This window comes from Actinoplanes sp. NPDC051343, assembly GCF_044455125.1.
GTDB lineage: Bacteria > Actinomycetota > Actinomycetes > Mycobacteriales > Micromonosporaceae > Actinoplanes.
Window position 1 is genome coordinate 1 of record NZ_JBITEL010000029.1, and the last position, 56,242, is coordinate 56,242.

A 56,242-nucleotide genomic window follows, 5' to 3' on the forward strand; every position below is an offset into this window, starting at 1 on the left:
CGCCGGCGTCCTCGACCTTCTCCATCACCAGAGGCGCCAGCCCACCGAACACCGTCCCAACAAGATCATCACAGGCACACCGGCATCACTATCCATTATGGACACAAGCGCGTTGCGCTACCACCGAAAGAGCGCCAGAGCCGTTAGCGAGATAGTCCCGACGCGTTGAGGCTCTGACCGAGGTGGGCCCGCCTTCGACCTGGACATCGCTCAAGCCGACCGGGCGTTGATCTGTTGGACGACACCGCGTGAATAGTCGTGCGCCTCGAAAGCGGTTAGGCGACAGTAAGCATGTGCGCAGACGACGCAATGTCATCGGCACGAGCGGACGTCCGACCCGCAAGCAGGACGTACGGAGCGTGACGATCGCGCGGGGGTGTAGCTGCGGGTCGCGGCGAAGTGTTCGGCCCCGGTGAGGGTGCGCATGCAGCCGGAGACCTTGATCCGTAGTTTCGGCATGCGGATGGTCTGCTCGGCGGCGTTGTTGTCGAATGGCACCTGTGGATCGGTGACGAACCTCAGGTAGTCGTCGCGGCGGTTTTGTAGGCGGAGGAACAAGGCGCGGTGTTTGCGTTGCAGTTTGCCTGAGCGTGCGGCGGTTGCTTGGGCACCGAGGACGACGGCTGAGCGTAGTAGGTGCTGTTGTTCGCCGATGGTTACCGGGTCGGGTTCACGGCCTTCGCCGCGTGCGGCGGTGACGAGGTGCCATAGTCCGGTGAGGGCGTTGATCGCTTGAGCAGCGAGGTCGGCGACCTCGCCGGTGGCGGTGTCGGTGACGTAGACCAGTTCGCGCAACACATGTGCGTTGCACAGGGCGTGGGTGACGTCGGTGTAGGTGTCGTACGGGGCCCAAGCGTCGTGCACGGCGATCCCGGCGAAAGCCGGCAGGACACCGGCGGCGTCCATCGCGGCGGTGCCGCGTTTGGGGCGTGCGCTCAGCAGCACGTCCGTGGCCGTGGAAGCGGAGTGCAGCCAGGCCAGCCGGCTGTTGGTACGCATGCCGGTCTCGTCGAAGTGGACCACCGCAGCGGCGGCGATGCGGTCGCGGATGACCGGCAAGACCTGCTCGATGATGCCCAGGGCGCTGCGTTTGAACCAGCAGGCCACCGTGGCCGGAGCGACCGGGACACCGAACACCTCGTGCAGGGCGTCGGCGGTACGGCCCACGGACAGAAACTGCCCGAGGCGCTGACCCAGCGCGAGGTCGATGTGCTGCGGCTGATCGGCGCGGGGCTGTCCAACGCCGAGATCGCCATCCAGTTGCAGGTCAGCGAGTCGACCGTGAAGACCACGTCAACCACGTGTTCGCCAAGATCGAAGCGCGGGACCGGGCGCAGGCGGTCACCTACGCCTTCGGCAACGGCATCACGATCTGATCCGAGGTCTATCCGACCGCGTACGTCCGCACGTAGTCGAACCGGGCCGTGGCACCGGTGCCGCCCATCGCGACCAGGCCGATCTTGAGTGCGGCCGGACGGGCCAAAGTCCAGGCGCCGCCCCAGTCCCAGGTCACGCCGTCGCGGCTGGACGCCATCCGGGCGACGCCGTCCCGGTAGAGCAGACGCAGCCACAGCGTCGACGGGGCCGGGCCGCCGAACATCGGGCCGGAGGTGACCGCCCCGTTCGACGCTCTGGTGTCCTCCTTGGTGAACTCGGTCTGCTGCAGGAAGGTATTGGCGAAGCCGGACAGCGGCAGCACCGAGTGGGCCAGCTTCACGAACCGGTCGTCGTTGTCGTAGAGCACGAGACCGGCCTGTTGGTTACCGCGTACACCGTCGAACTGGACCTTGGTCTCGACCATGAACGGACCCGGCGGCGCGGCCCGCAGCAGGACCCCGGCGTTGTTGCTGCCGAGCGCGATGTCGCCGGCCTCGGTCGGCCAGACCAGGTTGCCGCCGGTGACCGTCGCGGCGGCATCCGGGCGCACCCAGGTCCATGCGGCGGTGGTGCCGCCGAACTCGTCGGTGTACGCCGGGAGAAGGGTCCCCACTTGCGGGTTCGCCACCCTCTGGGTGACCGGGGTGTAGAGCGGCGCGGCACCGAGGTTGTCGGCGTCGCCGGCGCCGGAGCGGGAGACCGCGCCGATCTTGCCGCCGGTGAAGGTCGCGGGCAGGTTCAGAGTCACCGTGGCGGTGTCCTCGAGCAGGCGGTCGGCCGAGACCGAGACGGTCAGCGCCGTGCCCCGCCGGGACAGGACGAGGGTGTGCCAGGACTGGTAGTTGAAGTTCGCCGGCAGGGCCGCGGCGCCGGCGACCGGGCCGTCGACGACGAGGCGATGCGAGACGCTGTCCAACCAGGCGGTCACGCCGCCGTACGCGAGGCCGGTCGCCGCGCCGCGGACATCGCCCTCAAGTCGGATATCTCCGGTCACTGAAGCGCTGCTCAGCTCGTTGCCGGCGGTCGATGTCGTAATCCGGCCGTCCGCCAAACTCCAAGATCCAGTGAAACCGGCGGCCGAAGTGTTGAAGTCGCTGCCGACGGTCCACGTGGTGACCGGCGCGGTCTGGGCGGTGGCAGACGGTCCGGCCCCGGCCCGCACGACCGGCCAGCCGCCGATCCAGTCCAGCCGGTCGATCATCAGCGGGCGGCGGGTCAGGTTCAGGGTGACCCCGTTCGCGCCGGTGACCGGCGGGAAGTCCGGGTTCGCCTGCGGGATCGCGTGGTAGACGAGCCAGTCCTGGCCGGACAGGTCGGTCGCGATCGCATTGTGGCCCGGGCCCACCCAGCCGTGGCCGGTGCCCGCCAGCACGATGCCGTCCTTGCTGGTCAGGTCGGTCAGCGCGACCCCGGTCGGGGTGCGGAACGGGCCGAGCGGCGAGGTGGCCCGGCCGACCTTGACCGTGTAGCCGCTGAACGCGCCGTCGCAGCAACCGGCGTCGGAGTAGAAGAGGTAGTAGTAGCCGGCCCGGTGGACGACGAAGCCGCCCTCCATCCGCCGGCCGTGCCCGACCTGGGTGACCGCGCCGGTCAGTGCCGTCCCGTCGGTGTTCATCCGGGACACGCAGATCGTGTCGTAGCTGCCCCAGTAGAGGTACGAGCCGTCGGTGTCGGTGAACATCGCCTGGTCGATGGTGCCGCTCGGGCACCCGCTGGCGGGCGGCACGATCTCGCCCCGGTCGGTCCACGGTCCGGCCGGGTTCGGGCTGGTCACCAGCCCGATGCCGCCGCCGGAGAGGGCGTACGTCAGGTGGTAGCCGTTGTTGAAATAGCGGATGTCCGGCGCCCAGGTCCGGGTGCCGGCCGGCCACCAGGACGGCTGCGCGGTCAGCGCGAAGACGTCGCCGGCGTAGGTCCAGTGCACCAGGTCGGTCGAGGACATCATCGGCAGGACGTGCTCGCCGGTCTCGCCGCGACTGTTGAAGATCGGGTTCGTGGTGCCGTAGGCGTACCACTTCCCGTCCTTCGCCTTGATCGTCGTCGGGTCGGGGAAGGTATCGACGGTCCCCGCGCTGACCGGATTGGTGTAGGTCGCGGGCGCTGCTTCGGCCGGCCTGGGTGCAGGGAAAGCGGCCAGTACCAACACAAAAGCCCATAGAGAGGTACGCGTACGAGCCATCCGTGGCTCCTTAAGAGCTAGAGAGCGACAGTACGGAACCCGGTGTTGCCCGTGGACGAGTCGGGCATGTTCGACGACCGGGCGGCATTGCGATAGCGGTTGCAATACGAGTCGTGACACAGGTAGGACCCGCCGCGGATCACGCGGGCGGCACCCAGACTCGGCCCCGCCGGGTCATCGACCGGGGACGTCGCGTAATAGCCGGGCGAGAACCAGTCGGCACACCATTCCCAAACATTGCCGACCGGTTGGTACAGGCCGTATCCGTTGGGCGCGAAGGACTTCGCCGGTGCGGTGGTGAGCCAGCCGTCCGCAAGGGTGTTCTCGGTGGGAAAGGTGCCCTGCCAGATGTTGCAGGCCCAGTCGGCCGGCAGATCGTCGCCCCACGGATAGCGCAGTGCCGCCGCACCGCCGCGGGCGGCGCATTCCCATTCCGCCTCGGTTGGCAGCCGGCGCTCGGCCCAGGTGCAGTAGGCCCGGGCATCGTTCCAGCTGACGTGCACGACCGGGTGGTCGTCGAGGGCGGTCGAGGACGGGCCGTCCGGGTGCGCCCAGTCGGCGCCGGAAACGCCGAGCCACCACGGGGTTCCGCCCATCCGGCCGACGATTTCGGTGCCCTCGGCGACGGCCAGGTGAAAGACGGCCGACCAGCCGAAGGATTCGGCCTCGGTGCGGTAACCGGTGCTTTCCACGAACGCCCGGAAATCGGCGACGGTCACGGTGGTGGCGTCGATGGCGAAGGCATTCAGACGTACAGGATGGACCGGTTGCTCGCCGTCCGGGCGTACGCCGTCGCCGTGGTTGTCGCCCATCGCGAAGGTCTGGCCCGGGACCGTGGCCTGCGGAACTCGATGCCGGCCGGTGGTCTTGACCTGGATGAGCCCGGCGGTCTCGATCTGGATGAGCCCGGACGGCCGATCGGCGGAGGGAGTGCAGCAGTGGTTCATGCGTGCACCGGCTTGGGCTGGCTGGGATGCGGCTTGTCGCCGAGCCGGGCCTGCTCCTGCCACATCGCGGTTTTCAGGCCCTCGCGGATGGTCGCGTAGGCCGGTTCCTCGTAGACGTTGCGAAGTTCGGCCGGGTCGGCTTCGAGGTCGTAGAGTTCCCACTCCGGCGGATAGGTCCAGGTGCCGCAGCCGGGCAGGCCGAGCCCGTCGTTGTAGAAGTAGATGAGCTTGTAGCGGTCGGTGCGGTAGCCGTAATGCGCGGGCGCCTTGTGGAAGACGTCATCGTGCTCCCAGTAGCGGTAGTAGACGCCGTCCCGCTTTTCGGCCGGCTCATCGCGCAGAAGCCTCCAGAAGCTGTGGCCCTGCATCCGCGGGTGCGGTGCCACGCCAGCCGCCTCGAGAATCGTCTGTGCCCAATCCACATTGGTCACCATCTCGGTCACCACGCCCGGCTCGACCGCCCTCGGATAACTGAGCACGAGCGGCATCCGCAGCGACTCCTCGTACATGAAGCGCTTGTCGAACCAGCCGTGGTCACCGAGGAAGAAGCCCTGATCCGACGCGTACATCAGCATGGTGTCGTCGAATTCGCCGCGGGACTTCAGGAAGTCGGTGACCCGGCCGACGTTGTCGTCGACCGAGGCGACGCAGCGCAGATAGTCCTGCATGAAGCGCCGGTATTTCCAGAGCGCCTCCTCGTCGTAGCTCAGGTCGGCCGGCGGCGCGACCTTGAGGTCCTGGAGGGTGAGGTGCTCGGCGATCCGCATCGCCGCGCGGCGGGCCGACGACGTGCGGGTGGCGTAGTCGTCGTCGAAGGTCGGCGGCAGCGGGATCGGCTCGGTGTAGAGATGCTGGTGGGCGGGCGACGGGAGCCACGGCCGGTGCGGCGCCTTGTGGTAGATCAGCACGCACCACGGGTCGCCCCCTTCGAGGGAGGAGATCCAGTTCAAGGCCAGGTCGGTGATGATGTCGGTGGCGTAGCCGGGGATCGTCCGCAGGCCGGTCGGGTCGAGAAACTGCGGATCGAGGTACTCGCCCTGCTCGATCAGCACGTCCCAGTAGTCGAAGTTCTGCGGATCATGCCCGTCGCCGTCGCCCATGTGCCACTTGCCGATCATGGCGGTCCGGTAGCCGGCCGCGCGCAGGGCGCTCACGAAGGTCGGCTGGTTCGCGTCGATCGGGGTGACCAGCGTGGTCACGCCGTTCACGTGGCTGTAGGTGCCGGTCAGGATGCTGGCTCGGGACGGCGAGCACAGCGAGTTGGTGGCGAAGCAGTTGTCGAACCGCCGGCCGAGCCGCGCGATCTCGTCGATCCGCGGGGTCGTGTTGACCACCGAGCCGTACGCGCCGACGGCGTGCGCGGCGTGATCGTCGGTGAGGATCATCGCGATGTTCGGCCTTTTCGAGCTCACTTGTAGGAGTCCTCGTCGAGCCCGCTCAGCGTCGGGTCGTAGGCCACGTCGCCGACGTCGTACATCGAGGTCATCCAGTGGTAGAACCGGTCGTCCCGCTCGACCAGCAACTGGTAGAGCCGGCGCATCATCCGGCTGCGGACCGGCTCCATCTCCGGGTGGCGGTAGACGTTGAGCAACTCGTCCGGGTCGATCTCGAGGTCGTACAGCTCGTTGGTCGAGTCGGGGTTGACCACCAGCTTGTAGCGGTCTTCCCGGAGCATCCGCTGCGGGTACGGGAAGTGGTGCCCGTGAAACTCGCCCAGGATGTCCGGCTGCCACCGGGGGTGCTCGCCCTTGACCAGCGGGACCAGGCTGCGCGAATCAACCGTCTTGTCGGGGCTATCGGCGTCGGCCAGCGAAAGGATCGTCGCCGTGCAGTCGAGCAGGCTGACGAATTCGTCGCGGACCTGCGGCTCGGCGCCCGGAATGCGGATGATTCCGGGGGTGCGGTAAATATCCTCGTACATCGCCGGACCCTTGTCGTGCAGCCGGTGCGACCCGGTGAACTCGCCGTGGTCGCAGGTGAAGAAGACCGTCGTCTCGTCGCACAGCCCGAGCTCGTCCATCGCGGCCAGGATCCGGCCGATCTGCTCGTCGATCAGCGTCACGTAACCCCAGTAGACCGCGATCAGCTTGCGGGTGACCTCGATCGGCATGGTGTCGAACGTCCAGTGCGCGCTGTAGTTTCGCTGCACCGGCGGCTTGCCCTCGAACGTCTCCGAGATCGACTTGGGTAGCGGCACGGTCGCCGGGTCGACCATGTCGAAGTACTCGTCCGGCACGATGTACGGCAGGTGCGGCCCGAAGAAGTGGGTGGCCAGGTAGAACGGCTTACCGTCCGGGTCGGCCGCGTACCGGCGCAGCATCTCGATCGTCCGGGTCGCCATGTAGTACTCGAAGGTCGCCTCCACCGGCTGCTGGAGGCGGGCAGCGAGGAGGTTTCCGGGGCCGCCGTTGGGCAGCGTGCCCCGGATCCGATCGGTGATCTCGTACGCCGGAAGGCCGTTCTCCTTGAGGTAGGCCTGGTAGTCCTCATGGTCGACCGGGTTGTGCCAGCCCGTCAGGTGGGGACCGTCGAAGCCGTAGTCGGCCGGGGACTTGATCGTCCCGGCGTGCCACTTGCCGATCAGGCCCACGTTGTAGCCCTGCTCGCGCAGCGCGACCGGGAAGGTGAACGTGCCGTCCGGCAGATCCTCCTGATAGCCGACGTTCCGCTCGTGGTTGGCGAGCACCTTGTGCCGGAACGGGGCCTGGCCGGTGAGCAGGCTGGCCCGGGCCGGCGTGCAGATCGCGGTCGGGGTGTACCACCGATCGAATCGGGTGCCGGTCGCCGCGAGTTCGTCCAGATGGGGCGTACGGGCCTGGGTGTTGCCGTACGCCCCGAGCGTGTCGACCCGGTGCTGGTCGGTCATCAGGAAGAGGAAGTTCACTTCGAAGCTGCTCCGGTGAAGACGTTGCCCAGGTAGTACGTCGACGGGTCGGTGTTCGCCTTGATCTTTCCGGCGTCGAGGAAGTACTGGCCCAGGGCGGTCAGCCACTTGTTGAAGGTGCCGTCGGTCGTGTAGCCGTCGGCGGTCTTGGTGTCGAGCATCGTGCTGTTGGCGGCGTCCGCCTTCACCGCGTCGAGCGGCTGCTTGGTGAGGCTGGCGACCAGTTGCGCGGTCTCATCGGGATGCGCGGCCCGGTAGTCCATCGCCTCGCGCAGCACCTGCACGACCTTGGTGGTCTCGTCGGTGTCGGCCCCGGTCTTGTTGCTGGCGATGAACGCGGTCGGGAAGGAGGCGGTGTCGCTGAAGTCGTCGTCCTTGGCCAGTTCGACCAGGTTCGGCTTCTTCGCCTTGATCGTGTTGATCAGCGGGTACCAGATGCCGGCCGCGTCGATCTGGCCCGAGTCGAACGCGGTGACGATCGTCGGGGCGTCCATCGGCACCCGCTGGATGTCCTTGGCGGTGAGGCCGGCCTTCTTCAGCGCCAGGGTGAGGATCATGTCGCCGGAGGTGCCCTCGGGCACGCCGATCTTCTTGCCCTTGAGCTGGGACAGGTCGGTGATGCCGGGCTGCGCGATGACCCGGTCGGCGTTGCCGAGCGAGTTCATCGCGATGATCTTCGCGTTGCCGGCCGCACCCTCCCAGATCGCTCCGGGACCGATGTAGCCGAAGTCGAGGTCGCCGGCGTTCATGGCGGTGACCTGCAGCGGGCCGGTGGTGAAGACCTTGGTGCTGGCCTCGATGCCGTGCTTGGCCCAGAGCTTCTGGTCGTCGGCGATGGCGATCAGGCTGCTGCCGTTGTAGTCGCCGATGTAGCCGAAGGTGACCTTGGTCGTGCCACCGGCCGAGCTGGACTTGTCATCGGATGATCCACAAGCCGACAACAGAAGAAGGGACGCGGCGGCGGCCGCCGCGAGAAGGCGTTTCATGCAGTTGGCTCCTGGTGATAGACGGCGCTCCACACACGATTGCGCAGCGCCGTGAAGGCGGGACTGAGCCGGACTTCTTCGGTACGGGGGTAGGGCAGGTCGACGTCGATGGTCTCGACGATGCGACCGGGCCGGGCCGCCATGACGACGACCCGGTTGGCGAGGAAAACGGCCTCATCGACGTCGTGGGTGATGAAGACGACGGTGCGCTTCTCCTGGCTCCAGGTCCGCAACAGCTGTTCCTGCAGGCGGACCCGGGTGAGCGCGTCGACCGCGCCGAACGGCTCGTCCATCAGCAGGATCGACGGATTGACCGCGTACGCCCGGGCGATCGCGACCCGCTGCTTCATCCCGCCGGAGAGCGTCTTGGGCAGCGCGTCGGCGAACTGCTCGAGCCCCACCAGCTCGATGAAGTGGTCGGCGATCTTCTTTCGCTCGGCCCGGGCGACACCGGCGGTGCGCAGGCCGAACTCAACGTTCTTGCGGACAGTGAGCCAGGGAAAGAGGGCGTACTGCTGAAAGATGACGCCGCGATCAGGGCCCGGACGATCGATGGTCTTGTCGTTGACCAGGGCCTGGCCGCCGGACGGGGTCTCCAGCCCGGCGAGGATGTTCATCAGCGTGGTCTTGCCGCAGCCGGACGGGCCGACGATGGTGACGAACTCGTTGTCCTGCACCCGCAGCGAGACGTCACCGAGCGCGACGAAGTCGGCGCCCTTCAGCGGGAACACCTTGCGGACGTTGTCGACGGTGATCATCGGCGCTCCTGCCAGCTGGTGAGACGCCGTTCGGCGAGGAGGAGGACCCGGTCCATCAGCAGGCCGAGCACGCCGATGGCGATCACGCCGACGAAGATGGTCGGCAGGTCGTAGTAGAGCTCGGCGTTCTGCATCCGGAAGCCGAGGCCCTGCTGGGCGGCGATCAGCTCGGCCGCGACCAGGGTGGCCCACGACGAGCCGAGCCCGACCCGCATGCCGACCAGGATGAACGGCGACGAGGCGGGCACCACGACCCGGGCGAAGATGGTGTGGTCCTTGGCGCCGAGCACCCGGGCCGCGTTGATCAGCGTCTTCTCCACGCCGACCACGCCCTGGAAGGTGGCGATCACGCAGGCCAGGAACGAGGCCAGGAAGATGACGAAGATCTTCGGGGTCTCGCCGATGCCCATCAGCACGATCGCCAGCGGGATGATCGCCAGTGGCGGGATGGTGCGGAAGAACTGCACCCACGGCTCGAGCAGTCCCCGGGCGATGCTGTACCAGCCCATCAGGAAGCCGATCGGGATCGCGAGCACGACGCCGAGCACGAACCCGGTCAGCACCCGGGCGAGGCTGGCCCCGATGTCGGCCTCCAGCGTGCCGTCGGCGAACAGTTCCCAGCCGCGCTTGACCACCGCCGGCGGCGTCGGGAAGTCGAAGCCCGCCTTGGACAGGCCCCACCACACCCCGATGCCGAGGACCACCGAGATCAAATTCAACGCCAGCCGGGGTACGCCGCGACGACTGCGCTGCGGCGGCGGCGGGTTGGGCGTGGGCACCTCGGTGTCCACCTGAACCACGGTCATGCGGCACTCCCTGTGACAATCGGTGTGGTCGGTGCGGCCGGGGCCGTGGCGCCGGGGTAGTCGTCGAGCAGTGGGGACTGCCGGAAGCAGGCGGCGATCGCACCGCGGGCACCGTCGTCGTCGCCGAGCCGGGCCGCCCGGATCACCGGGCCGTCGCCCCCGCCGGAGACCAGTTCGGCCGCGATCACCGCGCCGGCCCGGGCCACGATGACGGGGGCCGCGTGCGCCAGCGGGCCGCCGATCACGACGTATTCCGGGTTGAGGATCAGCGCGGCGTCGGCCAGCACCCGGCCGACCGCGTCGCCGACCCGTTCCATCGCCGCGTACATCCGCGGTTCGTCCCGGCGGGCGGCCAGCTCGTCGAGATCGCGTACGCCCGCGGCAGCCAACGCCGGCGCGACCGCCGCGACCGTCTCCAGGCAGCCCCGCTTGCCGCAGCGGCAGACGCCGCCGGCCGGGTCGACCTTGACGTGGCCGAACTCCCCGGCCACCCCGCCGGCCCCGGCCACCAGCCGGCCGCCGACCACCAGGCCGCCGCCGATCCCGTCGGCGAGCCGGACGTAGAGCAGGTCGCGGGCGTCGGTGGTGCCGGCCTCGGCGAGCGCGGCGAACCGGGTGTTGTTGTCGACGATCACCGGCGCGGAGAACCGGGCGGCGAAGGCGGCGAGCACATCGGCGCGGGATGCGCCGGCCGGATAGGGCCCGGCCACGCCGACGCCGATGCCCTGCAGCGCGGCCAGGATGACGCCCTGCTCGCGGGCTACCCGGTCGACCAGGTCGACGCCGGCCGCGAGCCGCTGCGGCCAGCCGGCGTCCGCCGCATACCCGGCCACCCCGTTCGCGATGATCTCGTGGGTGGCGTCGGCGACCGCGACCCGGACCCGGTTGTGGCCGAGGTCGACGCCGAGGAACTGGCCGGAGCGCGGATCGAGGGCGAGCAGCTCGGCCGGGCGGCCGCTGCCGGCCCGGTCGCCGGCGTCGGTGGTGACCACGACGATGGCGCCGCGGGCCAGCAGATCGCCGGTTATTTCGGAGAGAGTCGTCCGGGACAGGCCCGAGCGGGCCGCGATCTGGGCCCGGCTCAGCCCACCGCGCTCGCGCAGGATCGCCAGGACGCGCTCCTCATGAGCGCGCCTGACCAGCGCATGTACGCCTCCGGAAACCGACACTTCGCCACCGTAGGCGTGCCTCAATTTTTCCGTCAACAGTCCGACAGAATTATCTCTCCTAAACCGGTAGGAAAACTTCCTCCGTAACGACGGTGTAACCGTTGGTTCTGACCCTTCACATCCAGGGACTGGTTGTCCCTGAATCAACTCGGCCTTCATCCGGCCGCCCCGGCACGCCATTCTGGATTTGCAGCCAACTTTCGAAGGGAGAATGGCATGGTGGATCGCGCTCAGCTCGCCGACTTCCTCCGCACCCGGCGCCAAGCGCTGCAGCCGGAGGGCGTCGGACTGCCCCGCGGCCCGACGCGCTGGTCTGGCTCGCGCGTACGGCTCGGGCCTTCGGCGTACCGCTGCGCGCCGCAGAGGTCGTCCGCGGCGCCGGCCGAGACCGGCCGGCCCGTGCGGGCGAAACCAGTCCAGTAATCGATCAGCCGGCCGGCCAGTCGCCGCTGCTCGTCGGTGCAGTAGTCGCTGCTGATCGGCTTGCGGCCGGCGACCTCGAAGAGATCAGGCAGCTCCGACGCGTGCGACGCGCCGGCGGCGAAATCGGCCGGCAGGTCGGCGAACGGCTGGGCGTGCTCGTCGGCGAACTCGTAGGTGTAGGTCGGAACGTATCGCGACAGCGCGTTCTCGCTGTCGATCTGCTCGCAGGCCCAGATCGAGTCGGTGAACGCCGCCGACCAGGCCAGCGCGCCGTCGCCGCCGTAACGGGACACCGGGTAGCGGGCGAGCACGGCCGGAGCGGCGTTGCCGTAGGCCCGCCGGATCAGCCCCGGGTACTGCTGGGCACTGATGTGCGACCCAGCGGCGGCGAAGATACCGGCGACCAGCCGGTGCTCATCGCTGGTGTGCCCGGACAGCACTGGCATCCGGTGGAAGCGGCCGAGCCGCAGCGCGGCGTCCGAAGCCAGCGGCAGCAGGGCGGTCCGGCTCGCGGCCGCGGCGAAGGCCGCGAACTGGCTGTCGAGCGCCGTCGTGGGCAGCAGCCGGAGGCAGTCGAGCTCCGCGGTGTCATCCTCGCGGCGACAGTCCAGCGCCGCGGCGGCTTTGCTTCCGCTCTGCTCGACCTGGGCCAGCGGCTTGACGAACGAGCCGGCCGGCGCGCCCAGCACCAGCGAGCTTGGCGGCCAGTGCATGCCGCAGGGACCGCTCTGGAGGATGGCCCGCTGGAAGAGCCCGGCCGACGACGGCGAGGTGAGCTGGGCGCAGGTGCCGATCGAGCCACCGGACTGGCCGAACAGGGTCACGTTGTGCGGGTCGCCGCCGAACGCGCCCACGTTGTCCCGCACCCAGCGCAGCGCGGACTGCTGGTCATGCAGTCCGAACGTGCCCGAGCCGGCCAGCCCGGGGTGGCCGAAGAAGCCGTAGATGCCCAGCCGGAAGTCGACACTGACCACGATGACACCCCCTGCGCGGCATCCTGGAAGGGTCGTAGTCGCTGCCGGCCCCTTCAGTGAAGCCGCCGCCGCGCAGCCACACCATACCGGCGAACCGCTTGTCTTGATATCGATGATTCTCTATTCTGCCCGAAAGCCAGGAAAGCGCTTACCTAGGGTTCGTCCACCCATGTGTAGCGCTCCCGACAACGAGGTGAGGCAAGTGATGAAGAGACCAATCGCGCTCCGATGGGTCGCCGCCGGAGCTACCACAGCAGCCGTCGCCGCGATCACGCTGTTGCTGCCCACGTCGTACGCTTCGGCGGCCGACAACCTGAGCCTCAGCGGCGGCGCCGACGGCTCCAGCAAGGCCAGCGGCACCAGCTACGGCAACGTCAAAGACGGCAGCACCAGCACCTACTGGTCGCCGGCCGGCACCACCGGCTACGTCTCCGTCAAATGGAGCAGCGCCATGACGGTGTCCACCGCTGTCATCCGGCAGGCCTCCGGCGGCGGCTCGATCAGCGCCTGGCGACTGCTCAATGCCGACAACGGCGCCGTCCTGGCCAGCGGCAGTGGCAGCCCGAGCACCATCTCGTTCTCCTCGGCGTCGCTGAAGAAGCTCACGTTCGACATCACGGGCGCGTCCAGCGCGCCCCGGATAGCCGAGTTCGAGACCTACGCCGGCGGCGGCTCGACCCCGACCACCAGCCCGACCGGAGGCCCCACCACTACCCCGCCCAGCAACCCCGGCACGCCAACCGGCGCGTGGCCGACCTCGGCCGGTTCGGTGTCGGTCTCCGGCACGATCTCCGTATCCGGGACCTTCGACGGTGGCATGAAGACCTACTGCTGCATCGGTGACGGCTCGCAGAGCGAATCGCAGGACCCGATGTTCGAGATCGCCAACGGCGGCACCCTGCAGAACGTCATCCTCGGTTCCCCCGCCGGTGACGGCGTGCACTGCCTGGGCACCTGCACCATCAGGAACGTCTGGTGGAACGATATCGGCGAAGACGCCGCGACCTTCCTGCAGACCAACGGCGGCACCAGCTACGTCATCGGCGGCGGCGCGAAGTCGGGCAGTGACAAGACGTTCCAGCACAACGGCAACGGAACCGTCAACATCTCCGGCTTCTACCTCAAAGGCGCCGGCAAGCTCTACCGCGCCTGCGGCAACTGCACCAGTTCCTACCAACGCAACGTCGTGGTCGACAACGTGCTGCTGAGCGACGTCGACTACGTCGCCGGCATCAACACGAACTGGGGTGACACCGCCACCATCACCCGCACGACCGTCGACTCCGGCACCGTGGTCTGCGGCATGTACAAGGGAGTCGCCAAGGGCAGCGAGCCGACCTACCTCGGCGAAGGCTGGAACACCAGCAACTGCAAAGTAAACAAGAGCGACATCATCTACAAATGAGCCGTCAGGCGGCAGCACGGAAGGCGTACGTGCTCGCGCCGGGCGTGAACTCGGCGTAGCCGCCGGACATGCCGGCGAAGGTTGTACCCGGCGCGGCGTGACGCTGCGCCGTTCCTTCGCCGGTACCGCGATGGTCGCGGTGGCCCGGTAGGCACGCCGACCTGCGTTGGGCGATGAACCGCAACCTTCTGGAGCAAGGTCGGCGACTTCTTCTCGGATGTCGGGGCCGATCTGGAGAACGCGGGCGCCCATGTGATCAACGGCGCCGCGTCGCTCGGCAATGCCGCGGTCCATCACCCGGGCGATGTGGCCCTGGCTGCCGCGGGCGCCGGCTTGATGATCGTCGGCGCGGGCGGTGACGCGGGCGGGCTGGTTCTCGACGCGACCGGCATCGGTGCCGTGGTCGGCGTCCCGGTCAACGTCGTTTCCACCGCGGCCGTTGTCTCCGGCGGGACTATGGCGGTCGGTGGTCTGGGCGATCTGATGATGCACGCGTCGAGCGACGACCAGACCTCGCCGGCGAGCACCGACCACACCGGGAGCACCGCCGCGCGGGATGTACACGGTGTCGACCGCACCGGCATGCGGGACGTCGACGAGCAGCATGTGTGGGACAACGGCGACATGTACATCCAGGACGACGGCTGCGTCGTCAAGGTCCTCGACAACGGCAACGGCACCTACGATGTCGTGGTGCGCGACATGAACAACCCCAGCAGGAAGCCGGTGACCTCGATCAAGAACGCCACCCAGAACTATCTGAACAACAAGATCGACAGCGGGAAATGGGAATGAGCCCCGAGCAACGGGAGTGGACCGGCCCGGTCACGACGCGTCTGCGCTGCTGCGTCTGCGGTGACGACACCGAGGGCGCCGACGACTACGTCGTGCTGGCCCTGACCGCGGCGCCGAGCGACGCGATCCAATATCTGGGTGCCCACGCCGGTCACCTCAATGGCGCTCTCGCCGCGGGTTTTCACCTCGACGGCTACCCCGAGGACGATCGGTGAGCGCGGAGTGGACCGGCCCGGTGCCCGAACGCATCCGGTGCTGCATCTGCGGTGACGACACTGCCGACGCCGACGACTACGTCGTGATCGGCGTGATCACCGAACGGAGCACCGGGGAGATTCAATATCTCGGTGCCCATGCCGCCCACCTGGAAGGCGCGATGGCCCGCGGCTTCACCGTCGAGGTCACTCTGATGTGAGCGCCGTCGACCGGCGGCGTATCACGGCACGCATGCCAGTTCCCTGGTCGCCATCGCCGTGTGAGCAACTCTGGTGTGGAGCTCCGGACACGTTAACCCCACCAAAGTCATTCACGTTCACGGGATAATTTGGTGGGAGTTCTTCGTTGCCCGCCGCGGCTGCGGGATCGGCAGCAGGAACTGACCGCTGGGTTGTTCCGTCGGGGTCGGCTCGGATTCTGGTTCCGCGCATCCGGTGTCGAGGGTGATGGCCACCGGTGTGCACACGATCGTGATACCCCGCTCGCGCAGCTGACGGGCGAGCTCGGTCACGGTGATGCTGGCAGCATCAGAGTCGATCAGACGGGCCAGTTGGATCGTGGCCTGCTCAATCAGCCGGTCCTGCCGCACGAACAGCGTCTTCGGATGCTCGAGGTGGACGGCGCTCGCGCTCGTGTGACCGTGCCGGCCTCGGTACCGAGCCCGGCCGTGCGCCCAGTGGCCTTCTGCTCGCCGGCCACAGAGTCCGCAGATCACCAGACCGGCGAGCTGGTAGCGGTCGGGGTTCGCGTCGTCCGGGATCGGGAGCGCGCTGATCTGTTGGGCCCGCAGGAACGTGTCCTCGCTGACCAGTGCCGGATGCGCGCCGGGCGGGGAGATCACCCACTGATCCCGCGGGTTCCAGCCCCGGGTCGGCTTGCACCCGGCCGGCTGCTCTTGTCCCCCGGCCGCAGCTCGTGATGATCGATGCTTTGGCGCCGCCACACCTGCCCGTCGTTCTGCCCACGTCGGGTAGGACGCGAATTCCGGCCGAGCCCGATGTCACCGTCCAGAGTTACCGAGATACCACCAAGGCTTGACGACATGTCCCGGAGGACGCTTTGCCGGCCGGCGGCTGTCTCTGTACTGGTCTGCCAGCCGGACAGGAATGCGGCGTCTCGGCGCGCCTCCTGACGCGCTGGCCGTCCGTATTTCGCGCGGCCGCTCGAGCCTTGCGGGCAGGAAGGACACCCGCCTCCCCGTTGACTCGCTGGTTCTCAGGACAGACGGGTAGCCGGGACCAGGCTTACGAGCAACATCTCGATGCGGGCGCGGAAACCATCCCGGATCGGGCGGACGGCCTCGACGCCCTTGCCGGCTGGGTCGTCGAGCTACCCGTCCTCGTAGCGTTTCCGGGAAAGACCGGGCAGGCGTCGCCGCAGCCCATCGTGATGATGACGTCGAAGTCCTGCGCGGTTTCGTACTCCAGGCGGTTCGGCGTCTGGTCGGTGATGTCGATGCCGACTTCGCGCATGGCTTCGACGGCAGCCGGGTTGATCTCGTCGACGGGCTCAGAGCCGGCCGAGTGCACCTCGACCCGGTCACCTGCGAGATGGCGAGCCAGCCGACGGCCATGTGGGAACGGCCGGCCATGCGGCGCTGAAACGGCGGCTACCCGACATCGTCTGACGACAGATGCTCGACGACGCGACAGTAGCGATGACGGGACCGGGAGGACTGGATCATGGACCTGCATATCCTCAGAGAGTGCCGGGTGGCGTCCCCTGTCGTGAGGTTCTCCCCGAGCGATGGCCGCCGCCCGGCACCCTGGCGATTGCGAGTGATGGCTCAACGCGCGTTGTCTACGGCAGATGAGTTCACCGCACCCCGTCGTGGACGCACAGCCAACGGTGAGGCACGCCCGCGGCAGCCATCTGAACGCATGACCGGCAGGGCCATATACCGGCTGTCCAGCCCGGTGACCTCGGCGGCGATGAGCTTCCTGGTCAGAAGGGGGGTGCGTCCTCACCCATCAACGCCAGTACCACGCCGCCCTTTCCACTCTTGAGGCTTTGGACCACGACCTTGCCGGTGCTGCCGTCGGGCAGCTCTAACGTAAAGGTCTTCCCGACCGCGTTCTTAGGGCCATTGCCAGCGCTGTTGGCGGGACGGAAGTCGCCGGCCCACGGCGCGGCACCGCCCTTGCGAGCAGGCTCGGCGAAGAGCGCGGCGGTGCCGGGGGTCCTGGTGCCGTCCGAGGAGAGAAGCACTGAGGCACTGCGATAGGTAGCCATATACGGCAAGACTATCCCGGACTGCGCTGGTTCGCGTTACGACACTGCGCCGTAACGCGTACAGCCAAGGGCAGCGACCCCGATCTGCTCCCACCGCCGGGGCCGATCGTGCGTCGGCCGCGACCCCAGCTGGACCCCGATCGCCGAGCCTGCAGCGTCAGCGGCCGACAGGCCGCCAGCTCGCCGGCGTCTCACCACCGGGTCCGCACTTGCCGACACCAGGCACCTCCGCAGCTTGTCGGCCGGCACGATGGCGGCAAGGTAGTGCGTTTCGGTGCTGTTGGTGTGAACCGACTCCGTACCGCCGCATTGTTCGTGCTAATTGGCAGCTCATCGGTGACTGAGCGGCGCGTGAAGGGGCGTCAGTACCCGCTGGGCGTGAGAGGCTGCGGCCAGGCGACGAGCGCGAAACGCAGCGATCCGTCACCCACCTCCACGACAGGTTCACCGCCGGTCTGTTCACGCAAGTAATCCGCGACGCTTCTGGTCAAGGGCGGTACCGAGCGTCGGCGTACGGGCGGCGAGTCGTGACCGGGGTAGCGAGGCGCGTCCAACTCCCTACCGAATCTGACCGCTTCGGCGAAAACGACCACCGCGAAGCGTCGTTGGTCGTACCCGTCCTCCGTGGAATGCGCGCCGGTGACCGTCAGCCGCACGACAGCATCGCCGTCATCCATTCCCCATGGGAGCGTCAGCTCCAGCGTCTGGCGAAAGGTCGGAACAATATTGCGGTCGACCTCACGCTGCATCGCGGCCCGGCACAACTGCAACATGTCCATGAGAGATGCGTGAGAGAGGATGTGCCACGTCCTGTCGACCATCACGACATGCTACCGACCCGGACATCACTCCTGGCCGCCGACGGCATCCGGTCATCGGCCGACTCGAAATAGGCATTGAGTAGGCAGGCGGCAGCGCCGGGGCGTAGCCCTGGCGGGGTTTTGGGCCGGCCGTAGGCCGCTATCCGTTCAGTGGGGCACCAGCTGGGACGGCCGGCGGCTGTACGTGGCGAGCTGGCAGGCCAAGCCGGGTACGTTGTTCGCGCTGGACCCGACGACCGGCCACATCCTGTGGAGCAACCCGAACCCGTCCGACGGCTGCACCACGGGCGGGGCGGCCGCCTTCCCGCAGTGCAACCTGTCCCTGGCGGCCGCCGTCACCACGTCGCCCGGGCTGGTGTACGAGGGCAGCATCGACGGCAAGATGCGCATCTACAACAGCAGCACCGGCGGGATCCTGTGGCAGTACGACACGATCCGGCAGTACACGGGCGTCAACGGCCTGACCGCGTCCGGCGGCTCCATCCCCGGCGTCGGCGGAGCGGTCGTCTCGCACGGTCAGCTCTACGTGCAGTCCGGCTTCACGTCATCGTGGGGCATCCCCGGCCACGTCCTGCTGTGCTTCGGTCTCTGACGTATCGCTTGTAGACCGCCGGTTCGGGGCGGACCTATACTTTGCAGACTTTGACGAACTTCGTTGTCCAATAGTAGCGGGGGCCCTTTCGGACATGCGTCGACTTCTTTGCAATGTGACAACGACGGCGAGGCGTCACCTGCGATCATCGATCGAGTTGGTCGCGTGACAACGCCAGACACATCTCAGGATCTCGACGTCTACACCACTTGTCCGACCTCAGCCGGCAACACGTCCGGCACGGATTACCTGAAGGCCGTCGTGGATGTCGCTCGCTGGACCGAGGAGCACAGTTGCCGGGGCGCGCTGGTGTACACCGACCCATCACTGATGGACCCCTGGGCGGTGGCGCAGGCCACCATTGCGGGCACCTCCGCGTTCGTGCCGATGGTCGCCGTGCAGCCGTTCTACCATCACCCGTTCGTCGTGGCGAACACCATCGCCTCGCTGGCCACGATGTACGGACGGCAGTTGGATGTCAACTTCGTATCCGGAGGGTTCCAGAGGCATCTCACCAGCCTCGGTGACACGCTCGATCACGATCAGCGGTACGAACGGCTGCGCGAGTACGCCGATGTCGTGCGAAGACTCGTCAGCCAGGCCTCCACCACACACAACGGCCGGCATTACCAGTTGGCGAGATCCCGGACGAATGTCCGTGTCGCGACGCAGTTGGTGCCGCGGTACTACGTGTCGGGTTCGTCGCCGGCCAGTGCCGCCGTGGCCGATGCACTCGAGGTCGTGCAACTTTCGTACCCTACTCCGCCGGAGGAGTTCGTTGGGCGGCCGGCGGCGCAGCGAGGGCGTCGCGGTACCGGGGTGCGACTGGGTATCATCGCGCGAGACTCCGCCGAAGAAGCCTGGCGTGACGCGAATGACCGCTTCCCCGACGACGATCTCGGCCGGCAGCTTCACAATATCGTCCAGAAAACGGTCTCCTCGGTCTGGCATCGCGATTTGTCCACGCGCGCAGACCAACAGCTTACGTACGCCGACAACTACTGGCTGAGACCGTTCCGCACGTACAAGACCTTCTGCCCCTACCTCGTCGGAAGCCACAGCGATGTGGCGTTCCTACTGAGCTCCTATCTGGATGATGGTGTTCGGACCATCGTCCTGGACATCCCCGCTTCCTCTGATGATCTTGGGGAGGCGATGGTGGCAATCGAGAGGGCCACAGCGATGGCGTCGGTGAAGATCCAGGTGGCGTCCGATGATCGAACGTACTGAGCAGGATGCGGCTGTCCGGGTTACGTGTCGCTTCGACGACGGCCCCGGCGGCCCCACGGGTCGCGCACCTTTCCTTCCCCGCGAAGTGTCTTGAGCCAGGCGCGCGCGGTCTGTGGTGTGACGTCGTAGTGCTCGGCCACCTTCGTCGCGCTGCCGAGCCTCCAGTACACGACAGCGAGGTCGGCGGGCAGCCCCGTCGGTCCTGACCCGGCGCCGGGGACAGCGCTTGAGCGGCGGCGGCCGGGGGCGCCTCCGGCAGTGGCCGGCAGTGGCTCCGGCTTCGGGTGCAAACCGTCGACTGTCGGAGCCGTCGCATCGTCGGTTCCGTCGTCCGGCGGCTCCTGAGGTGGCACAGCCAGGTTGAAATCACCACGGGAGAGCGCAGCTGCGGCACGCGTCAGCGCGGCGAAATCGAGCTCAGCGAGCGCGGTCGGCAGCGCCGTGCTTTCCGGGCTGATCCGCAACGACAGTTCCGTCGCCACCGCCCGGTCTCGCGTGACCGAGACGCGGGCCGTGAAGCCGGCTTCGGTGCAGCCTTCCGGAGTGACGGTGAGCGTGAAGACCCGCGGTTCCTTCGGGCTCCCGACGCCCTCTGTCATGACCGGGAGTTCCCCGACGCTTTACGCAACCGGCCCACCCAGCCCTGTGCAGTGTGGCGGGGAACCCCGTAGCGCGCCGCCACACCGGTCACGGTGCCGACCTCGTCGAAGACGGCCTGCAGCTCGGCCGGCTCGGGCATCTGACGGTACGGCCGATCGCTCTTGGCGGCCTTCTTGCCCGACCGAGCGCCGGACACGGTACGCGTGGCGTCCGGCTCCGCCGGAGGCGCCGACGCCGCAGGCGTGGCCGGTGGCGTCGCTACCGAATCCGGAGCCGGCTGCGCACCGGCGATCAGGGCGCGGATCACACCATTGAGATCGATGCCCAGCAGGCTCGGCCCCGACAGCCCGTCGGCGCCGCTCGCGGTAATGGTGACCTCGACGATCCGGGGCGAGGGTGTGGTATCCACCCGGATGACCGCCTGCCCTCGGCCCGGGGCGTCGCTCTCGGGTGTGATGACAACACGATATGCGGTCATGTGCTTTTCCCTGCCATCTCTCCGCGCGACTCGGAGCCAGTGTCGGTTCGCTGTCCTGAACCGACGAATTACCAAAAAATACTACACACACGCTGAGCTTTGCGTTGACGTCCGCATGGTGATCAGTCCTCTGTCACCGACTCCTCGACGTCCAGCCCGTGTCGACCCCGTCGTCTCTGTTGGCTTGGTCGACCGCGACGACGTCGGCGACGACCCCTGTCTTCGACTGGGATGGTGGTTGGCGGCGCCGCCGTTGATTGCGGTCAGAACCATCAGTGGCACCCTGTTCGCCGCCAGCGACCTGCACATGTCCTGTCCGGACACCACCGGCTCGCCGACTCCTGCAACCCGAGCCCGAAGACAGAGCCTCGAGTCACCGGCGAGCCGACAGCGAAGCCGGTCCTGCGGCCAGGTCGGCGAAAGCGCGACATCCGACGCGATAGTTTTCGGCGCCCGACGACGGTATAAACTGACCCCTCCGAGCTACAAGACCATCACGCGCCGAGGACGAGCGGACGGCGCCGGCCGCGCGATCACCCGAGCAGCATGATGAGTCTCCACGCGTCCGAGGCAGCAGGGGGAACTTTGACAGGCGCCACGACGCGCTGGGGAATTCTTTCCACCGGTGGTATCGCGAACGCGTTCGCCGAAGACCTCGCTCTGGTGCCCCGTGCCGAGCTGGCAGCCGTCGGATCCCGGCGAGTGCGGACCGCGAAGGCGTTCGCCGCCAAGCACGGCATTCCCCGAGCCTACGGCTCGTGGGCCGAGCTCGCTGCCGACCCGGACGTCGACGTCATATATGTGGCGACCCCGCATTCAGCTCATCTTCCGGCGACGCGCCTGTGTTTGAACGCCGGGAAGCCGGTGCTGTGCGAGAAGCCGCTGACGCTCGACCGGCCGAGCTCGGCCGAGCTGGTGGCGCTCGCCCGCGAGCGACGGGTCTTCCTCATGGAAGCTATGTGGACCCGGACCCTTCCGGCGTTCCGCCGGATGCGCGAGACGATCGACGCCGGAGTCATCGGTGAGGTGACCGCGCTCCACGCCGATTTCGGCATCGCCGGCCCGTTCCCGCCCCAGCACCGGGTTCGCGCACCAGGGCTGGGTGGCGGCGCCTTGCTCGATCTCGGCGTCTACTGCGTCACGCTCGCGCACGCGCTGCTGGGCATGCCTCAGCGCATTCAAGCTCTGGCCACTCTCACTCCGGAAGGTGTCGACGAGAACACCGCGATCCAGCTCGCCTACAACAGCGGCGCCGTCGCCACGATGCACTGCGGCATCGTCAACGACGGGCCGGTCTCGGCGACGATCGTCGGCACTCGCGGCCACATCGTGGTTCCCCGGGACTTCTATCGAATGGACGGCTTCACGGTGGTGTCCGGCGGCCGGTCCGAGCAGGTCGAGGCGCCCCGACGTGGCAACGGCCTCGGACACGAGGCCGAGCACGTCATGGCCTGCCTGGCCGCCGGCCGGGGCGAGAGCGATCTGGTGCCGCTCGACACCACACTCGAGGTGATGGGGATACTCGACGAGATCCGCGCCCAGATCGGCGTTGTCTATTCCGATAAGGATGTCTGATGACCTTCGACCTTCCCGCCCTACCGTTCCCGATCACGCCGTCCCATCCCGATGTCTGGCGGTCCGAAGGGGACGGTCGCGTCGTGGCCAAGGCACCGGGGCACACGGACTTCTACGTGAATCCCGGCGGTGAGGATTCCGCGGATGCCGAGTCGATGCTCAACGCGGCCACGCTGCTGGGCGTACCGCCGGCGGGTGACTTCCAGCTGAGCGCCCGGATCACCGTCGACTTCCGGGCCCAGTACGACGCCGGTGTCCTGCTGCTCTGGATCGACGAGCGGCACTGGGCAAAGTTTTGTTTCGAGTACTCCCCGGCGGCCGAACCGATGGTGGTCTCGGTCGTCACGCGCGAGGTCTCCGATGATGCCAACGCCTTCACCGTGCCGGGCAACTCGGTCCGGCTGCGGGTGTCCCGCATCAACAGCGTTTATGCCTACCACGCCTCGACGGACGGGACGGCGTGGCGTCTGATCCGGGTCTTCACCCTGGGCGACGACCTGTCGGGCCACCGCATCGGGTTCGAGGCACAATCGCCGACCGGCGACGGATGCACGGTGACGTTCGACGAGATCGGCTTCGTCCGCCGAAGCCTCGCCGAGCTGCGCGACGGGTCCTGACCCGATGGCGGAACTGCGGCGTCTCGCCTCCGCGGTCATCCAACTCGGCTTCGCCGGCGACGATCCGCCCGGCTGGTTACAGCGGGCTCTGGCCGATGGGCTGGGCGGTGCGCTGCTGTGGAATCGGGACGGAGCGGCGGAGACGGTCGCCGCCCTGCGTTCTGAAAACCCGGGCGTCCTCGTCGCCATGTCGGAGGCCGGCGGCAGCCAGGATTGGCCGGCCAACGGGGCCCTCGGCGTACTCGATCCGGCGACGACCGGGAAGGTCGCCTCGGCGATCGGCCACGATCTGGCCGCCGCCGGCATCGCGATGAAGTACGCGCCGGTCGCGGACGTGAACTCGAACCCCTTCAACCCGATCATCGGCACACGCTCGTTCGGTTCATCGCCCGGTCCGGTCGCCTCGCACGTCGTCGCCTACGTCGAAGGCATACAGGCGACCGGTGTGGCGGCGTGCGTGAAGCATTTCCCCGGCCACGGCGACACGTCACTCGATTCCCATCTCGGCCTTCCCACTGTCGGCACCGACGCCGGTGAACTCTTCGATGGACCGTTGCGACCGTTCCGGGCCGCGGCTGAGGCAGGCGCGCGCGCCATGATGACGGCCCACATCCGGTTACCGGCGATCGATGATCTTCCCGCGACTCTGAGCCGGACCCTGCTGACCGACATACTCCGGGGCGAACTCGGCTACGACGGTCTTGTCGTCACCGACGCGCTCGAGATGGCGGCGCTGGAGCGTGCGTACGGCCTGGAGGAGTCCGCGGTGGCGGCGATCGCCGCCGGCGCGGACGCGTTGTTTCTGGGCGGCTGGCAGGATCCGGCGGCGGGCCTCACGCGCGTCCGGGACGCCCTGATCGCGGCCGTGAGCGCCGGTCGGTTGCCGGAAGAGCGGCTGGCCGAAGCCGCCGGGCGGGTGTCCGGGCTGAGCGCCTGGTGCGATCGGGCGCGGTCGACCGACGGGCACGCGACCGCTACCGGGATCGGCCGGACGGCGGCCCACGACGCCATCCGCGTCACCGGCACGATCACACCGCTGCGGACGGCCCCACACGTCATCGAACTGGCGCCTCCCTGGGGCGTGCGCGGGCTCCGGACACCGTGGGGCCTGCTCGCCGCGATGACGCGGCGGTGGGCGGGTACGACCGGCGAACGCGTGGACCGCGAGGGCCTCCAGCCGGCCGCGATCCCCGCCGATCGGCCGCTGGTCATCGTCGTACGCGATGCATACCGGCACCCGTGGGTCGGTGCGGTGTTGACCGCGACGCTCCAGGCGCGCCCGGACGCCACGGTGGTCGAGATGGGGTTGCCGGTCGGCCAGGCGCCGCGCTGCGCGGCCTACCTCACCACGTCGTCCGCCACGGCGGTCAGCAGTGAGGCGGTGGCCGACCTGCTCACGGAACCACGGCGACCTTGAGCACCCGCCGAGGCGGACCGGCATAGATCTCCTCGCCCTCGGGTGCGAGCGTGCGACTCGCCGACAGCAGATCGATCGCCTTCGGCAGATCCGACAACGGAAAGACGTGGGTGGTGAGCTCGGCCAGCCGGATCCGCCCGGCGTCGATCAGGCGCTGGGCCGTACGCATGGCGTCGGCCCGGGCCTCGTCCGTCGGCTCGGCCGAAGTGTGTATGCGCAGGCCCTTCTTCTCCCAGGCCACCATGTCGAACGTGACGTGTGTGTCGACGTGGTGGGTGCCGAGGAAGACAACCAGACCGGCCTGGCGTACCAGGCGTACGCATGCGTTCGCCGTGCCGGGTGTGCCGACCGCCTCGATGGCCACGTCAAATTCTCCGGCCAGCTCACCGGCCGGGTCGGCACCCGGCTTGTTGTGCACGATCCGGTCCGCGCCGAGCTCCGAGGACCGGGCCAGGCGCCACTCGTCCAGATCGAACACCGTCACGTCGGCCGCGCCACGAAGTTTGGCCACCTGAAGTGCCATCAGGCCGACCGGGCCCTGCCCCACGATCGCCACCCGGTCGCCCAGGCGAACACCGCGGGTCGCGTGCACCGCCAGCGGCAACAGTTGCAACGCTGACCCCTGTTCGAAGGCCACGTCGTCCGGCAGCCGGCCCACCGCGATCTCGCGGGCCAGCGCGAAATCGGCGTATCCCGAGGTCAGCGGCGTCCGGACGAACACCCGCTCGCCCGGCTGAATACGGTGCACCCCGTCGCCGACCGCCTCGACGCTGCCGGCGATCTCGTGCCCGAAGCATCCGGTGGCACAGTGGTCGCGTAGCCCGTAGTAGTGGTAGTACGCCAGATCGCTGCGGTTACAGACCGAGTTGGAGCCCACCCGGACGAGCACCTCGCCGGTCCCGGGCCGAGGCGTCTCGACGTCCTCCCTCAGCCGGAGATCCTGCCGCCCTATGAGTTCGTACCTGCGCATTCGTCTCTCCCCGTGTCGTGGTTCGTGTGCTGAGTACTCGCCCACCGCAGCCGGCCGTCGGGCCCTCCACCGATGAGCAGACCCGCGTGCCCGGTGAGGAACCGCGAGCCACCCGCCGACCCCGGCAGCTGCCGGCTGCGATGCTCCGCCGCCGGGCTACGCAGGTGCAGGCGGTCGTTCTCGTCGGCCAGGTAGAGCCGACCGTTGAGCCCGGTGACACAGGTCGCGGCCGGAACCCGATCGATCCGCTCCCATGCTCCGGGCTCCACCGGTTTGCGAAGGGGCAGACACCACAGGTCGCCGGTGGACGTGATCGCGAACAGGCTCTCGAACACCAGCGCGATGTCGGTGGTGCCGCGCGGCGCCGGACCGAGCACGCTCCACGGAGCCGGTTCGGCGACCGGATCCCGGAACCGAACCTGACCGTCGCGGCCGAGACCGTACAGGCCGTACGGGCGGCCGGCGTCGGACTCGCGGGGCACGGCGAGCGCCACGATGTGGTCGCCGTCCTGGACCGGCCGCCATCGCAGATTCTGCGGGGCGATGTCGCGGGCGACCAGGTTCCCGTCGGCGGTCGCACCGAACAGCAGGCCCTCGGCGGCGGCCAGTGCGGTCAGCCCGGCGCAGCCGCCGATCTCCTCCCACGAGCCGGGTGGCCGGCGTTCGCTCAGCCGCCGGACGACGTTGTGCGTGATCCGGTCGACCACCGGATCGGTGAGGCGGTTGCACCAGTTGACGGTGGCAGCGTTGAAGACCTGTCCCCGGCCGCGACGTAATACAACCATGGTGGCTTGGCCGCCCTGGCCCGCTTGGCGCCAGTGCCGCAGGTCGGCCGTGGCGAGCACCACGGTGGAGGGCGGCGCGCCGTCCCGTCCGGTTGCCCACGGCACGCCGTCGGCCTCGGCGAAGTCGACGGCGTCGGTCTCGTAGCCGACCGCGCCCTGCGCGAAGTGGTCACCGTCCCGGAGGCCGGTTCCCTCGAACACCCAGTGGTCGGCGAACCGGGTCGTGAACGCCGCGTCGTTCATCAACTCGAAGTTCTCCCAGCACCCGGCTCCCCGACGCCAGCTGGTGCCGAGCAGGGTGTTCTCCGGACGCCCGACCGGCGCGCTGGACCACTCGACGGTCGCCCGGGACGGGTCGGCCGCGGTCATCGGATCCTCGGTGGCGTCCCGATGACACACCAGCGTGCGCAGGTCGTCCTCGAGACGTGCCTGCCACCAGCACGTGTTGCCCGAGAAGACCGCGAAGTTGCCGCCCGCGTCGACGAACGCCTCCACGGCGTCACGCATCTCCCAGGTCCAGTACTCGTCATGCCCCGGGCTGATCAGCAAGCGGTAGTTGTCCAGGTCGACGGCGCCGGTGTGCAGGTCGATCGAGGAGCAGTAGTCGGCGGCGTACCCGTGGGCGGTGAGCCACCGGTAGAACGGCAGTTCCCAGTCGCCCGCCTCTCTGCTGCCGCCGCCCGGCCGGTCGAAGCTCACCCGCCGGGCCCGGTCCGGCTGCTCGGTCAGGTAGAGGCCCTCACCCGGTACGCCCGGGCGGTTGTACGCCTGCCAGGTCAGGAACGGCACGGTAACGAGTACCCCGCCCGGCCGCGAGGCCCGCACCACGAAGTACGCCTCGCCGCGGGCCGGGTCGGGAGTGTCGAAGGTGGCTACGTACAGCGAGCTGGGCCAGTCCAGAGGGACGTTCAGGCACCACTGCGGTCCGGTGACCGTCCGGGTCGCCAGCACCACCTCGCCGGTCGCGACGTCGGTGACCGTCACCTCGCCCGTCGGCCCCTCGCCGCCGAGCAACCGAAAAGCCACGTTCTCCCCCGGCGACACCGAGGTCGTCGAGGCGTAAACGCCGTCCACAATGGTCACTTCGATTCGCTCGGGCCGGAGAGCCGGCCGAATCCCTCGGCCGCGGTCCACGTGAGGGGCTTCAGGTGCGCGTTGAACGGACGGCCCTGCGCGTCGACCATCGCGGGACGCGGATGGGCCAGGTGCAGAAGGCGGTCGTCGTACCGCCGGACGCGGCCACCGGCCTGCATGCGGGCCAAGAAGTCGTCGTCTTCTCCGCCCCAGCCCTGGAAACGCTCGTCGAGGCCACCCAGCCGCTCGTAGAACTCCCGGCGTATCCAGAGGCAGGCCCCGGGCACGTCGCGCAGCAGCAGTGCCCGGATCTCCTCGGCCGGGACGTCGGGAAGGCCGGCGGCGCATCGGCTCCGGATGGCGCGCGAGCTGGCCGGCGCGTCCATCGCGGTCAGGATCTCGAAGGGCAGGTGCGCGTCGTACTCGCCGTCACGTAACCGGGTCACGTTACGGGCCACGAAGTCACGGTCGGGGAGGATGTCGGCGTCCAGGACGCAGATCGACGACGCCTCGGGGGCACCGTGCACCACCCCGACGTTGGCCCCCCACGATTTGTTGTAGGGCCCATCGTGGCGGGCGAAAATGTAGCGGTCGACCAACGGCTCGATCAGTTCACGCCAACGTGGTTCGCTGTCGGTCTCGACCACGACGATCGTCGGTACCAGACTCTGGTCACGCAAGGCGGCCAGACAGGCGAGCAGGTTCCGGGCGCGAGCGCCACCGGTGCGATCACGCAGCCCGATGACCACCAGCGGCTCACCGGCGGGCGCCGGGGCACGCAGCGACGACAACCCGGCCGCCTCGGCGAGCTCCACCGGCGGCGTGGCCGGCTGATACCCCAGGCCGAGGTGGTAACGGACGTAGACGTTCTCGTCGCAGCGGTCGAGGACCCGGCCGACCTCGGCGGCACGGTCGCCGTCGATCGTCAGCTCCGCGGTCAGCGCATCAATCAGCCGTGCCTCGTACCGGCCCGATTGCGGCTCGCCGGCCACCGCTCGCAGCGCGTCCGCCACGTGCGCCTTGCCGGCGGCCAATGCCTCGGCCGTCGCCGCGGCGTCCCGATAATACGTAACGCTGTGTGCCCAGAAGTCGGCCGCGGCCAGCGGCACCGCCGGATCATTAGCGAGAACGACGTACTCGACGAGTCGTTCGGCCAGTTTGCGCACGGTCTCCGGAGCTGCGGAAACACTTGTTCCGTCATACGGCATCGTCGTCCCCCGCTCTGCCGGAGCAACATGTTAACGATGATCTTCCCTGATGCGCAAGGTCATTTCATCGACGGAGGCCGACGCGCTTGGTCCGCGAAAGTCCACGTTGAACAGTCTTGACAGTGCTTGTCGCGGCGGCCTAGTGTCAGCCGCGGAACGTCGCATTGGGTATTGACCCGAATGCGTGGTGCCACCACCGGCAGAGTTTCCGGTTGCGCTGTTCAGCGGCGCCGTGGCCAGCCATCCAAATACTTCCGAGCGAACGGGGAAATCGTGTCGGTCGACCAGAATAAGCCTCTTTATCAGATCGCCCGCCCAAGCAATGGTGACGATCTACCCGTCGTCCAGCTCGACCAGGCACACGCGCCTGACAAGGTGCTCGCACACGGCGACCTGCTGCGGAAGTTCATCGAAGGCCAGGAGATCCGCCCGATCCACCTGCGGATCGGCATCATGGGCGCCTGCAACATGCGGTGCAACTTCTGCAATTTCCACTCGCCCAACGAAGAGAATTTCTACGACCTCTTCTCGTTCAAGGACTCACTTTCCACTGAGAAGAGCATCGGCCTGCTGCGAGAATTCGCCGCCGCCGACGGACGGGCCGTTACATTCTGCGGCAGCGGAGAGTGCACGATTCATCCGGGATATGCCGACATCTGTTATGCGGGGCACGACGCCGGCCTTCGCATCGGGCTTATCACGAATGGCTCCCGACTGCGGCGAAAGAAAGTCGCTGACGCAATCGTCAACACCCATACCTGGGTACGCGTCGGGCTCAACGCGGGCACCGAGGCCACCTTCAACGAGATCACACGCGATCGTGAGAACACGCTGGCGAGCTTCGTCGACACGGTCGGCGCCATCCGATCACGCGCCACCGACCCGGACTTCCGCATCGGATTCAACTACGTCATCACCATGCAGAATTACGCCGAGATCCGGGAGTCGGCACGGCTCGCCAAGGCGGCCGGAGCGCATTACGTCCGATACGAGCCCGAGTTCTACAGCGCTCTCGGGCACGAGACCATCCTCGATGTCATGAGCGAGGTGAGCGCCGCCCTCGACGAGGTATCCGAACTCGCGACCGACGAGTTCGAGGTGTCGACGCCGAAGCTGGACCGCGGTCCGATGGATCAGGTCGAGGAGGTCGAGGGTGACTTCGAGCGCTGCCACTACAGCCGCTTCGTCACCGCCATCGGCGCCGACGGCCACCTCTATCCGTGTCCCCAGGTGCATCTCAACAGCCGGTACCGCATCGGCAACGTGATCGAGGACGGATACCAGAACGTACTCGAGGGCGGTCCGCGGGCCGAATGGGAAGCAACCAACCCGCGCCGGACCGATCTGTGCAAGAGCTGCTTCTACCGTCCGCAGAACGAGCTCCTGGAACTACTGCACCGAGGCCAGATCCAGCTCGACGACGCGCTCCGCGACTACCAGGTCGAGGTCCCGCGGACGCTGCACGCCGACTTCGTCTGATGCCCGGGGACCGCGTCATCGAGACCGCCCCGGCCTCGACCACATCCGCCCGGCTCCGTGAGATAGTCGCCCGGCTCACCGCGGCGCGAACGTTCGACTTCACGGTCGTGAGCGTCGACAGCACGCTCGAGAACGGGCTGGTTCGGGAACACTACGTGTTCTCCCACGAGCGACGCCGACGAATCGACGCCGTTCTGCTGGCTCCGCCGGGCGACAAGCGTCTGGGAGCCGTACTGGTCTGCCCGGGACGCAACGCGACGCTGGGCCGGGTGACCGGTCTGGAGCCGCCCGACTATCCGGATCGCAACGTGGCCGAGCGGCTGGCCCGGGCCGGCTTCGTCACCCTGACCCTCGACTACGGAATCTCGCCCGGCGAGGAGGCTCTGCTCGGCTTGTCCGGCCGGTCGCTGATCGCCGAGCTGGCCGAGGAGGCGGCGGCGGCCGTGCGATGGCTGGCCGGGCACCGCCGGGCCGACCCCGACCGGCTCGGCGTGTTCGGCCACAGCCTCGGCGCGGCGGTCGCCCTGCACACCGCGCTCCTGCTCGACCGCCCGGTGCCGCTCTGCGCCGCGAGCCATCTCGGCAGCTACGAGGTCCTCTACGGCAGCCGGCGCACCGGACCGGAGGGCGGCGCACTCCCGGGCATCCTCCGCTACGCGGACCTCCCGCAGCTCTACGCCGCACTCGCACCCGCCCCACTGCAAGTGCAGTTCGGTCTCGACGACCCCCTCCTGGATCCCGCGGACGCCGCCGCCGCCGGCAAGACGATCGAGGCGGCGTACGACGGCACGGGCGCGCGGGCCGAGGTCCTCGCTCTGCCGATGGGTCACGGCACCGACGTCGAAGAGGCCGCGCGCTTCTTCGGGCGTTCCCTGGCCGAGCCGGCGACGAGCCGGGTCACCGTGCCGGCCGGCCGGGTGAGCTTCGACGTGGCGTCGCGTCTCGAAATCGCCGACCGGATCGACTCCTCGCTCGCCTCCGGCTCGCTGACGCTGGGCCGGTTCGGGGAGCGGCTCGAGGAGCTCGCCGAGCCCTGGACCGGTGCGACAACCGTCGCCGTCGCCTCGGGATCGGCCGCACTCGAGATCGCCTTCCGGCTCGTCGGGGTCTCCGGACGCAGCGTGCTCGTGCCCGCCAACACGTTCTTCGCCACCGCCGCCTCGGCGATCCGGGCCGGAGCCGAGGTCGACTTCATCGATATGGAGCTCGACGGCCTCGGCATGGATCCGTCGGCGTTACGGCACGCGCTGGACCGGCACGACGACGTGGCCGCGGTGGTCGTGGTGCATCTGGCCGGCGTGGTATCGCCGGCGATGGACGAGGTCCTCGCCGAGTGCGCCGCACGGGGCATCGAAGTGGTGGAGGACGCGGCCCACGCGCTGGGCTCCTCCTGGGACGGCCGGCCGGCCGGCTCGCTGGCTCGGCTGGCCGCGTTCTCGCTGTACCCGACGAAGGTCGCCACCAGCGGCGAGGGCGGCCTCGTCACGTGCGCCCGGCCGGACGACGCCGACGCCGCCCGCCGGTACCGCGACCAGGGCAAGGCGTCCTTCGAGGCCAACGTGCACGCCCTTCTGGGCAGCAACTGGCGCATGAGCGAGCTGCACGCCGCGGTCGGCATCGCGCACCTGGAACGGTTCGGGGACATCGTCCGCGAGCGGCGTGCCCTGGGCGCCCAGTACGACGATCTCCTCGCCCAGGTCCCTGGACTGCGCGTGTACCGGCCGCCGGCCGTCTCCCGCAGCAACTTCTACAAGTATGTGGCGCTGCTTGACGACGACGTCGACCGCGATTCGCTGCGGCAGCGCCTGCGGGAACGGCACGGGGTCTCGCTGTCCGGTGGGGTGTACGACACGCTCGTACCTCAGCAGCCCTACTTCGCCGGCCGGGCCGATCGAGGGTCGTATCCGAACGCCGAGTACTTCGCCGGCCGTCACATATGCCTTCCGCTGTTCAACGGGATGACCGAACAACAGCAGCTGACCGTGGTGCGCGCACTGCGTACCGAGCTTGGATGAGACAAAACCGGGGGAATCGATGAACCGCCCTGCCACGGTCACCTCGAACGGGTTACCGATCTCGTTCGACGATGCGACCACGGCGCCGCTACCCGACAGCACCGCGCTGCTCGACGACCCCGGCGCACTTCGAGCGCGGCTCGACGAGCACGGCGTGGTGTTCCTCCGCGGGGTGCTCGACGCCGAACAGGTCTGGGAACTGCGCGAGGACTACTTCGCGCGGTTTCCGCCGTCCTACCTACGGGTGGGCACCACTCCCGCCGCCGGCGTCTTCTCCGGCACGACCCCGCCGGAACTGGGAGCGCACGGCATGCCCGGCCACCCGGCGCACTCCCTCGTCCGTGACGGGCGGCTGACCCGGTTCCTGGACTCCTCGCCGCTGCACGCGCTGGCCGGCACACTCCTCGACGACAAGGCCACCATGCTGCCGCGAGTAATCCTGCGGCACTTCGACTCGTCCTCCCGGCGGTCCTCACGTGCGCACACGGACTACGCCTACATGGATCGCAGCACTAGCTCGGTGATCACCTCGTGGATACCCATCGGCGACTGCCCGGTCGAGTCCGGTGGCATCGTCTACCTCGAAGACTCCCACCTCATCGATCGCGCCCAGCTGGCGAAGCTGCGGCAAGTCACCGACCGGCCCGGAGACGATCGACCGCTCAGCCACGATCTGACCTGGGTCGGGCGCGAGCTGGGCCGGCGCTGGCTGTGGGCGAACTTCCGCGCGGGCGACGTCGTGTTCCACGGTCCGCACATCGTGCACGCCTCACTCGACACGGCGACGCCGACGATGCGCATGTCGGTCGACGTACGCTTCGTGGCCCAACATCAGCGCCCGGACGATCGCTGGCTACGCACCTGGTCAGCTGACGATGGCGCCTGACGAGCGGGCTCCCGCCCGTGCCCGGCGCGCCGTCGCCGGAACGTTCTTCCTCGTCGGCTTCGGTATCGCGACGTGGTTCACCGAGATTCTGCGGTTCAGTGACCGGCTGGCTTCCGCACCGGGAACATTGGCGTTCGCTCTGGTCGCACCAACGGTCGGCGCACTCGCCTCGATGCAGGTGGTCGGCCCGCTCACCGCACGAATCGGTAGCCGCATAGTCGTGCAGGTGGCATCGGTGCTGTTGCCGGTGGCCCTGCTCGGCGTCGCCTTCACCGACAACATCGTGCAGGCGATCGTCATGCTGGTCCTCTTCGGCGCCTTCGACGGTGCCCTCGATGTCGCCGCCAACGAGCAGGGCGTCGCGGTGGAACGCGCGCTCGGCCGGCCCGTCCTCAACAGCTTGCACGGCGCGTGGGGCGCCGGCGCCATTCTCGGCGGGGCCGTGAGCTCGGGCGTCATCGCGCTCGACGTCTCGCAGCGATGGCACTTCGCCCTCGTCGCCGCGCTGCTCGTCCCGCTCGGCTGGTTCTGCGGTCGCCGACTGCTCGAGGTCCGCGAGCCGGACCGCCGGACCGAGTCCCCGCGCGGCATCTCGTCCTGGCTCTCCGGTTGGACGACCGGGGTCCTCGTGCTGGGTGCCATCGGAGCGGCCGGGATGCTGGCCGAGGGTGCCGTCTCCAATTGGATCGGCGTATTCCTGCGCGACTACAAGGACGCCGCCGCGGCGCTGGCCGCCGCGGGCTACACGGTCTTCACCCTCACCGAGACCCTCGCCCGTTACGCCGGCGATCGGGCCACCGAACGCCTCGGTCCCGTCCGTCTCGTCTGGGCGGCCTGTTCGCTCTTCGCGGTGGGCCTGCTCGTCATTCTGCTGAGCCCGGGCCCCTGGCTGGCCATGGCCGGTCTCGTGCTGGCGGGCGTCGGTATAGCCCCGATCAATCCGCTCGCCTTCAGCGCTGTCGGTCACAGCACCGCCGACGAATCGGCCTCCGGAACCGCGATCGGCCATTACACGACTCTGAGCTACGGCGGCCTACTGGGTGGACCAGCGGTCATCGGTGCGGTGGCCGAATGGGCCGGTCTGCCGGCCGCGCTGGCTTTCACCCTGGTCGCCATCGCCATCATCGCCGTGGCCGCACCGGCCCTGGCGCGAACACCGAGCGCCGTTCGACGGCCCTGACAACGCCATCGCGCGCGGCGCCTTAAAAAGGAATGCGAGGAACGCGTGAACCGCACGGGGGAACCACATCGCTCTCACGCCGGCACGCCGGGGGAGGTTATCGGAATTGCGCTCATAGGATGCGGCTACGTCGCCGACTTCTATCTGGCAACTCTTCCCAATCACCCGGTGCTGGACATTCGAGGTTGCTATGACAGGGATGCCACGAGAGCAAACATTTTCGCCAAACACCACCAGCTCCACCGATACTCCTCCCTGGACGAGGTGCTGTCCGATCCCGACGTCGGCATCGTCGTCAACCTGACCAATCCCGCGAGCCATTACGACGTCTCCCGAAAAAGTCTGCTCGCCGGTAAGCACGTCTACAGCGAGAAGCCCCTGTCGGAAACCATGGCGCAGGCGACGGAGCTGGTGCAGATCGCTGAGGCCGCCGGCCTGCAACTGGCCTCGGCGCCGTGCTCTCAGCTCGGCGAAACGGCCCAGACCATCTGGCACGCGCTGAATTCCGACGCCATCGGCCGCCCGCGTCTGGTCTACGCGGACCTCGACGACGGTGCCATACACCTCATGCCTTATCGCTCCTGGATCAGCGGTTCCGGCGCGCCGTGGCCATATGAGGACGAGTTCGCCGTCGGCCCCGTCGTCGAACATGCCGCCTACTATCTGAATTGGCTGACGTCGTTCTTCGGCCCCGTGCGCGAGGTCTCCTCATTCGCCGCGCTGGTCGTTCCCGAGAAGTTGGGACGGTCACCCGAGCAGTCCCTGGGACCCGACTTCGCCTGCGCCTGTCTTCGCTTCTCGTCCGGTGTGGTCGCGCGTTTTACCTGCGGAACCGTCGCGCCGGAGAACCATTCCCTGCAAATCGTCGGCGAGAGCGGCGTGCTATCGGTGTCGGAATGCTGGGATTATGCGGCTCCGGTCACTCTGCGACGCCAGACCACGCAATCGACGGCCCGCCACCACTATCTCTCTGATCCGGAGATCTATCCCCCGGTACGTCCCGCGGACTACCCACATCGCTATTCCGACACTCACGACATGGATTTCGGCCGAGGAGTCGCCGACCTGGCCGAGGCTGTCCGGGGAACCGGCGCGCACCGACTCTCGGCGCGCCACAGCCTTCACGTTCTCGAGGTCGTCCTGGCAATCAACGCCTCGGTCATCCAGCCGGGCACGTTTCCGATCCACACCACGTTCGACCCGATCGAGCCGGCGCCCTGGGCCGTCGCCGAGCACGCCCGGGTTTAGGTGGCGTCGTGCACGCGGAGCCGCCGGTGTTCGTCATGCCCTACTTTCACGAGAGCCGGGAGTCTGCCCGATACCTGCGTCGCGCGCTCGACGGGCTGCTCGCACAGACCGACCCGCATTGGCATCTGGTAATTATCGACGACGGTTCACCGCCACGTGATGCCGTAGCGGCGGTACACGAGTTGCGCGGCGCGGATCAAGGTCGCATAACCGTGATCGAGCGTCCGGTCAATCAAGGCCAGGCGGTATGCCGGAACGTCGGTGTCGCCTGGGCGTCCGGGCGACGCGCGCCGTTCATCCTGTTCCATGACGCGGACGACATCTCGCATGAACAACGGCTGGAGGTCACTCGCGAGACATTTTCGTCCCGGCCGCACGTGGGATTCGTGTACTCCGGTCTTCAGGTCATCGACGAAGATGACCTCCCGGTCGGCATCGATCGGCTGACGCCGTCGGTGTCGGAGATAATTCGATCCCACGCGAAGCCGGTCGAGGGCCCGAATGCCTGGATAGCCATCGGCACCGAAAGCGGGTACACGACGCTTACGTCGACTGTGAGCGTGCGAACCGACGTTGCGGTCGCGCACCCCTTTCCGCCGGTTCGAGGGGCCGAGGACGGGCATACGTGGCTTCGGATGTCGGCCGGCGGAGCCCACTTCGCCTATCTTGACGGCATTCCCGGGCGATACCGAGTTCCGCAGGCCTCGGTCGGCTCGTCGGATCGAACCCGCATCGGCTCGTCCTACTACCTCATCAAGGCAATTGTGGACCGGGACGGCTTTGTGTCCGCCCTGCGCCTGGCGTTGGAGGCCGGCACCGTCGATGCCCTCGATGCCGCCGCCCTGCACCAACGGTTTCTCCACCGCCTGGCCTCAACTTTGCAGGCGGAAGGCCGGCACGCCTTGGCCCAGGACGTGCTCGCCGACCGGATTCCGGCAATCGATGCCGTTCTTCAGCCGTTGTCGATGACAACGGGTCCCAGCTGAATACCCCTAGCCCGATACGGACCCTCATGCTCAGTTACGTGCATCGGCCACCCAAGGCCGCCGTGGCGCGAGGCGCGCTGTCCGCCTGCTTCTTCATCAACGGCGTGGTCTTCGCGTCCTGGTACGCCCGCATCCCCGACGTCAAGCAACGCCTCGGGATGAGTAATGGTCTCCTCGGAGCCGTTCTCTTCGTAGCCGCGGGCGCGACCCTGGTCGGCCTGGTCGGAGTCGGGCAACTGGTAGACCGCTGGGGAAGTGACCGGGTCACCCGACCCGTCGTCGTCGCCGTTCCCGTAGCCCTGACAGGTCTCGGGCTCGCACCCGATGTACCTGTTCTGATAGTTGCTCTTCTGGCGATCGGGGTATCCGGAGGCTTGCTCAACGTAGGAATGAATGCGCAGGCTATCCGCATCGAACGAGAATACGGGCGTTCGATAATGACCTCGTTCCACGCTTGCTACAGCCTCGGCGGCTTGACCGGAGCCGGGCTCGGCGCATGGTGCGCCAGCAATGCGATCACCCCCGCGCTCGCCTTCAGCGTCCTGGGCTCGACGTTGGCGGTCGTCGCGGGCTTTGTTGGATCGGCCCTGCTTCCGGACGACCGGGGCGACGCCGTTGTCCAGCAGCGGCCGCGCCGGGATTGGCGCAGAGACATCAACCCCGGCGTCGTGATGCTCGGGCTCTGCGCATTCGCGTGCCTGTTCGCGGAAGGGGTGACCGCGGACTGGAGCGCGCTCTACCTCCGCACCTCCCTGGACGCCTCCGCGGAAGCCTCGGCCAGCGGATTTGTTGCGTTCTCCCTCTCGATGGCGATCGGGCGGCTCTGGGGCGACGCACTGACGCGTCGCGTTCCGGTAAAGCTCCTCGTGCGCGTCGGTGCCGTGCTCGCGGCCGCGGGTTACGGCCTCGCATTGTCGACCTCCGCATGGTTACTTGCCGTGCTGGCCATCGGAATCTTTGGCCTCGGCCTCTCCTGCATCACACCACAGATATTCCGGGCGGCGGGCAACGACTCCGAACAGGTCGGCCGGGCGCTGAGCATCGTTGCCACGCTCGGCTATGCGGGCCTACTGAGCGGGCCCGCGCTGATCGGGTCGACCTCGCAAGTGGTTGGCCTGAGGACGGCTCTGGTCCTCGTGGTGATTCTCATGCTCGCTGTCCTACCGCTGTACCGCCCCGTCCTGCGGGCGTAGCGGTTCCCACGAGGGACGCGCCGGCCCTGTCCAGCCTGCCGACGACAGCCGGAGATGGAGTTCGCCTCCGACGTCACCCGGCTCGGCGACTGCGCCGCTGTCCTCATCGATGCCGACGCCGGTCGACGCCACCAGCCGGCTCTCGGACGCCTGCCGAGCGCTCGGCGGCGTCCTCCGGCGCGACTCGCTCGTCGTCGTCGAATCCACCGTCTTCCCGGAAACGACGAGAGACGTCTGCGTGCCGATCCTGGAACGCGCGTCCGGCCTTGTGTGCGGGGCGGACTTCCTGGTGGCGTACTCCCCGGAGCGCATCAATCCGGGCGACAACCGGCAGCGTCCAGCCAACACGACGAAATTGATCGCGGGTCTGACTCCTCGATCCCTTACCGAGGCCACCGCGCTGTACGGAGGGTTCGTACGAGCCGAGTTGCGCGCCGCCCGGAGCAATTGTTCGATGCGCTCACGGGTCCGCGGGGAGACAGCGCGCCGGCCATTCATCACTCGCGAAACGGTGGGCACGGAGACACCGGCTGCTCGTGCGATCTCTTCAGGCGTGACCCGCTTCTCAGGCAAGAACCCCGGCCTCTGTCCCCAGGCTGACCGAAGTACACCCGATCGCCGCAGCGCAGCCACCCGCATACCCGGGCGCCCGCATCAGCTGGCCAGGTGTGCGCAGTCCGAAGGGGCCAGTGCGGGGACCCCGCCCCGCGTCGAATCCAACGGCCGAGGCGATGCCGGTCGACGACTCCGGGGGCGGGGTCGCCGACCGACATGATCCCCCGTTCCGCCGGCCGGCAAGTGGCTTTGTTCGCCACATCGGGGAAGCGGTGGATTACCGAGAGCCTCGCTGTGCTGCCTGACCCTGCCGGGATTCCGTTGTCCACCCGCATTCTACGGTCGAGCAGGCAGTTCTCATCGAGGAGCCCAACGTGGGCACCGTGCTGGTGCGGATCCCGGACCACGGTCAGGGGATGGTACCGATCGACGGCTTGCGGGCCGGGCTCTACGCGGCCCGGTGTTGACCGTGCAGGATCTCCTCATACAGTGCCCGCAGCCGTGCGCACTGGTCGGTGCCCTGCTTGTCAGCGAGGCGCTGCCGGTGGACCAGGCAACGGTCGAGCGCCTCGCTCGGGCGCCCCATCGCCACCAGCGCCCGGACCATCATGACCGTCAGGTCTTCCATGAGCGGATACTCGTCGGCCAGCTCGGTAATCGGGTTGAGCACCACCGTCGGGTTGTTGACCTGTAGCTCCGCGTCCGCCCATGCGACCACGGTCTCGAGGTGTTCGATGGTGAGACGGTCACGAGTACGGTCAGCCCAGTCGCCGCCGATACCGGCGAAGGTCTCACCGCGCCAGAGCGCGAACGCCTCCCGCAACAGCGTGACGCGCTGCTCCACATCGAGTCCTTGGTCGCGGGCCTCGTGCGCCAGCCGGCGGGCCCGGTGAAGGTCGATGTTCTCGGGATCAACCGTCAGCCGGTACCCGCCGTACATATTGACGATCCGCACGGAGCCTCCGTCATCCTCGGCCACCTGACGCAGAACCCGACGGATCTTGCTGACGTGGCTGGCGAGCACCTTGCTGGCCCGGTCCGGCGCCTGCTCACCCCACACGCGGGCGATCAACGTTGCCGACGACACGACGCGGTCAGCATCGATCAACAACGAGGCCAAGATGGCGCGGCGCCGCGGTTCGCCCGCCTCGACGACCCGATGATCTACGTGAATCTCCAGCGGTCCCAACAGATTGAAGGTGATCATCTTGATTTATCCCCCCGTGCCTAATGAAGACCATTCTTACAGGGCCATTGCGTGTTGATCAAGGGGCCCCTGAACTGGGAATTCACTGGATGAAGACCACCGCAGGCGCGCTTGAGGCGGGTGACGCCCGATAGGTGATCATGGATTTTTGACGCTCCCCGACACCTCAAGAACCTGACTGATCAGAGAAGATGAGGACACGAGCACGACTCTGAGGCGATCTTCTGGCGTGGACAACCGAAAAGATCACCAAGTGTCGTGCTCGCCTCCGCAACTCCCGACTCTTCGGCCCGGCCAAACCGGATCGAGCTACCTCAAGTCGGAACAACGCCGCGGCCCCATCTCGGAAGTAGGCCGGTCATTGTGGGCCGGGACCCCGGTCGGTGCCGTACCCGTCGGGCAGCCGACGCCGATGCAGCCGACGCCGATGCAGCCGACGAGCTGGGAACACAAGCATTCCACAACCATTTCGCAGCATCGAACGGTTAGCGTTTGCGCGCGTCCGAGGGCTGGAGGCCTGCCTCGTGGACCAGTTCCGGAGCGTGCGCCGACGGCGGTGGTCGACAGGGCGAGCGGGTGTGATGATCCAATCGAGGATTCGGACATTGCTGTAACGGTGGACGTCGTCGATGTGATATCCGGAGTCGAGACGATCGCGAGGTCTAATACGTGCGGATCTATGTCGCTGCCGATTTCACGGCCGGCCCGCTTCAGGAGCTTCTCGAATATGCGATGGCAACCGCTGGTTTGCCGGTCGAGGTCGCGTTCGCGCCCTACGGGGAGGTGTTCCAGTCGCTGCTCGATCCGGGCGGTGCTCTGCGGCGCAACAGCGACGGCGGCAACGTGGTCCTGCTGCGCCCCGACGTCTGGGCGGCCGCGCCGGACATCGCGGACGACCTGGTCCGGGCCGTCGTCGACAGTGCCGGGGCGACCGGCGTTCCGCATCTGGTGGTGGTGTGCCCGGGCGCCGAGGAAGGCCCGGCCGCGGCGTTCGAGCGGCAGCTCGCCGATGGTCTCGCCGATGACGCCCGGATTCGCGTGGTAACAGCGGGCGAATTGCTCGGGCGGTACCCGGTGGCGAGTGTCCACGACCCTTACACGGCGGCGACGGCGGACGTGCCGTACACACCGGAGTTCTTCGCGGCGCTGGCCATCGACGTTACCCGCGCGGTGTATGCCTGGCGGGTGCCTCGGCCGAAGGTCATCGTCGTCGACGCCGATCACACACTGTGGAACGGCGCGGTAGGAGAGGACGGCCCGTCGGGAGTCCGCGTCGGGCCGGAGCACCGGGAGATCCAGCGCCTGTTGCTGGCGCAGCGCGACGCAGGCCGGTTGTTGTGCATCGCCAGTCGCAACGCCGAGGCCGACGTGCTCCAGGTGCTGGCCGAGCATCCCGACATGGTCCTGCGCCCGGAGCATCTGACGGCGTGGCGGATCAACTGGGCGCCCAAGCCGGCCAATCTGGCCGAGCTCGCGGCCGAACTCGACGTCGGCCTCGACACGTTCGTGTTCATCGACGACAACCCGGTCGAGGTGGCCGCGGTCCGGGCCGCCCTGCCCCAGGTGGTGACGCCGGCGGTGCCCGACGCCATGCTGGCGTACCTGCAGCACTGCTGGCCGCTCGACCACCCACGGGTCACCGAGGACGACCGCATGCGGGCCGAGCGCTACCGGCAGGCGCGCGAGCGCGAGACCGCCCGCTCGGCCGCCCCGTCGCTCACCGACTTCCTCGCCACGCTGGACCTCGTCGTCGACGTCGCGCCGATGTGTGACGCCGACCTCGCCCGGGTCGCGCAGCTGACCCAGCGGATCAATCAGTTCACTCTGACCGGCACCCGCCGGACCGCGTCCGAGCTGGCCGCCCGGCCGCCGGAGACGGAGTGCCTGGTCGTACGGGCCCGCGACAGGTTCGGCGACTACGGCACCGTGGGGTGCGCTCTGGCCACGGTGGACGGTGCGCGGTTGCGGGTGGATGGGCTGCTGCTCAGTTGCCGGGTGCTCGGCCGTGGGGTCGAGCACCGGGTGCTCAACGCCCTGGGCGACCGGGCCGCCGGGCACGGTGTCGACCTCGTGTCGCTGGCGTACCGGCCGACGCCACGCAACGAGCCGGCGGCGACGTTCCTGCGGGGTCTCCCGGCCGGTGAACGCGCCGGCGACGACGGGGCCACCTGGTTCGAGCTGAACACACAGGTGGCGCGGACCGTGACGTACGAGCCGGCGGCGGCCGCGCCCGCGACCCCGGCGGCGCGGGTCGAACCGGCCGCGGGCACCGTCGACAACGACGTCGTCGACCGGATCGCCAGCACCCTGGCCGGCGCGGCACAACTCCTCGCGGCCGTCGCCGCCGACCGGTCGGCCGCTACCGGCGCCTGGCAGGTCGACGGCACGCCGACCGAGACCGCGGTCGCCGCGATCTGGGCGGAACTGCTGGAGTTCCCCCCGCGCTCGGTCCAGGACGATTTCTACGAACTCGGTGGCCACTCGTTGCTGGCTGTGCAGTTCGCGGGGCGGGTCCGCGAGGAGTTCGGCGTCGAGTTGCCGGTCGATGTGCTGTTCACCGATCGGTTCACGATTGCCGACATGGCCCGCAACATCGACGAGCAGCCGGCCGCGCCGGTCGGCGACGACGCGCTGCTCGGCCTGCTCGACGAACTCGACGGCCTGTCCGACGACGAGGTACGCCGGCGGCTGGACGCGGGGCGGTAGCCGGTGGCGACGTTTCTGCTGACCGCCGATGGCACCCACGGGGATGTGTGGCCGTTCATCCGGTTGGCCGAGGGGCTCGGCCGGCGAGGGCACGAGGCGGTGCTGTTCAGCCACCAGGCCTATGCGGACACGGCCGCCCGGGCCGGGGTCCGGCTGGTCGCCACCGACACCGCCGAGGAGTACGAGCGGCTGCTCGACGACCACCGCGATGTCCTGCTCAACGTCCTGACCAGTGTCGATCGGGTCGTCGACTTCTACCACCGCAACGGCATCTTCGACCAGATCCGTGCTGAGTACGAGGCGATGGCGGAGCTGGCCCGCACCCGCCCGGCCGGCGAGGTCGTCCTCGTCGGCCGGCACATGTCCCGCCTGTCGGTGCTGCTGGGTCGCGAGGCACTGGGCGTACCGGCGGCGTGGGTCTGCGGGTACCCGCAACAGCACATGGGCGCGTCCCTCACGCAGCGGCTGTACCCGCGCGGGCTCGCCGACCCGATGAACGCGTTGCGGGGCCGGCTCGGCCTGCCGCCGGTGACCGACTGGGGTACCTGGCTGTCGGGTGTGGACGGCTGCGTGTGCCTGTGGCCGGACTGGTTCGACACCGCGGGCGATCCCGCGCCGGCCGGCGCGACCCGGGCCGGGTTCCTGCTCAACGACGCCGCCGAGACCGGCCCGCTACCGGCCGCCGCAGCAGCCCTCGTAGCGCCGTCGCAACCACGACCGATCCTCGTGACCGCTGGATCCGGGCGGATGCTGCACCGGGACTGGTACGCGACAGCGGTGGCCGCTGTGGCCGAGATCGGCCGGCCGGGCATCGTCGTCTGCAAGTACCGCGACCTGTTACCGGAGCGGCTACCGCCAGGGCTGCACTGGTTCCCAGCGCTGCCGTTCGCGACCCTCGTGCCCAAGGTGGCCGCGGTACTGCACCATGGCGGGATCCTGACCAGCGCCCGGGCGATCCGCTCCGGCACCCCCCAGGTCGTACTGGCCCACGGCGTGGACCGGCCCGACAACGCCCGCCGATTGCGCCGCCTGGGCCTCGCCGAATGGCTACCGGCCGCCCGCTGGACCACCGCGGACGTCGCCGCACTGCTCCGCAGCGTCCTCGCCGAACCCGCCTACCGCCGGCGTGCCATCGACCTCGCCCCGGGCACCGACAGCGACGCGGCACTCGACACAGCGTGCCAGGCACTGGAGACACTGCTCGGCCGGACCCCGACGGCACCGGCACCCACGCGGGCGCCGGCCACGCGAACGGCGACCGACCTCTCCCCCGAGCGCGCCGCCCTGCTACGGCGCTGGCTCGACCAACGATCCACGCGGCGACGCGGCAACCACGCTGAGGCCGCCGTGTCCGACGACGAGGTACGCCGGCGGCTGGACGCAGGGCGGTAGCCGGTGGCGACGTTTCTGCTGACCACCGATGGCACCCACGGGGACGTGTGGCCGTTCATCCGGTTGGCCGAGGGGCTCGGCCGGCGAGGGCACGAGGCGGTGCTGTTCAGCCACCAGGCCTATGCGGACACGGCCGCCCGGGCCGGGGTCCGGCTGGTCGCCACCGACACCGCCGAGGAGTACGAGCGGCTGCTCGACGACCACCGCGCGTTTTGGGTCAACGTCCTGACCAGTGTCGATCGGGTCGTCGACTTCTACCACCGCAACGGCATCTTCGACCAGATCCGTGCTGAGTACGAGGCGATGGCGGAGCTGGCCCGCACCCGCCCGGCCGGCGAGGTCGTCCTCGTCGGCCGGCACATGTCCCGCCTGTCGGTGCTGCTGGGTCGCGAAGTGTTGGGCATGCCGGCGGCGTGGGTCTGCGTGACGCCGACGCAGCACATGGGCGTGCCGCTGACGCAGCGGCTGTATACGCGCGGGCTCGCCGAGCCGACTAACGCGATGCGGGACCGGCTCGGCCTGCCGCCGGTGACCGACTGGGGTACCTGGCTGTCGGGTGTGGACGGCTGCGTGTGCCTGTGGCCGGACTGGTTCGACACCGCCGGTGATCCCGCGCCGGCCGGCGCCAGCCGGGCCGGGTTCCTGCTCAACGACGCCGCCGAGACCGGCCCCCTGCCGGCCGCCGCAGCAGCCCTCGTAGCGCCGTCGCAACCACGATCGATCCTCGTGACCGGCGGATCGGGACGCATGCTGCACCGCGACTGGTACACGACAGCGGTGACTGCCGTCGCCGAGATCGGCCGGCCGGGCATCGTCGTGTGCAAATACCGTGACCTGCTTCCCGAGCGGCTACCGCCAGGGCTGCACTGGTTTCCGGCACTGCCGTTCGCGACCCTCATGCCCAAGGTGGCCGCGGTACTGCACCACGGCGGGATCCTCACCAGCGCCCGGGCGATCCGCTCCGGCACCCCCCAGGTCGTACTGGCCCACGGCGTGGACCGGCCCGACAACGCCCGCCGATTGCACCGCCTGGGCCTCGCCGAATGGCTACCGGCCGCACGCTGGACCACCGCGGACGTCGCCGCACTGCTCCGCCTCGTCCTCGCCGAACCCGCCTACCGCCGGCGTGCCATCGACCTCGCGCCGGGCGTCGGCAGCGACGCGGCACTCGACACAGCGTGCCAGGCACTGGAGACACTGCTCGGCCGCACCCCGACGCCGCCGACACCCGCGCGGGCGCCGGCGACGCGGACAGCGGCCGACCTCTCCCCCGAGCGCGCCGCCCTCCTACGGCGCTGGCTCGACCAACCGTCCACGCCGGCGAAGCAGGACCCTCGCTGAGGCACCGTTCGTACGGCCACACCGGCTGTCATGCGACGGCGGTGTGGTCACCGGGCCACCCTCGCCAGTGGCCGGGCGTCGCCACCGTCGCCCGCCCCAGCGAGATGGGCGCGGACCGCGGCGCCGACCTCGGCGGTACCGTGGCTCCCGCCGAGATCGGGCGTGCAGACACCGGCTGCCACGGTCGCCCGCACCGCGGCGCCGATGGCCTCCGCCTCGGCCGGGTGGCCCAGCCGCTCGGCGAGCAGCGACGCCGTGAGGATCGCCGCGAGAGGGTTGGCCACCCCCCGGCCCACGATGTCCGGGGCGCTGCCGTGCACCGGCTCGTACACTCCGAACCCGGTGTCGGGGTTGAAGTTCACGGAGGCCGCCGTGCCGAGACCGCCCGCGATTTCCGCGGCGATGTCGCTGAGGATGTCGCCGTAGGAGTTGTTGCAGACGATCACGTCGAAGCGGGTCGGCTGGGAGACCAGCTTCATCGCCGCGGCGTCGACGTACAGGTGGCTGGTGGGTACGTCGGGATGGCGCCGCTGCGCCTCGGCGAAGCAGCGCTGCCATAGGGCGCCCCCGTAACGGACCGCGTTGGACTTGTCCACGAGGCAGACGTCGCGGCGGGCGATCCGGAAGGCGAAATCCATCGCCCGGGAGACACCCAGGTACGTGTTGACCTCGGCGTCGATGGCGATCTCGGCACTGGTGGACGGCCGCAGCTGGCCGCCGATCCCGGCGTAGAGGCCCTCGGTGTTCTCCCGGATGATGACACAGTCGATGGCGCGTTCGGCCTCGTCGCGCAGCGGGCTGAGCCGGTCGTGCAGCAGCCGGGCCGGGCGCAGGTTGATGTACAGCTCCAGATCGAACCGCAAGCGCAGCAGCACGCTGCGCGCGTAGTCCTGGGTGGTGACGCGCGGATCGCCGACGGCACCGAGCAGCGTCGCGGAGCTGGAGCGGATCCGCTCGAAGTCCGCGTCCGACATCGCGACGCCGGTGCGCAGCCAGGTGTCGGCGTTGATGTGGTCGAGCGTGTCGAAGGTCAGGCCGAGATCGACCGCGCGCAGCGTCTCGACGGCTTCGGCGATCACCTCGGGGCCGACCCCGTCGCCGGGTACCACGGTGATGGTTGTCATGGCGTACTCCTCGGGACCGGTGGTGGCCCCACCAGCGCGCGGGCCGCGGCGTCGAGCGTTTCCATCGGCCGGTTGAACGCCATCCGGACGTAGGCGCGGCCCCGGGCCCGGTCGGCGAAGAACCCGCCACCGGGGACGAGCAGGACGTTGCGCTCGGCCAGCAGGCAACGAACGTAGGTGGTGCTGTCCTCGCTGGTCACGCCGGAGATGTCGGCGAGCAGGAAACAGCCGCCGTCGGCCGGCCGGAACGTGAGGCCCATGTCGTGCAGGATGCGCTGGGCGACGTTTCGACGCTCCGCCAGGCCGGGCGCCGGCCGCCACCAGGGTGCGCCGGGCAACCCCACCGCGCCGGCGGCCCGCTGCAACGGGGCGCCGGTGCCGTTGGTGGTCGTCTCGTGTACCCGGCGCAGCACCGCGGTACGGGCCGGATCGGCGCGCAGGTAGCCCAACCGCCAGCCGCTGACGGCGGCGCCCTTGGACAGCGAGCCGATCACGATGCTGTACGGGTCGAGCGCCTCGACGTCGGCGACCGACACATGGGTACGGTCGTCGAACAGCAGCCCGGAGTACACCTCGTCGGAGATGACCGTGACGCCCCAGCGGCTGCACAGGGTGGCGATCTCGTCGAGCTCGGCCCGGTCGAGGACCCGGCCCGTCGGGTTGGCGGGCGTGTTGACCATGATGGCCTTGGTACGGGGCCCGAACGCGGCAGCGAGGTCCGCCGGATCCCAGGTCCAGTCGGGTGGCCGCAACGCCACGACCCGGGTTACCCCGCCGGCCAGCGCGATCGCCGAGAGGAAGTTCTCGTAGAACGGCTCCAGCACGATCACCTCGTCCCCCGGGTCGATGCTGGTCAGCAGCGCCACACACAGCGCCTCGGTACCGCCGACGGTCACGGTGATCTGCGTGTCCGGGTCGGTGGGAGCGGCGAACGTGGCCGCGATGTGCCGGCGCAGCGCGGCGTCGCCCGCCGGGATCTCGTACTGGTTGTGACCGGCCCGCAGCGCCTCGACCGCGGCGTCCAGCAGCGGCGGCGGCGTGCAGGGATATCCGGGTGAGCCCACCGCGAGGTCGATCGCGTCGCGCTCGCGCGCCAGCAGGAACAGCTCGATGAGGCTACTGGTGGACAGTCCCCGGGCCCGCTTCGACATGGTCGCCGCCGCGGGCCCGGCGTCCACGATGTTCACGGCGTCGCCCCGAGGGACCGGCCCAGGCGCCGATCGACGCAACCCCGGCTGAGGCCGGGTAGCCAGGGTGGCCGGCTCCGCTCGTAGCCGGCGATAGCATCGACGTGACGCAACGTGACGTCGATGTCGTCCAGACCCTCCAGCAACAGCCAGCGCGCGTTCTCGTCGACGGGGAACCGATGCCGCTCGTCGCCGGCGCGGACCTCGGTGTCGACGAGGTCCACGGTGATCTCGAAGGTCGGGTCGGCGGTCGCCTCGGCGGCCAGCGAGGCCACGACCGGTGCCGGCAGCTGGACCGCCATCACGCCGTTCTTCCAGGCATTGCGCAGGAAGATGTCACCGAAGCTGCTGGCGACGACGACGCGCAGACCCCAGTCGCGCAGGGCCCAGACGGCATGCTCGCGGGAGCTTCCGGTGCCGAAGTTCGCGGCCGCCACGAGAACCGTGGCACCGGCAGTCGCCGCCTGGTTGAGGACGAAGTCCGGGTCCTTGCGCCAGTGCGCGAACAGGGCGTCGGCGTACCCCTCCTTGGTCAGCCGCTTGCAGAACTCGGCCGGGATGATCTGGTCGGTGTCGATGTCGTCGCGGGGCAGGACGGCGCACCGTCCAGTGTGATGTTTGAGTGACTGCATGGCCTCCCCCTACAGGTCGCTCGGGGCGGCCAGGTGACCCCGCACGGCGGTTGCCGCGGCCACCACCGGCGACACCAGGTGGGTGCGCGCCTGGGTACCCTGGCGGCCCTCGTAGTTGCGGTTGGACGTTGCGGCGATGCGCTCGGCGCCCTGCACCCGGTCGGCGTTGATGCCCATGCACATCGAGCACCCCGGCAACCGCCACTCGGCACCGGCGCTCAGGAAGACCTCGTCGAGGCCCTCCCGCTCGGCGCTGGTCCGCACGTCCATCGAGCCGGGCACCACGAGCATGCGGGTGCCGGGTGCGACCCGCCGCCCGCGGAGCACCTCCGCCGCCGCCCGCAGGTCCTCCAGCCGCCCGTTGGTGCAGGAGCCCAGGAACACGGTGTCGATGGTGATCCCCCGGATCGGGGTACCGGGCGTCAGGGCCATGTACCGCAGTGCCCGGGTGGCCGCCGCGCGCTGCGCCGGGTCGGTGAAGCCCTCCGGGTCGGGCACGGCGCCGTCGATGGGTACGGCCTGGCCCGGGTGGGTTCCCCAGGTCACGAACGGCGTCAGCGCGCCGATGTCGACACGGATCCGACGGTCGAAGCTGGCGCCCGGATCGGTCCGCAGCGTTCGCCAGTGGGCAAGCGCCGCGTCCCAGTCGGCGTCCGACGGCCGGAACGGCCGGCGCTGGAGGTACTCGAAGGTGCGCTCGTCCGGGGCGATGAGACCGGCGCGGGCACCAGCCTCGATCGTCATGTTGCACAGGGTCATCCGACCCTCCATGGACAGCGCCTCGACGGCCTCCCCGCGGTACTCGACGACGTGGCCGTTGGCACCGTTGGCGCCGATGTGGTGGACGACGGCCAGCGCCATGTCCTTCGGGGTGGCCGCCGTTGGCGCCACGCCGACCAGTTCCACGGCCATGGTGGGTGGCCGGGCCAGCCGGATGGTCTGGGTGGCCAGGACGTGCTCGACGTCGCTGGTACCGACGCCGAAAGCCAACGCGCCGAAGGCACCGTGCGTCGACGTGTGGCTGTCACCGCAGAGGATCGTCATGCCGGGCTGTACGAGGCCGAGTTCGGGCGCCACGACGTGCACGATGCCCTGGTTCGGATGTCCCTGCGGAAGCTCTTCGATGCCGTGCTCGGCGCAGTTGCTCCGCAGCGCTTCGACCTGGCCGCGCCCCATCCTGTCGCGGATCACCAGGGTGTCGGTGGGCACATTGTGGTCCTCCAGGGCCAGGGTCAGATCCGGCCGGCGCACCGGCCGGTCGGACAGCCGCAGTCCGTGGAACGCCTGCGGTGAGCTGGCCTCGTGCACCAGGTGCAGGTCGATGTAGAGCAGGTCGGCCTGGCCGGCGGTCCGGTGTACGACGTGGGCGTCCCACACCTTCTCGATGAGGGTCCGGGCCGTCGTCACGACGCCGCCACCGTCGATGTCCGGGCCGCGAGCCGGCTGCTCAGGATGTCCCGGAGTTCGCCGATGGAGATGCAGTCCCGGTCGCGGCGGTTGGCGATGTACTGCTGGTAGGTGTCTTCCTCCAGCTCCTTCTCCGTGGCGGCACCCATCTCCCGCAGCAGGTGCCGGATCACGTTGCGACCGGAATGACGGCCGACCAGGATGGTGCGCTCGCGGCCGAACCGGTGCGGTTCGACGTACTCGTAGGTGATCGGGTGGCGCATGATGCCGGCCTGGTGGATGCCCGCCTCGGTGGCGAACGCGTTCGCCCCGAAGACCGGCTTGGACGACGAGGTGACCAGCCCGATGCTGCGCTGCAGCAGAAGGTAAACCTGGTAGAGGCCGGCCGCGTCGACGTCGGTGTGGGCCCCGATCTCGTCGGCCTTGTAGGTGAGGAGCGCCACGAGCTCCTCCAGCGGGGTGTTGCCGGTCCGCTCGCCGATGCCGGCCAGGGTGCACTGCACGACGTCGGCCCCGGCCTCGATGGCGACCAGGGCGTTCGCCAGCGACAGGCCCATGTCGTTGTGGCAGTGCACGGACAGGTCGGTACCGTCCGGGATCCAGGAGCGCACGCGACCGACCAGCGCGCCGAACTCGGCCGGGACCATGCAGCCGGTGGTGTCGGCGAGGGTGACGGTCGCGGCACCCTCGCTGATCCCGGCGTCGATCAGCGGATGCAGCAGGTCGTCACAGCCGCGGCTGGCATCCTCGATAGCGAGGGTGATGTCGGTGAAGCCGAGCGACCGGGCGTACCGGAAGCTCTCCACCGTCTCGCGCAGACCCTCCGCTCGGGAGAAGCCGCGCTTGTGTTCCAGGTGGACATCGCTGCCGGTGACCATGATCTGCAGCTCGTGGTTATCGACGCCGCCGGCCCGAGCCGCCGCGTCGATGTCGTTCGGAGTGGCCCGGTTGAGGGTGGCGAACTTCGCCCGGGTCAGCGCCTCCGAGATCTTCTTTGTGGCCTCGAAGTCGCTGGGCGAGGAGCTGGGAAAGCCGGCCTCGATCGTGTCCACGCCGATGGCCTCGAGGGCCAGGGCGATAGCGAGCTTCTGGTCGGGCGACATGGCGTTGCCGGGCGCCTGTTCGCCATCGCGCAAAGTGGAGTCGAACACCGAGATCCTGCGGGATGTGGACAACTACGGCTCCTTATCGAAGGTACCGGTGCCGTCGTCCTCGTAAACGGCGGACGGGACGCGGAACCCTCGGCCGACAGATGCCGTTGTCTCTCGTGTCGTGGCCGGTCCGCGCGGGGGGAGCATGGCAGTTCCGGGCTGCGAAAGGGCTGCGGGATTGTTGCGGACGACGGTCCGGGAGATTTGCGGGCCTGGCCGTAGGTGTCGCCTCCTGCGCTGTGTTAGGAAGATGGACGTCCGCGTCCCGGGCGAGCGCAGGAGGTCCCATGTCCGCACGTGTCAACCACGACACCACGGAGAGCGTCGTGCTCTCGCTGGTCCGAGAGCTCGCCGGCAACCCGGCGGTCAACACCGGCGACGACCTGTTCGAGCTCGGCTTCGACTCGCTGATGATCGTCGTGTTGGCCGCCCGCATCCAGGAACAGCTCGACGTGGAGCTGCCGATCGAGGTGTTCTTCGACGCCGAGACGATCGCCGACCTCGTCGCGGCCTTGCGGACGGCCGGGCCGGCCTGAGCGCTCAGCCGGCGTCGCCCGTCGCCACCCCTTCGCCCAGGATTCGGCCCACCCCCAGCTCCAGGCCGTCCTTCAGCAGATCGTCGTGCGCGCAGTCGATCGCGTGCTGCCGGATGTTTCCCTTCACATACTTCGTCCATACGGTCGCGTCGACCTGCGCCTCGCGCGCCTCCAGCCCGCTGAGGTGGAGCAGGTCGCCCTCGAAGACGTCGGGTGTGAAACCTCTGAGCAGCTCGAAGTTCCTCCGGATCGTCGCCCGAATCCGATCCGCGGTGATGCCGCCGAACCTCGACTCCGGAACCTCCAGCACCGCGCGGGCCAGCCCGTCGGCGTCGTCGGGCAGCTGTTCCGGCGGGTACGAATCGACCAACGCCAGCAGGGCGATCCGCTCGCCCGCACTCTGCAGCCGGGTGGCCATGCAATGGGCCAGCACGCCGCCGGACGACCACCCCACCAGATAGTACGGACCGTGCGGTTGAATCGATCTGATCTGCTCGATGTAGTCCGCCGCCATGTCCTCCAGGGACTCCGGAGGCGTCCCGTCCGAACGAACCGAACGGTCTTCCAGGGCGTACACCGGCCGGTCGTCTTCCAGGTACCGCGGGAGACCCATGTAGATCCACCCGAGGCCACCGGCCGGATGCGGACAGAAGACGGGGCTGCGCTTCCCGCGCGCCCGGATCGGCATCAACGTGCCGGTCCGGGTCTGCGCTGCACTTCGGCCGGTCGACAACAGGGCCAGGCTCGCCACGGTCGGGGCCTCGACGACCTCCCGGATCGTGACCTCGGCCCCCACAACCGACCGGATCCGGCTGACCAACCGGGCCACCAGCAGCGAGTCACCGCCCAACGCGAAGAACCCGTCATCGATCCCGACCCGCGGCAACCCGAGAACCTCGGCGAACAGATCACACAACAACTCCTCGACCGGGGTCCGCGGCTCCCGCGACGACATCAGAACCGACATGTCTGGCACCGGCAGCGCGGCCCGGTCCACCTTCCCGCTGGCCGTCAACGGGAAGGCTGCCACGACCACCACCATCGCCGGGACCATGTACTCGGGCAGCGTCCGGCCGACGAACTCCCGCAGCATTCCGCCGTCGACATCAGCGTCGTCGCCGGCCGCCAGGACGTAGGCGACCAGGCGCCGCTGGCCGGGCTGATCCTCCCGGACCATGGCCACCGCCTGGGCCACCCGCTCGTGACGATCCAGGGCCGCCTCGACCTCACCGAGCTCGATGCGGAACCCGCGCACCTTCACCTGGTCGTCCGAGCGGCCCAGGAACTTCAGCACCCCGCCCTCGTCCCAGCGCACCACGTCCCCGGTGCGGTACATCCGCTCCCCCGGCGCACCGAACGGACACGCCACGAACCGCTGCGCGGTCAACCCCGGCCGGTCGAGATACCCCCGCGCCAGCCCGGCCCCGGCCACGTACAGCTCGCCCGCGACCCCCACCGGCACCGGACGCAGCCCCGGGTCCAGTACGAACACCCGCGTGTTGGGCAACGGCCGACCGATCGGCGGCGTGTCCTCCCCGGACAGGGCCGTGGTCATGGTCGCGAGAACCGTCGACTCGGTCGGCCCGTACCCGTTGATCAGCAAACGGCCCGGGGACCACCGCCGGACCACCTCCCCGGAAACCGCCTCGCTTCCGGTGGCCACGGTCATGCCGGCCGGGAGATCGTCGACGTCGGGCAACGCCGACAACAACGCCGGTGGCAAATGCGCGTGCGTGATCCGCTGCTCGACGCACAACCGGCCCAGCTCACCCACGGCCAACCGCGACGGCGCCGCCATCACCAGCGCCGCACCGCTCAGCAACGCCATCATCATCTCCAAGAACGCGGCGTCGAAGCTGGGCGAGGCGAACTGGAGGACCCGGCTGTCCCCCCGGATCCGCAACCGCTCGATCTGCGCCCCGGCCAGACTCGAGATCCCCGTGTGCGACACCACCACACCCTTGGGCCGGCCGGTGGACCCCGACGTGTAGATGACGTACGCGGGGTGCGCCGGAAGCAGCACGCCCGACCGATCGGCGTCGGTCACGCCGGCCATCGCCTGCCCGGCGATCTCCGCAGCGGTCGTCGGGTCGTCCAGAACGACCAGATCATCGGTCAAGGCGGTGGCGGCCAGGGCCGTGGTGACCGCGTCGGTGAGGGCGATCGTGGTGGTCAAGAGACACGTGGGTACGGCGTCGTGCAGCATGAGCGTGATCCGCTCGGCCGGGTATGCGGCGTCGATGGGCAGATAAGCACCGCCGGCCTTCGCCACACCGAGCACCGCGACCACCAGTTCGACCGAGCGGGGCAGCACCAACCCGACCAGGCTCTCCGGGCCGACTCCGAGCCCGATGAGATGCAGGGCAAGTTGATTCGCCCGCTCGTCGAGGTCCCGGTAGGTCACCTCAACGCCCTCGAACACCACCGCAACCGCGTCCGGGCTCGCCGCCACCTGCGCCGCGAACAGCTCCGGCAGCGTCGCCGGTAGCGGGCGGGCAGTGTCGTTGAACTCATCCAGGATCATGTGCCGCTCGGCCGGGTCGAGGACGTCGACCCGGGAGACCGGCTGGTCCGGGTCGCCGGCCACCGCCTCCAGCAGCCGCACGACCCGGGCCGCGATGGTTCGGGCGGTGGGTTCGTCGAACAGGCCGGGTTGATAGTCCAACCGCAGCCTGAGCCGCGGCCCCGGCATGACGCACAGGCTCAGCGGATAGTGGGTGGCGTCCTCGCTGCTCGTTCCGGTGATCCGCAGGTCCGCGGACGGGCGGTCGGTTGAGGTCTGCTCGACAGAGTAGTTCTCGAAGACCAGCAGGGTGTCGAACAGCGGCCCGGACCCGGCCAGCCGCTGGATCTGAGTCAGGCCGAGATATTGGTGGGCCAGCAGCTGAGCCTGTTCGTCCTGCAACCGGGCCAGCAACCCGGCGAACGTCTGCCCGGGTCGCAGCCGTACCCGGACCGGCACGGTGTTGATCAGCAGCCCGATCATCCGATCGATACCCGGGATCTCCGGCGGGCGCCCGGACACCGTCGTGCCGAACACGACATCCTCGCGGCCGGTGACCCGGCCCAAATAGAGCCCCCACACCGCCTGGACCACCGTGTTCAGCGTGACCCCGAGCCGGCGGGCGGTCGCGGTCAACCCATCAGTCAGCTCGTCGGACAGTTCCGTCCAGGTCTGGCCCGGGGTCTCCGGGGACCGGCCCGCCGTCTGGGGCGCGATCAGGGTCGGTCCGGGCAGCCCGGCCAGCGCCTGCGACCACGCCTGCGATGCCGCCGCCGTGTCGCGGCGGGCCAGCCAGTCCAGATACTGCTTGAACCCGACCACCGGGGCCAGGCGGGCGTCGTCACCACCGGTCCCGTAAAGGGCGAACAGTTCATCGAAGACGACTTGCACGGACCAGCCATCCAGCAGGATGTGGTGACTGGTGATCACCAGCTGGTACCGGTCGGTACCCAACCGGATCAACATCAGACGCATCAACGGCGGCCGGTCCATGTCGAAACGGCGGACACGTTCCTCGGCCAGAACCCGATCCACCTCGACGGCCTGCTGCTGCCCGGACAGGTCGGACAGGTCGGACAGGTCGAGTTCCTGCCAGGGCAGGTCGACCTCCCGCCACACCACCTGCACCGTCATCCCGTCACGGATCTGACGGAAACCCGCACGCAGGTTCGCGTGCCGGGCCAGCAGAGTCCGGACCGCAGCCTGCAACGCGGGGGTGTCCACCGTCCCTCGCAGCGTGAACGCCATTTGCGCGTGGTAGACGTCGGTGGCCTGCGCATCGAACAGGGCGTGGAACAACAGCCCTTCCTGCAACGGCGACAGCGCCCACACGTCGGCCACCGGCTGACCGGCTTCCAACGCGTCGATGTCGTCTTGCGCCAAGGTCACCGAGGAGAAATCCGACGGGGTGTGGCCACCGGCGTCGTCGCCGTCGGCGATGGCCTGCAACGCCTGCACCCAATACCCGGCGAGCTCCTCAACGTCGGCCCGGGTGAGCAGGCCGCGCGCCCAGGACCACGACGCGACCAGTTGCGGCCCGTCCACTCCGTCGACGGTGACCGCGTTCACCTCGACCACATGCGCCAGCGGCGTATCCGCATCGGCGCCACCACCCAACGGGCCGCCACCGCCTTCGGAGATCACACCCCAGTCCTGGGCCACGTCCCGGGTTTCGTGGTCACCGATGGTGAGCCGGCCCAGGTAGTTGAACCCGATCTGCGGTGCCCGCCCCATCAACTGCGCACCGGTATCCGGGTTCAAATACCGCAGCAACCCGAACCCGATCCCGTTGTCCGGGATCACCCGCAACTGCTCCTTCACCCGCTTGAGCGCCCGACCCAGCCCCGCACCGCCGGCACACACCTCGGCCCACGACACCGGACCCGGATCCAACCGCACCGGGAACACACTGGTAAACCAGCCCACCGTCTCCGACACGTCGGCACCCGCCACGATCGGCTCCCGGCCATGGCCCTCCAACTCCACCAACACCGGCCGAACCCCACCCCCACGACAGGCCCGCCACCGGCCAACCGCCAACGCCAGCGCCGTCAGCAACACGTCATTGATCTGACCGTTGAACAGCGCCGGGACCCTGGTCAGCAACGCAGCGGTCCACCGCTGCGGCACCGACACCCGCAACGCCTCACCCGTAGCGAAAGTGTCCACCCGCCGATCCAGTTCCCGGCCACCCAGCAACGGATCCGCGGTGTCCAGGATCTCGCGCCACAACGCCAGCTCCGCCACCCGGACCGGGTCACTGGCCGCGTCGACGAGCTGGTGCGCCCACCACCGGAACGACGTCGCCACCGCCGGCAACACCGGATCCCGGCCCGCCACCACCTCACGCCACGCCGCTTCAATGTCCGGGACCAGGATCCGCCACGACACCCCATCGACGACGAGGTGATGGACGACGAACAGGATCCGGCCGGGCCGGTCAGGACCGGCGTCGAACCACACGACCTGCACCATCACCCCGGCCTCAGGCGCCAACCGGGCCTGCGCCGACCCGGCCTGCTCGGCGAATACCGCCTCGAACCCGGCCTCGTCCACTCCGCGCACGTCGACCCGGATCACCACATCCCCGGCCGGCGTCTCACCGGTTGCGGGGACCATCAACTCCCAGCCACCGCCCGACGTCACCAACCGGGCCCGCAACATGTCATGCCGGTCCAGCACCGCCTGCACAACCCGACACAGACCGTCCAAACCCAAACCCGCCGGGGCGGCCAGCACCATCGACTGAAACAACCCACCGATCGGGCCGCCGTGCTCCCGCAACCAACTCATCACCGCCGTCGCCGGGACCACCCCGACCCCCACCCCAGCCTCGGGCGCCGCCGGCCCGGGCTCATCCACGGACACCACAGCGGCCAACTCGGCAACGGTCTGACGCACGAACACATCCCGCGGGGAGATCACCAACCCCGCCGCCCTGGCCCGCGACACCAACCGGATCGCCACGATACTGTCCCCACCCAACGCGAAGAACC

46 protein-coding genes and 3 pseudogenes are annotated in these 56,242 nt (G+C 69.0%); 22 read left to right on the top strand and 27 right to left on the bottom strand.

Features of this window, described 5'->3' with window-relative positions; translation table 11 throughout:
- Positions 1 to 312 precede the first annotated feature (312 nt).
- Positions 313 to 1,167 carry an IS66 family transposase gene (gene tnpC / locus ACIA5C_RS47220; protein ID WP_396067685.1) on the bottom strand — a complete coding sequence of 285 codons (855 nt, stop codon included), beginning with the start codon at positions 1,165 to 1,167 and terminating at the stop codon, positions 313 to 315.
- A gap of 42 nt (positions 1,168 to 1,209) precedes the next feature.
- Between tnpC and ACIA5C_RS47225 the strand changes: the two genes are divergently transcribed.
- Positions 1,210 to 1,464 carry a LuxR C-terminal-related transcriptional regulator gene (locus ACIA5C_RS47225; RefSeq protein WP_396067769.1) on the top strand — a complete coding sequence of 85 codons (255 nt, stop codon included), beginning with the start codon at positions 1,210 to 1,212 and terminating at the stop codon, positions 1,462 to 1,464.
- On the opposite strand, the gene ACIA5C_RS47230 is transcribed toward ACIA5C_RS47225, so the two are convergent.
- The 9 genes from ACIA5C_RS47230 to ACIA5C_RS47270 form a co-directional block, all read right to left on the bottom strand.
- Positions 1,385 to 3,556: a family 43 glycosylhydrolase gene (locus ACIA5C_RS47230; RefSeq protein ID WP_396067687.1), complete on the bottom strand. Its 2,172-nt coding sequence runs from the start codon at positions 3,554 to 3,556 to the stop codon at positions 1,385 to 1,387. The genes ACIA5C_RS47225 and ACIA5C_RS47230 overlap by 80 nt on opposite strands.
- 17 nt (positions 3,557 to 3,573) lie before the next feature.
- Positions 3,574 to 4,503, bottom strand: a complete 930-nt coding sequence (locus ACIA5C_RS47235; RefSeq protein WP_396067689.1) for a formylglycine-generating enzyme family protein — start codon at positions 4,501 to 4,503, stop codon at positions 3,574 to 3,576.
- Positions 4,500 to 5,915, bottom strand: a complete 1,416-nt coding sequence (locus tag ACIA5C_RS47240) for a sulfatase (protein WP_396067691.1) — start codon at positions 5,913 to 5,915, stop codon at positions 4,500 to 4,502. The genes ACIA5C_RS47235 and ACIA5C_RS47240 overlap by 4 nt, the downstream gene beginning before the upstream one ends.
- The gene (locus ACIA5C_RS47245) at positions 5,912 to 7,387 is read right to left on the bottom strand and encodes a sulfatase-like hydrolase/transferase (RefSeq protein WP_396067693.1); all 1,476 of its coding nucleotides are present in this window, start codon (positions 7,385 to 7,387) and stop codon (positions 5,912 to 5,914) included. Before ACIA5C_RS47245 ends, ACIA5C_RS47240 begins: the two co-directional genes overlap by 4 nt.
- Positions 7,384 to 8,373, bottom strand: coding sequence for an aliphatic sulfonate ABC transporter substrate-binding protein (locus tag ACIA5C_RS47250; RefSeq protein WP_396067695.1), 990 nt, complete (start codon positions 8,371 to 8,373; stop codon positions 7,384 to 7,386). Before ACIA5C_RS47250 ends, ACIA5C_RS47245 begins: the two co-directional genes overlap by 4 nt.
- Positions 8,370 to 9,131 carry an ABC transporter ATP-binding protein gene (locus tag ACIA5C_RS47255; protein ID WP_396067697.1) on the bottom strand — a complete coding sequence of 254 codons (762 nt, stop codon included), beginning with the start codon at positions 9,129 to 9,131 and terminating at the stop codon, positions 8,370 to 8,372. The genes ACIA5C_RS47250 and ACIA5C_RS47255 overlap by 4 nt, the downstream gene beginning before the upstream one ends.
- Positions 9,128 to 9,937: an ABC transporter permease gene (locus tag ACIA5C_RS47260; protein WP_396067699.1), complete on the bottom strand. Its 810-nt coding sequence runs from the start codon at positions 9,935 to 9,937 to the stop codon at positions 9,128 to 9,130. Before ACIA5C_RS47260 ends, ACIA5C_RS47255 begins: the two co-directional genes overlap by 4 nt.
- Entirely contained in the window at positions 9,934 to 11,106 is a 1,173-nt protein-coding gene (locus ACIA5C_RS47265) for an ROK family protein (protein WP_396067701.1), read from the bottom strand. Before ACIA5C_RS47265 ends, ACIA5C_RS47260 begins: the two co-directional genes overlap by 4 nt.
- Before the next feature lie 230 nt (positions 11,107 to 11,336).
- A complete protein-coding gene (locus tag ACIA5C_RS47270; RefSeq protein ID WP_396067771.1) occupies positions 11,337 to 12,620 on the bottom strand; it encodes a carboxylesterase family protein in 1,284 nt (427 codons plus the stop codon).
- A gap of 88 nt (positions 12,621 to 12,708) precedes the next feature.
- Between ACIA5C_RS47270 and ACIA5C_RS47275 the strand changes: the two genes are divergently transcribed.
- The 4 genes from ACIA5C_RS47275 (at position 12,709) to ACIA5C_RS47290 (ending at position 15,118) form a co-directional block, all read left to right on the top strand.
- Positions 12,709 to 13,908, top strand: a complete 1,200-nt coding sequence (locus tag ACIA5C_RS47275) for a pectate lyase (protein WP_396067773.1) — start codon at positions 12,709 to 12,711, stop codon at positions 13,906 to 13,908.
- A gap of 252 nt (positions 13,909 to 14,160) precedes the next feature.
- The gene (locus tag ACIA5C_RS47280) at positions 14,161 to 14,703 is read left to right on the top strand and encodes a hypothetical protein (RefSeq protein ID WP_396067703.1); all 543 of its coding nucleotides are present in this window, start codon (positions 14,161 to 14,163) and stop codon (positions 14,701 to 14,703) included.
- Entirely contained in the window at positions 14,700 to 14,918 is a 219-nt protein-coding gene (locus tag ACIA5C_RS47285; RefSeq protein WP_396067705.1) for a hypothetical protein, read from the top strand. Before ACIA5C_RS47280 ends, ACIA5C_RS47285 begins: the two co-directional genes overlap by 4 nt.
- Positions 14,915 to 15,118: a hypothetical protein gene (locus tag ACIA5C_RS47290; RefSeq protein ID WP_396067707.1), complete on the top strand. Its 204-nt coding sequence runs from the start codon at positions 14,915 to 14,917 to the stop codon at positions 15,116 to 15,118. Before ACIA5C_RS47285 ends, ACIA5C_RS47290 begins: the two co-directional genes overlap by 4 nt.
- Positions 15,119 to 15,235: 117 nt before the next feature.
- On the opposite strand, the gene ACIA5C_RS47295 is transcribed toward ACIA5C_RS47290, so the two are convergent.
- From ACIA5C_RS47295 to ACIA5C_RS47310, 4 genes and pseudogenes are all read right to left on the bottom strand, one after another.
- Positions 15,236 to 15,760 (bottom strand): zinc ribbon domain-containing protein, encoded by a 525-nt coding sequence (locus ACIA5C_RS47295; protein ID WP_396067709.1) that lies wholly within the window; start codon positions 15,758 to 15,760, stop codon positions 15,236 to 15,238.
- Between the two features lie 374 nt (positions 15,761 to 16,134).
- Positions 16,135 to 16,510: pseudogene (locus tag ACIA5C_RS47300) on the bottom strand (arsenate reductase ArsC).
- 353 nt (positions 16,511 to 16,863) lie between these two features.
- Positions 16,864 to 17,151: a hypothetical protein gene (locus ACIA5C_RS47305; RefSeq protein ID WP_396067711.1), complete on the bottom strand. Its 288-nt coding sequence runs from the start codon at positions 17,149 to 17,151 to the stop codon at positions 16,864 to 16,866.
- 362 nt (positions 17,152 to 17,513) lie between these two features.
- Positions 17,514 to 17,972 carry a hypothetical protein gene (locus tag ACIA5C_RS47310; protein ID WP_396067713.1) on the bottom strand — a complete coding sequence of 153 codons (459 nt, stop codon included), beginning with the start codon at positions 17,970 to 17,972 and terminating at the stop codon, positions 17,514 to 17,516.
- Between the two features lie 109 nt (positions 17,973 to 18,081).
- Between ACIA5C_RS47310 and ACIA5C_RS47315 the strand changes: the two genes are divergently transcribed.
- Both ACIA5C_RS47315 and ACIA5C_RS47320 read left to right on the top strand, forming a co-directional pair.
- Positions 18,082 to 18,564 (top strand): PQQ-binding-like beta-propeller repeat protein, encoded by a 483-nt coding sequence (locus ACIA5C_RS47315; protein WP_396067775.1) that lies wholly within the window; start codon positions 18,082 to 18,084, stop codon positions 18,562 to 18,564.
- 165 nt (positions 18,565 to 18,729) lie between these two features.
- On the top strand, positions 18,730 to 19,794 hold the full coding sequence (locus tag ACIA5C_RS47320; protein WP_396067715.1) for an LLM class flavin-dependent oxidoreductase: 1,065 nt from the start codon (positions 18,730 to 18,732) through the stop codon (positions 19,792 to 19,794).
- A gap of 20 nt (positions 19,795 to 19,814) precedes the next feature.
- On the opposite strand, the gene ACIA5C_RS47325 is transcribed toward ACIA5C_RS47320, so the two are convergent.
- Entirely contained in the window at positions 19,815 to 20,276 is a 462-nt protein-coding gene (locus ACIA5C_RS47325; RefSeq protein WP_396067717.1) for a helix-turn-helix domain-containing protein, read from the bottom strand.
- Positions 20,277 to 20,389: 113 nt separating this feature from the next.
- Complete coding sequence (locus ACIA5C_RS47330) at positions 20,390 to 20,872, bottom strand: hypothetical protein (RefSeq protein ID WP_396067719.1); 483 nt, start codon at positions 20,870 to 20,872, stop codon at positions 20,390 to 20,392.
- Positions 20,873 to 21,457: 585 nt separating this feature from the next.
- Here ACIA5C_RS47330 and ACIA5C_RS47335 point away from each other — a divergent pair.
- From ACIA5C_RS47335 to ACIA5C_RS47345, 3 genes are read left to right on the top strand one after another with little or no spacing between them, the layout of a single operon-like run.
- Positions 21,458 to 22,447, top strand: a complete 990-nt coding sequence (locus ACIA5C_RS47335; protein WP_396067721.1) for a Gfo/Idh/MocA family protein — start codon at positions 21,458 to 21,460, stop codon at positions 22,445 to 22,447.
- On the top strand, positions 22,447 to 23,064 hold the full coding sequence (locus ACIA5C_RS47340; RefSeq protein WP_396067723.1) for a DUF1349 domain-containing protein: 618 nt from the start codon (positions 22,447 to 22,449) through the stop codon (positions 23,062 to 23,064). The genes ACIA5C_RS47335 and ACIA5C_RS47340 overlap by 1 nt, the downstream gene beginning before the upstream one ends.
- Before the next feature lie 4 nt (positions 23,065 to 23,068).
- A complete protein-coding gene (locus ACIA5C_RS47345) occupies positions 23,069 to 24,481 on the top strand; it encodes a glycoside hydrolase family 3 N-terminal domain-containing protein (RefSeq protein WP_396067725.1) in 1,413 nt (470 codons plus the stop codon).
- On the opposite strand, the gene ACIA5C_RS47350 is transcribed toward ACIA5C_RS47345, so the two are convergent.
- The 3 genes from ACIA5C_RS47350 to ACIA5C_RS47360 are packed head-to-tail and all read right to left on the bottom strand — an operon-like array spanning position 24,459 to position 28,476.
- On the bottom strand, positions 24,459 to 25,451 hold the full coding sequence (locus ACIA5C_RS47350; RefSeq protein WP_396067727.1) for a zinc-binding dehydrogenase: 993 nt from the start codon (positions 25,449 to 25,451) through the stop codon (positions 24,459 to 24,461). The genes ACIA5C_RS47345 and ACIA5C_RS47350 overlap by 23 nt on opposite strands.
- Complete coding sequence (locus tag ACIA5C_RS47355) at positions 25,430 to 27,319, bottom strand: N,N-dimethylformamidase beta subunit family domain-containing protein (protein ID WP_396067729.1); 1,890 nt, start codon at positions 27,317 to 27,319, stop codon at positions 25,430 to 25,432. Before ACIA5C_RS47355 ends, ACIA5C_RS47350 begins: the two co-directional genes overlap by 22 nt.
- Complete coding sequence (locus ACIA5C_RS47360; protein ID WP_396067731.1) at positions 27,316 to 28,476, bottom strand: galactosyltransferase-related protein; 1,161 nt, start codon at positions 28,474 to 28,476, stop codon at positions 27,316 to 27,318. Before ACIA5C_RS47360 ends, ACIA5C_RS47355 begins: the two co-directional genes overlap by 4 nt.
- Before the next feature lie 168 nt (positions 28,477 to 28,644).
- Here ACIA5C_RS47360 and ACIA5C_RS47365 point away from each other — a divergent pair, with 168 nt between their 5' ends.
- The 8 genes and pseudogenes from ACIA5C_RS47365 to ACIA5C_RS47400 form a co-directional block, all read left to right on the top strand.
- Positions 28,645 to 29,997: a radical SAM/SPASM domain-containing protein gene (locus tag ACIA5C_RS47365; RefSeq protein WP_396067733.1), complete on the top strand. Its 1,353-nt coding sequence runs from the start codon at positions 28,645 to 28,647 to the stop codon at positions 29,995 to 29,997.
- A complete protein-coding gene (locus ACIA5C_RS47370) occupies positions 29,997 to 32,012 on the top strand; it encodes a DegT/DnrJ/EryC1/StrS family aminotransferase (RefSeq protein ID WP_396067735.1) in 2,016 nt (671 codons plus the stop codon). Before ACIA5C_RS47365 ends, ACIA5C_RS47370 begins: the two co-directional genes overlap by 1 nt.
- A 19-nt stretch (positions 32,013 to 32,031) precedes the next feature.
- Positions 32,032 to 32,898 (top strand): phytanoyl-CoA dioxygenase family protein, encoded by an 867-nt coding sequence (locus tag ACIA5C_RS47375; RefSeq protein WP_396067737.1) that lies wholly within the window; start codon positions 32,032 to 32,034, stop codon positions 32,896 to 32,898.
- Positions 32,888 to 34,078, top strand: a complete 1,191-nt coding sequence (locus ACIA5C_RS47380) for an MFS transporter (protein ID WP_396067739.1) — start codon at positions 32,888 to 32,890, stop codon at positions 34,076 to 34,078. Before ACIA5C_RS47375 ends, ACIA5C_RS47380 begins: the two co-directional genes overlap by 11 nt.
- 45 nt (positions 34,079 to 34,123) lie before the next feature.
- Entirely contained in the window at positions 34,124 to 35,326 is a 1,203-nt protein-coding gene (locus tag ACIA5C_RS47385) for a Gfo/Idh/MocA family protein (RefSeq protein ID WP_396067741.1), read from the top strand.
- A gap of 8 nt (positions 35,327 to 35,334) precedes the next feature.
- Positions 35,335 to 36,312, top strand: coding sequence for a glycosyltransferase family 2 protein (locus tag ACIA5C_RS47390; RefSeq protein ID WP_396067743.1), 978 nt, complete (start codon positions 35,335 to 35,337; stop codon positions 36,310 to 36,312).
- 26 nt (positions 36,313 to 36,338) lie between these two features.
- Positions 36,339 to 37,505 (top strand): MFS transporter, encoded by a 1,167-nt coding sequence (locus ACIA5C_RS47395; RefSeq protein ID WP_396067745.1) that lies wholly within the window; start codon positions 36,339 to 36,341, stop codon positions 37,503 to 37,505.
- Positions 37,506 to 37,614: 109 nt separating this feature from the next.
- Positions 37,615 to 37,881, top strand: a pseudogene (locus tag ACIA5C_RS47400) (hypothetical protein); the annotation flags it as partial.
- A 65-nt stretch (positions 37,882 to 37,946) separates the two neighbouring features.
- Here the strand turns inward: ACIA5C_RS47400 and ACIA5C_RS47405 are convergent.
- Together ACIA5C_RS47405 and ACIA5C_RS47410 are read right to left on the bottom strand one after the other, a co-directional pair.
- Positions 37,947 to 38,144 (bottom strand): annotated as a pseudogene (locus tag ACIA5C_RS47405) (LacI family DNA-binding transcriptional regulator); the annotation flags it as partial.
- Positions 38,145 to 38,508: 364 nt separating this feature from the next.
- A complete protein-coding gene (locus ACIA5C_RS47410; RefSeq protein ID WP_396067747.1) occupies positions 38,509 to 39,267 on the bottom strand; it encodes a BTAD domain-containing putative transcriptional regulator in 759 nt (252 codons plus the stop codon).
- A gap of 669 nt (positions 39,268 to 39,936) precedes the next feature.
- Here ACIA5C_RS47410 and ACIA5C_RS47415 point away from each other — a divergent pair.
- Genes ACIA5C_RS47415 through ACIA5C_RS47425 form a run of 3 tightly spaced genes read left to right on the top strand, consistent with a single transcriptional unit; the run spans position 39,937 to position 44,706 of the window.
- Positions 39,937 to 41,973 carry an HAD-IIIC family phosphatase gene (locus ACIA5C_RS47415; RefSeq protein WP_396067749.1) on the top strand — a complete coding sequence of 679 codons (2,037 nt, stop codon included), beginning with the start codon at positions 39,937 to 39,939 and terminating at the stop codon, positions 41,971 to 41,973.
- 3 nt (positions 41,974 to 41,976) lie between these two features.
- Positions 41,977 to 43,365, top strand: a complete 1,389-nt coding sequence (locus ACIA5C_RS47420; RefSeq protein WP_396067751.1) for a glycosyltransferase — start codon at positions 41,977 to 41,979, stop codon at positions 43,363 to 43,365.
- A gap of 3 nt (positions 43,366 to 43,368) precedes the next feature.
- Positions 43,369 to 44,706, top strand: a complete 1,338-nt coding sequence (locus ACIA5C_RS47425) for a glycosyltransferase (RefSeq protein ID WP_396067753.1) — start codon at positions 43,369 to 43,371, stop codon at positions 44,704 to 44,706.
- Positions 44,707 to 44,753: 47 nt separating this feature from the next.
- On the opposite strand, the gene ACIA5C_RS47430 is transcribed toward ACIA5C_RS47425, so the two are convergent.
- The 5 genes from ACIA5C_RS47430 to ACIA5C_RS47450 are packed head-to-tail and all read right to left on the bottom strand — an operon-like array spanning position 44,754 to position 50,231.
- Positions 44,754 to 45,830, bottom strand: coding sequence for an isocitrate/isopropylmalate dehydrogenase family protein (locus tag ACIA5C_RS47430; protein ID WP_396067755.1), 1,077 nt, complete (start codon positions 45,828 to 45,830; stop codon positions 44,754 to 44,756).
- On the bottom strand, positions 45,827 to 47,017 hold the full coding sequence (locus ACIA5C_RS47435; RefSeq protein ID WP_396067757.1) for a pyridoxal phosphate-dependent aminotransferase: 1,191 nt from the start codon (positions 47,015 to 47,017) through the stop codon (positions 45,827 to 45,829). Before ACIA5C_RS47435 ends, ACIA5C_RS47430 begins: the two co-directional genes overlap by 4 nt.
- Positions 47,014 to 47,649 carry a 3-isopropylmalate dehydratase small subunit gene (gene leuD, locus ACIA5C_RS47440; RefSeq protein ID WP_396067759.1) on the bottom strand — a complete coding sequence of 212 codons (636 nt, stop codon included), beginning with the start codon at positions 47,647 to 47,649 and terminating at the stop codon, positions 47,014 to 47,016. Before leuD ends, ACIA5C_RS47435 begins: the two co-directional genes overlap by 4 nt.
- A 9-nt stretch (positions 47,650 to 47,658) precedes the next feature.
- A complete protein-coding gene (gene leuC / locus ACIA5C_RS47445; protein ID WP_396067761.1) occupies positions 47,659 to 49,056 on the bottom strand; it encodes a 3-isopropylmalate dehydratase large subunit in 1,398 nt (465 codons plus the stop codon).
- Complete coding sequence (locus ACIA5C_RS47450; protein WP_396067763.1) at positions 49,053 to 50,231, bottom strand: LeuA family protein; 1,179 nt, start codon at positions 50,229 to 50,231, stop codon at positions 49,053 to 49,055. The genes leuC and ACIA5C_RS47450 overlap by 4 nt, the downstream gene beginning before the upstream one ends.
- Positions 50,232 to 50,494: 263 nt before the next feature.
- On the opposite strand from ACIA5C_RS47450, the gene ACIA5C_RS47455 reads away from it, so the two are divergent.
- The gene (locus ACIA5C_RS47455) at positions 50,495 to 50,743 is read left to right on the top strand and encodes an acyl carrier protein (RefSeq protein WP_396067765.1); all 249 of its coding nucleotides are present in this window, start codon (positions 50,495 to 50,497) and stop codon (positions 50,741 to 50,743) included.
- A 4-nt stretch (positions 50,744 to 50,747) separates the two neighbouring features.
- Here the strand turns inward: ACIA5C_RS47455 and ACIA5C_RS47460 are convergent, their stop codons facing one another.
- Positions 50,748 to 56,231, bottom strand: a complete 5,484-nt coding sequence (locus tag ACIA5C_RS47460; RefSeq protein WP_396067767.1) for an amino acid adenylation domain-containing protein — start codon at positions 56,229 to 56,231, stop codon at positions 50,748 to 50,750.
- Between the last annotated feature and the right edge of the window lie 11 nt (positions 56,232 to 56,242).

What these genes read in the sequence shown, in the direction of transcription:
- ACIA5C_RS47230 (WP_396067687.1), bottom strand. Translation starts at nt 3,556, where the DNA reads ATGGCTCGTACGCGTACCTCTCTATGGGCTTTTGTGTTGGTACTGGCC.
- ACIA5C_RS47235 (WP_396067689.1), bottom strand. Translation starts at nt 4,503, where the DNA reads ATGAACCACTGCTGCACTCCCTCCGCCGATCGGCCGTCCGGGCTCATC.
- ACIA5C_RS47250 (WP_396067695.1), bottom strand. Translation starts at nt 8,373, where the DNA reads ATGAAACGCCTTCTCGCGGCGGCCGCCGCCGCGTCCCTTCTTCTGTTG.
- ACIA5C_RS47255 (WP_396067697.1), bottom strand. Translation starts at nt 9,131, where the DNA reads ATGATCACCGTCGACAACGTCCGCAAGGTGTTCCCGCTGAAGGGCGCC.
- ACIA5C_RS47260 (WP_396067699.1), bottom strand. Translation starts at nt 9,937, where the DNA reads ATGACCGTGGTTCAGGTGGACACCGAGGTGCCCACGCCCAACCCGCCG.
- ACIA5C_RS47275 (WP_396067773.1), top strand. Translation starts at nt 12,709, where the DNA reads ATGAAGAGACCAATCGCGCTCCGATGGGTCGCCGCCGGAGCTACCACA.
- ACIA5C_RS47285 (WP_396067705.1), top strand. Translation starts at nt 14,700, where the DNA reads ATGAGCCCCGAGCAACGGGAGTGGACCGGCCCGGTCACGACGCGTCTG.
- ACIA5C_RS47305 (WP_396067711.1), bottom strand. Translation starts at nt 17,151, where the DNA reads ATGGCTACCTATCGCAGTGCCTCAGTGCTTCTCTCCTCGGACGGCACC.
- ACIA5C_RS47310 (WP_396067713.1), bottom strand. Translation starts at nt 17,972, where the DNA reads ATGGTCGACAGGACGTGGCACATCCTCTCTCACGCATCTCTCATGGAC.
- ACIA5C_RS47330 (WP_396067719.1), bottom strand. Translation starts at nt 20,872, where the DNA reads ATGACCGCATATCGTGTTGTCATCACACCCGAGAGCGACGCCCCGGGC.
- ACIA5C_RS47340 (WP_396067723.1), top strand. Translation starts at nt 22,447, where the DNA reads ATGACCTTCGACCTTCCCGCCCTACCGTTCCCGATCACGCCGTCCCAT.
- ACIA5C_RS47345 (WP_396067725.1), top strand. Translation starts at nt 23,069, where the DNA reads ATGGCGGAACTGCGGCGTCTCGCCTCCGCGGTCATCCAACTCGGCTTC.
- ACIA5C_RS47350 (WP_396067727.1), bottom strand. Translation starts at nt 25,451, where the DNA reads ATGCGCAGGTACGAACTCATAGGGCGGCAGGATCTCCGGCTGAGGGAG.
- ACIA5C_RS47370 (WP_396067735.1), top strand. Translation starts at nt 29,997, where the DNA reads ATGCCCGGGGACCGCGTCATCGAGACCGCCCCGGCCTCGACCACATCC.
- ACIA5C_RS47375 (WP_396067737.1), top strand. Translation starts at nt 32,032, where the DNA reads ATGAACCGCCCTGCCACGGTCACCTCGAACGGGTTACCGATCTCGTTC.
- ACIA5C_RS47380 (WP_396067739.1), top strand. Translation starts at nt 32,888, where the DNA reads ATGGCGCCTGACGAGCGGGCTCCCGCCCGTGCCCGGCGCGCCGTCGCC.
- ACIA5C_RS47395 (WP_396067745.1), top strand. Translation starts at nt 36,339, where the DNA reads ATGCTCAGTTACGTGCATCGGCCACCCAAGGCCGCCGTGGCGCGAGGC.
- ACIA5C_RS47410 (WP_396067747.1), bottom strand. Translation starts at nt 39,267, where the DNA reads ATGATCACCTTCAATCTGTTGGGACCGCTGGAGATTCACGTAGATCAT.
- ACIA5C_RS47430 (WP_396067755.1), bottom strand. Translation starts at nt 45,830, where the DNA reads ATGACAACCATCACCGTGGTACCCGGCGACGGGGTCGGCCCCGAGGTG.
- leuD (WP_396067759.1), bottom strand. Translation starts at nt 47,649, where the DNA reads ATGCAGTCACTCAAACATCACACTGGACGGTGCGCCGTCCTGCCCCGC.
- ACIA5C_RS47455 (WP_396067765.1), top strand. Translation starts at nt 50,495, where the DNA reads ATGTCCGCACGTGTCAACCACGACACCACGGAGAGCGTCGTGCTCTCG.